The following is a 55,826-nucleotide window of genomic DNA, read 5'->3' as shown; positions in this document are numbered from 1 at the left end:
CTGCGAGTTGTGGCTGAACAGGCTGCTGATGCCTTCGGCCAACATCACACCACCGGCCACACCGGCGGCGGTTTTCAACGCGCCACCGAGGAAACCACTGCCGATAGGCGCGGCCGGTGCTTGCTGTGGCTGTTGATAGTTTTGCTGCGGGGCACCGTAGTTCTGTTGCGGTGCAGGCTGGCCGAACGATGGCCGCGCCGGTTCACGCCAGCCGCCGCCGGAAGAAGGCGGTGCGCTCTGTGCAGGCTGCGTGTCACGGGAGGCGCCACCGCCGAAGATACTCGACAGGAAGCCACCACTGCTCGGTGCCGGTTGCGCGGCCTGGGCACGCGCCTGTTGCAGCTCATCCTGCAATTGCTGGATCTGCTGCGCCTGTTGCTTGTTCTGCGCGTCGAGACTCTTGATCGCGTGCTCTTGCACCAGGATCGACTGGGTCATGTAGTACCCGGCGGCCGGTTGGCGAGTCATGTGCTCCTTGATCCGCGCTTCGGCCAGGGCGTCGCGGGGGGCTGAGTCCGTTTCGGCTTGTTGCAACCGTGAAAACAGTCCATCGATCAGGGTTTGCTCTTCGCTGTTCATGGCGACCTCGTTAGATTGCCGGTAGAAATCATGGGCCCGCCTGTGATCAGGTGAGCTACAGCGTAGTTATGGGGGTGTTACCAGACGTTTCAATGGTCTTTACGCAAGGTTTACGTTTGCTTACCTCTCGTCATGATCGGTTAAAGTGTTGGCCTTGCTTTTAGGGCTGTGATGAACCTGATGAATCCGTTAGACGTATTGCGCGACTCCCTCCGTTTCACCCAACGCAACCTGGGCGCCATCGTCCAGCTGTGCCTGCCGTTGGTGATCCTCGAAGCCCTGCTGCAACAGGTGCTCGACCACACACTGGGCCCGGATGCGTTTCCCGGTTACAGCGTGGTCGTCGGGTTGTTGGTGTACCCGCTGTACACCGGCGCCTTGATCCTGTTTCTGGATGCGCGCACCCGTGGTGAGTCGCCCAGCACTAAAGATGTATGGGCCATGGCCCTGGCCATGTGGCCGCGTTTCGCCCTGCTGACGGCGGTCAGCACCTTGCTGATTTTGCTGGGGCTGTCGCTGTACTTCCTGCCGGGCCTGTGGCTGATGGTGGTGCTGGCGTTTGCCGAGTACCTGCTGGTGTTGCGCGGCATGTCGGCGCTGGAAGCAATGAAGGAAAGTTTCCGCCTGACCCGTGGGCATTTCTGGCGAATCCTGGTGTGCCTGCTGTGCGTAATGACGCCGTTGTGGCTGCTCAAAGGCGCGAGCGTGGCGGTGTACCCCAACCCCGCGCCGCTGCTGGGCTTGCTGATCGACAGTGCCCACAGCTTCCTGCAACTGTTTACCAGCGTGGTACTTTTCCGTTTGTTTATGCTGATCGGTGGCGATGCCGACGCGCGGTGATATGCTCCGTGCCACCTCTGATAACGCTATAAGCCGAGCCAATGACCCGTTTATTGCGCATCACCCTGCTGAGCCTGTTGATCATCGCGGGCCTGCTCGCGGCCCTGATCTATAGCCTGACCTGGCGCCCCGTCGACAAGCAGACCCTGCCCGTCAGCTGCGTGGCGCCACGTGCGCCGACCCTGCTGCCGGGGCAGGCGCTCAAGGTCATGACCTGGAACGTGCAATACCTGGCCGGCAAGAACTATGTGTTCTGGTACGACAGCCCCGACGGCAAAGGCCCGGACGATCGCCCTACCGTGGAAGACATGGCCTTCAGCCTGGACGAAGTGGCTCGCGTGATTCGCGACGAACAGCCCGACATCCTGTTGCTGCAGGAACTCGATGAAGGCGCCAAGTCCTCTCACTATCAGGACCAGGTGGCGTTGCTCCAGGAGCGCCTGGTCGACCTTTACCCATGCAGCGCCCAGGCGTTCGACTGGAAAGCCGACTTTGTGCCCAACCTGCACATCTTCGGCAGCGTCGGCCGCAAGCTCGTCACGCTGAGCCGCTACCAGATCGAACACGCCGAACGCCTGCAATTGCCGGTGTCCCCGGCCAACTTCATCAGCCGCCAGTTCCAGCCTAAACCGGCGTTGTTGCTGACCTACCTGCCGTTGAGCGATGGCGGCCAACTGGCTGTGCTCAACACCCGCCTGGACGGCGATAAGCCTGGGCGTTCGGCGGTGCAGGAGCAGGCCAAAGCCACGGTAAAACTGTTGGATAAGTTCGAAGGCCGTGGCACGCCGTGGTTGATTGGTGGCGATTTCAACCTGCTGCCGCTGGGGCAGTTCCTGCGCCTGGATGCGGGCAAGCGCGGGCAGTATTCGCCGGACAGCGAGCTGCATTTGCTGTGGGATAAATACCCGATGATCCCGAGTAACAGTGAATCCAGTGGGATTGACCGGGCGAAGTGGCTGACGAACTTCCCCAATGACCCGAGTGTGGATGGGCCGGATCGGACCTTGGATTATTTGTTCTACAGCCCAAGGATCAAGCGGGTGGAGGCCAAGGTGCGCCAAGACGACACACTGCGCATCTCCAACCACCTGCCAGTGATCGCCCGGTTCCTGCTGCCGGCCGCGCAATAACCCACAATTCCCCTGCGGGAGCTGGTTTTTGTGGGAGCTGGCTTGCCTGCGATAGCATCGCCTCGGTGAAAGGGACAGACCGAGTCGTCTGTATCGCAGGCAAGCCAGCTCCCACATTGGATCTTCACATCACCTACTTTCGGGGTTTGATCCGGGCGGTGGGTTCGGCCACCAAGGGGTCATCCGGCCAGTAATGCTTGGGGTATCTTCCTTTCAAATCCTTCTTCACTTCGGCATAGGTACTGCGCCAGAAGTTCGCCAGGTCCTGCGTCACCTGCACCGGCCGGCGTGCCGGGGACAGCAGGTGCAGCTTGACCACCTGGCGCCCACCGGCAATGCGCGGCGTGTCCGCCAGCCCGAACAATTCCTGCAGGCGCACCGCCAGAATCGGCGGCTGTTCGCTGTAGTCCAAGCGCACCGACGAACCCGATGGCACTTTCACATGCTGTGGCGCCAGCTCGTCCAGGCGTTGGGGCAGCGGCCAGGGCAGCAGGTTGTGCAGGAAACTGGAAATATCCAAATTAGAAAAGTGGCTGAGGCGCGAGACTTTGCCCAGGTAGGGCATCAGCCAATGCTCCAAATCGGCCAGCAAGGCGTTGTCGCTGATATCCGGCCATTCGCTGGTTTTACCCGCATCCAGCTGGCGCAGCAGCATGACGCGCGCCTGCCACTGGCGCAGTTCGGGCGTCCACGGCAGCAGCTCCAGGCCTTTGCGGCGCACCAGGTTGACCAGTGCCTGGCTGCGCGCGGACTCATCCAGGCCGGTCAGCGGTTCACGGCTTAGTACCAGCTCACCGACTTTGCGCTGGCGTTCGGCCCGCAATACGCCTTCGCGTTCATCCCAGTCCAGTTGGTCGACGTTGCGCACTTGCTCGGCCAGCACGCTGTCGAACAGCGCCGGGTCAAAATCCGCCGCGAGGTAGATGCGCTCTTCGCGCTGGCCCTGGCGGCTGCCAAGGTCGGCGATCACCAGCCAAGGTTGTTTCATCAGGCTGTCGGCCTCGGCGAACAGCGCGGCGCGGCCATTGGCCAGGCGATATTCGGCGCCACCGGGGCGGCGTTGCTGAGCGACGCGGTCCGGATAAGCCAACGCCAACAAGGCGCCGAGCCAACGCGGGTGGTCAGGGTCGGCCACAGCTTGAGTCGGCTGGCCGCGCAAATAGCCCCGGTACTGACGGGCCAGTTGCTTGGCCCGCTGCACGCCGCCCTGGGTGCCACGCGCGCGTTCTTCGCCCGACATCAATGCCAGGCGACTGTGCAAATCCGCGCCGCCGCCGCGCAAGATATCGCGCTCACCCAATAAGGCCGCCACCTCACAGGCGGTCGCGGCCAGCCCCAGGTCCTGTCCGCGCAGCAACAAGTGGGCGATGCGCGGGTGCGCGGGCAACTCCGCCATTTTCTGGCCATGGGCGGTGAGCGTGTCGTCGTTCAACGCGCCGAGGCGCACCAGCAAATCCTGGGCCTGAGCATATGCGGCGGTCGGCGGCACATCCAGCCACACCAGTTGCGTGGGCGTCACGCCCCAGCGCGCCAGTTGCAAGGCGAGGCCCGCCAGGTCGGCGGCAAGAATTTCCGCGCTGCCATAGGCGGCCAAACCTTCGTGCTGGTCTTCGGACCACAGGCGATAACACACGCCCGGCTCCAGGCGCCCTGCCCGGCCGGCACGCTGGGTGGCACTGGCGCGGGAGATGCGTTGGGTGTCGAGGCGGGTCATGCCGCTGCCGGGGTCGAAACGCGGCACCCGCGCCAGCCCGGCGTCGATCACCACGCGCACGCCATTGATGGTCAGGCTGGTCTCGGCAATGTTGGTGGCCAGCACCACTTTGCGCTTGCCGACCGGCGCCGGGTCGATGGCGGCGCGCTGGGCGTTGAGGTCGAGTTCGCCATGCAGCGGGCACAGCAGCACATCAGGGCGATCACCCAAGGCGTCGGCCAGCTGTTGATTGACCCGTCGAATCTCGGCCTGCCCCGGCAGAAACACCAGAATGCTGCCCGTTTGGTCCTGCACCGCGTCGAGGACGGTCTGCACCACGCGCGGCTCGATAAATTCACCGGCCTGGTACGGCCGCCCCCAGCGCATCTGCACCGGGAACATGCGCCCTTCGCTGCGCAGGATCGGCGCATCGTTCAGCAAGCCGGCCAAGCGCTCGCCTTCGAGGGTCGCGGACATCAGCAGGATTTTCAGCGGCTGTTCGTCGCGAAACAACTCGCGGCCGTTGAGGCTCAGGGCCAGTGCCAGGTCGGCGTCGAGGCTGCGTTCGTGGAACTCGTCGAAAATCAGCAAACCCACGCCGTCCAGTGCCGGGTCGTCCTGCAGGCGGCGCGTGAGAATGCCTTCGGTGACCACTTCGATGCGGGTGTTGGGGCCGACTTTGCTGTCCAGGCGGATGCGGTAGCCGACGGTTTCACCGACTTTTTCACCCAGCTCACTGGCCAGGCGTTCGGCTGCCGCGCGCGCGGCAAGCCGCCGAGGCTCGAGCATCAGGATGGTTTGCCCGGCCAGCCAAGGCTCATTCAATAAAGCCAACGGCACGCGGGTGGTTTTACCGGCACCGGCCGGCGCTTCCAGCACGGCCTCATGGCGATTCGCCAAGGCGTCACGCAGGGCGGGTAAAACATCATCAATCGGCAACGAATTCATACTGGCTCCAAAGCAGAGCGGCGAGTATAACGGCGAACGTTTGTCCTTAATTGGAATGCAGGCAAATGTGAGAGCTGGCTTGCCTGCGATAGCGGTGGGTCAGCCCGCCCATGTGGCACTGATACACCGCTATCGCAGGCAAGCCAGCTCCCACATTAGAGCGGCGTGGCCCAATAGAATTGTCATATAGTTTCGTATCAACCGTGTTCAGGAGCATTTTATGCGTATCGCTTCCCGTGTTATCGGCGGTGTCCTCGCCGTCACCCTGCTGAGCCAACTGACGGCCTGCGGCTCGATTTTCTACCCGGACCGGCGTGGCCAGATCGACGGCAAGATCGACCCGGCCATTGCCGTGCTCGACGCCGTGGGCCTGCTGTTTTATGTAATCCCGGGCCTGATCGCCTTTGGCGTGGACTTCGCCACCGGCGCCATCTACTTCGAGCCGGGCAAGACCGCCCAAGTCGCACCCGAGAAGCTGCATGAAGCCATCGGCGCCGACGGCAAAGTCGACAACGCCAAGCTGCAATCCATCATTGAGAAAGAAACCGGCCGCAAGCTGCCGCTGGACGATCCGCGCATGATCCAGTTCAAGGGCAGCGTGCAACAGCTCGCGTCCCTGGGCCTGCAACCCGCCGCTTAAGGATACGTATGACCAGCAGCCCCGAACACGCCAGGCTCCTGCGCCTGGCCACCCGCGCCTCGGTGGGCGTGGCCTGTGCGCTGATTATCACCAAGGCCATCGCCTGGTGGTTCAGCGGCTCGGTGAGCATGCTCGCCGGGTTGACCGACTCGCTGCTCGATGGCGTGACTTCGCTGCTGAACTTGCTGGCGGTGCATTACGCACTGCGCCCAGCCGATGACGATCACCGTTATGGGCATGGCAAGGCCGAGTCGCTGTCGGGCATGGCCCAGGCGCTGTTTATCGCTGGCAGTGCGGTGTTGATTGCGTTCCAGGCGTATCAGCGTTTGCAGCACCCGGAACCGGTCGGTGCGCCGTGGCTGAGCATTGGCGTCATCGTGTTTTCGCTGCTGATGACCGTGGCGCTGCTGATGCTGCAACACCGGGTGATCCGCGAAACCGGCTCCAACGCCGTGCGCGCCGACTCGCTGCACTACCGCTCCGACTTGATGCTCAATGGCAGCATTCTGGTGGCATTGGTGTTGGCAGGTTTTGGCTTTCATCAGGTGGATGCGTGGTTCGGCCTCGGCATTGCCGCTTATATCCTGTGGAGTGCGATCCAGATCGCCCGCGAGAGCTTTGCCGTGCTGATGGATGAGGAACTGCCGCCGGACGTCAGCCAGCACATGCTGGAATTGGCGCGCAGTGTGCCGGGCGTGCTGGGTGCGCATGATTTGCGCACGCGCATTTCCGGCAGCCACTGGTTTGTGCAGTTGCACCTGGAGTTGCCGGGGGAATTGACCCTGTCAGTGGCCCACGGCATCAGCGACCAGGCCGCCGATGCCATTCACAAGGCTTACCCGCGTGCCGAAGTGCTGGTGCATGCGGATCCTGTGGATCAGCTGCAAGCTGCAAGCTTCAAGCCTCAAGTTTGAAGCTCACCGCTTGAAGCTTGAAGCTTGCCGCTGCATCTACTGCACCTGATAGCCGCGACTGGTCAGGCAGTTGCCCTGGGCCTGGCGGTAGGTTTGCACCACCGCCGGGTCCGGGGCATAAGTGACGGTGCGTGGGTCGAAACCGCTTTGCTGCACTGCCCAGCGATAACAGTCGTAGCCGTCCTGCTGTACCTGGGCCGGTGACTGGCCGTTGGCCGGGTAGGCCACCACGTCATAACCGTTGCCCTGCGGCGCGGGTTGCGGCGCCGGTACTTCGGTAGGCGGCTGCACCACGACGTATTGCTGGGTAGCGTTTTCATAGGTGTAGTAGGAACCCGCCGCGAGGAAGAACAGCGCGCTGCCCACCCACACTTCACGGGCGTAGTCCGGCAGGTATTGCACACGGATCCCGTAGGGCGGCGTCACCACCACATAGCGCGGGCCTTGCGGGCGATACCAGTAGCCGCCGGAGAAGAAGTAATCCTGGCCACGGTAAGGCACACGGTAATTGCGGTCCGGGAAGCGGTCGACGGTGTAACCGGGACGATATTGCGGGCCTGGCCCCCAGCCGTTGCCATGCCCATTGGGGCGACCCGGCCAGCGGTTGTCGTTCGGGTGACCATTATTGAAGCCGCCGCCCGGACGCGGGCCTGGGCCATTGCCGGTCTGCCAGTGCTGGTTGCCATCGTTACGGCGCGGGATGTCCTGATAGTAGCCCTGGCGGGGTTCCTGGGTTTGGCGCACGGTGTCCGGCCGGCCCTGGATCGGCAGGTTGTTCGCAGGCTGCGGTGCCGGCCGCGGTTGCTCGGCATTTTGCGGGCGGCCTTGCCACTGCCCACCGCCGTGCTGCTGTTGCTCGGCGCGATCAACATGCGGGTTCTGTGGGCGCGGCTGGTTGTTTTCCGGACGAGGTTGAGTGTTCTGTGAGCGCGGTTGATTATTTTGCGGTCGCGCCTGTTCATTGCCGCGCCCGCCTTCCGGGCCTCTTTCATGCTGACCACCGCCTTCATAGCGCGGGTCATCGGCCATTACTTGTGTGCCGACGCTCACCATCAGCAAACCTACACCTGCCATACGCCAGATGCGCTTCATGCTATTCCTCACTGCGGATTAGGGCCTGGAATGTCCGGCCTTACTGCATGAGACTGGAAAAGCCTCACCCGGTTCTGAGACAGGTTATCAGTCACGAGAAGTATTTTTTGAGCTAAAAGCGCAGACAAAGAAAAAGGGGCGACCCGTCGGCCGCCCCTTGAGAATTTCGTCCTGGCTCAACGCTTTTGACGTTGGCTCACCTCACGCCGTCTTGTGGACAGTGTGCAGCCTGGAGGCCGGCTCAACCCTGCTGGGGCGGCGGCCGCAGCAGGCCTGATTGGGCCAACTGCAGTGGACTGTTGTCCAGGCGGTGATTCTGTTGATAAAGATACAGGCCAACGTCCGACAGATGATTGCGAAGATTGCGTCAATAAACAGTGCTTGCGCAATTTTTAACCCTTCATAGATAATTCACCGCAATAGTTACGACAAAGGCCAACCCAATGAGCAAGCTTGACCGATACGACCTGAGTATTTTGGCTGAATTGCAGCGCGACGCGAGGATCTCCAACCAGGAGTTGGCCGAACGCATCGGCCTGTCGCCGTCGCCGTGCTCACGCCGGGTCAAGCAGTTGGAAGACGACGGCTACATCTCACGCCAGGTTGCACTGCTCGACCGCAAGATGCTGGGCCTGAGCCTTACAGCCTATGTGCTGATCGGCATGGACCGTCACACGCCGGAGCGTTTCGAGAATTTCGAAGCAGCGATCCGCACCCTGCCGCAAGTGCTGGAATGCAGTTTAGTCACCGGGATGGACGCGGACTATCAGTTGAAAGTGGTGGTGCCGGACATGGACCACTACCAGAAATTGCTGCTGGGGCATTTGACCCGGATTGAAGGCGTAACCAGCGTAAGGTCGAGCTTTGTGCTCAACCAGGTGCTCAACAGCACCGAGCTGCCGTTGACGCACCTGCGTACCTGATCCCAAGCACACTGGTGATCCCTTGTGGGAGCTGGCTTGCCTGCGATAGCGGTGGATCAGTGGCATATCCTTAGCTGACACACCGCTATCGCAGGCAAGCCAGCTCCCACATTGACCGTGTTACGACGTAGGTCAATAGTGTGCCTTTGACACTGCCTTATACTTCCCGCCTGCCTTGTCGGAAAAAATCCCCATGAACAACATCGACCCCGCCCTCTTTGAAGAATGGATGATGACCGGCCTGGTCACCATCCTGATCATCTTCATGGGCTTTATCGTCTGGGACCTGGCGAAAAAATCCAAGGCCGGACGCTTTGGGTCGTTCATCCTGTTTTTTGTGCTGGGCCTGGGCGTGGCCGCGTTCATCATCAAGAGCGTGGTGATCGGCCTGATCGAGTCCGGCGCTTTATAAACGCGCCGGCACTGCCTTCCATTGGCCCTGGTCCAGGCCATCAATCGACCAGTCACCAATACGCACGCGCACCAGGCGCAAGGTGGGCAAGCCCACCGCAGCGGTCATGCGCCGCACCTGGCGGTTACGCCCCTCACGAATGACCAGCTCCAGCCAGTGCGTCGGCACGCTTTTGCGAAAGCGCACCGGCGGGTTGCGCGGCCACAGTTCGGGCTCGTCCAACTGCCGCGCTTCGGCGGGCAAGGTCATGCCGTCATTAAGCTCTACACCGTCACGCAGGCGCTGCAGCTGCTCTTCGGTGGGCTCACCCTCAACTTGCACCCAGTAGGTTTTCGCCAGCTTGTGCTTGGGGTCGGCAATGCGCGCCTGTAACTGGCCATCGTTGGTCAGCAGCAACAGCCCCTCACTGTCACGGTCCAGGCGACCGGCCGGGTAGATGCCGGGGATATCGATAAAATCCTTGAGGGTCGCGCGCCCACCTTCGTCGCTGAACTGGGTCAGCACATCGAAGGGCTTGTTGAACAGGATCAACTTCGGCTCGGCCGGTGGCGCCTTGGCGACACGCCGCGTTGCGGAGTACGGGGGGTTCACGCCAGGGCGGCGCGAATCGGGGCGGGCAGGACGGGACATGGCAAAGGAACATCTAACGGTCAGGACCGACAATGCTAGTGGCCTGACCGCTAAATGACCATCCCAACCGCTTAGCGGAACGGCGGCTCGTCGAAACTGCGCAGTTTGCGCGAGTGCAGCGAGTTGAGTTCGGTGCGCAACAAATCCACCGCCTCGATACCGATTTTCAAGTGCTGGCTGACCGCACGCTCATAAAACGCGTTGGCCGAACCCGGCAGCTTGATCTCGCTGTGCAGCGGCTTGTCCGACACGCACAGCAAAGTGCCGTACGGAACCCGCAAACGGTAGCCTTGGGCCGCGATGGTGCCGCTTTCCATGTCCACCGCCACAGCGCGGGACAGGTTGATCAGTGGCCGCTCTTGCGCCCAGCGCAGTTCCCAGTTGCGGTCGTCGTAGGTCAGCACGGTGCCGGTGCGCAGGCGTTTTTTCAGCTCTTCGCCTTTTTCGCCGGTGACGTTGGCAGCGGCTTGCTGCAAGGCCATCTGCACTTCGGCCAGGGCCGGGATCGGGATGTTTGGCGGGACTACGCGGTCGAGAATCCCGTCGCGGCGCATATAGGCGTGAGCCAATACGTAGTCGCCGATGGTCTGGGATTGGCGCAGGCCGCCGCAGTGGCCGATCATCAGCCAGCAATGCGGGCGCAGCACGGCCAGGTGGTCGGTGATGTTTTTGGCGTTGGACGGGCCGACGCCGATGTTCACCAGCGTCACACCGTGGCCGTCGGCGGCCTGCAAGTGATAGGCCGGCATCTGGTAGCGATGCCAGACCACGCCTGCGGCAATGGCCGAGGCTTCGCCGTGGTCCATGCTCTTGTCGATGATCACGTTGCCCGGCAGCACCATGCGAATAAACCGCGGGTCGCTGCGCAGTTGCTCCAGGCCATGCAGGATGAACTGGTCAACATAGCGGTGGTAGTTAGTCAGCAGGATCCATGGCTGCACATGGCGCCAGTCGCTGCCGGTGTAGTGCACCAGCCGGCGCAGGGAAAAGTCCACGCGCGCCGCATCGAACAACGCCAGCGGCAGCGGGTCGGTGTTTTCCCAGTCGTAGAGGCCATCGGCAATGCCGTCGGTGGCGGCAGACAAGTCGGTGCTGGGGAACACACGGGCGAGGGTCGCGGCGGTGACACCGGAGCCAGCCAGTTCATCACCCTGCTCCACCACATACGGGTAGGGAATATTCTGCTGGCTGACGCCGACTTCCACCGTCACGGTGAAGTCGTGCATCAACGGCACCAGTTGCTCCAGCAGGTACTTACGGAACGCCGCCGGATGGGTGACGGTGACACTGTAGGTTCCCGGCAATTGCACCTTGGCGTATGCGCGGGTGGTCTGTGGGACTTCGCCGTGGCAGTGGTAGGTCAGGCGCAGTTCCGGGTAGCGGAACTGCGCACGTTGTTCGGCGTCAGGCTCGACGCGGTCTTTGAGGTATTGCTTGAGGGCTTGGTTAAGCGCGCCAGTGGCACGCTCATGCAGAGCCGCCAGCCGGTCCACGGCTTCTTCAGCGGTTTGAACGACAACAAAAGCTTCGGTCACGGTAAGCATCCTGTGTTCTGACTTGCAGGCCTTTATCTTGCCTGTATCCCGGCCTCACTGAAACACCGGGTTTGGAATGCTTTAAAAGGTGGGAGCTGGCTTGCCTGCGATGGCGGTGTGTCAGTCACTGAATACTTGGCTGGGACACCGCCATCGCAGGCAAGCCAGCTCCCACATTTTGACCGTGTTCAATCAGAGGGATTGTGGAGTTGAACGGGTAACGATCGCCGCCACGTCCACCCCGCGCGGCAAGGTGCCGTACACACGGCCGGACGACGCCCCCAGGCGGCTGGCGATAAACCCGTCACTGACCAGCGCATTCCCGGCCTCCAGCAACAGCTTGGCCTGCAACGCCACGGCAATGTCCTCGGTCAACTGCCGCGCGCGGTACTGGATGTCCTGAGTGTCCATAAACGCCGACTTCAATTGCTCGATATGCCGCGCCAGCTGCTTGTCACCATGCCCATCGCCCAGTTCGACAAACAATGCCTCCAGCACGCCCGGTTCTTTGGACAATGCCCGCAGCACGTCCAAGCACTGCACATTGCCGGAACCTTCCCACGTCGAATTCACCGGCGCCTCACGGTAAAGACGCGGCAGGATACTGTCCTCGACATAACCGGCGCCGCCCATGCATTCGGCGGCTTCATTGATCATGGCTGGCGCGCGCTTGCAGATCCAATACTTGCCCACCGCCGTCACCAGCCGGGCGAATTTGGCTTCCTGTTCGTTATCCAGATGGTCCAGCGCCCGGCCCATGCGCATGCTCAAGGCCAGGGAGGCTTCGCTCTCCAGCGCCAGGTCGGCCAGCACGTTTTGCATCAACGGTTGTTCACTGAGCACGCGGCCGCCGACTGAGCGATGGGCGCAATGGTGGCTGGCCTGGGTCAACGCCTGGCGCATCAAGGCGCTGGAGCCGACCATGCAGTCGAAACGGGTCATGGCGACCATTTCGATTATGGTCGGCACGCCCCGGCCTTCTTCGCCAACCATCCAGGCCAGGGCGCCACGAAACTCCACTTCGCTGGAGGCGTTGGAGCAATTGCCGAGTTTGTTTTTCAGGCGCTGGATGTAGAACTGGTTGCGTGTGTCATCCGGGCGATGCCTTGGCAGCAGGAAACACGTCAGGCCTTTGTCAGTCTGCGCCAAGGTGAGGAACGCATCGCACATCGGTGCCGAGCAGAACCACTTGTGCCCTACCAGCTCATAGGCTTGGCCGGGGCCGCCGGCGCCCACGGGATAGGCACGGGTGGTGTTGGCGCGCACGTCGGTGCCGCCTTGCTTTTCGGTCATGGCCATGCCGATGGTGGCGCCGGCTTTGTGGGCGATGCCGACGTTGCGTGGGTCGTATTCGGTGTTGAGGATTTTCGGCAACCAGGTCTTCGCCAGGTCCGGTTGCAGGCGCAGGGCCGGGACGCAGGCGAAGGTCATGGTCAACGGGCAACCGCTGCCGGCTTCGGCCTGGCTGTGCAGGTAGGTCATGGCGGCGCGGGCCACATGGGCACCGGGCTGCGGATGCGCCCACGGCAGCGATGGCAGGCCATGCTCGACGGCGGTGCGCATCAGTTCATGATAGGCCGGATGAAATTCCACCAGGTCGATGCGATGGCCGTAGCGGTCATGGCTGTTGAACACCGGCTTGTTCTGATTCGCCAGGAACCCGGCCGCCATCAACGGCCCACCGGCCAGCGCGCCGTACGCATCAATACGCGCCTGCGCCCAGCCGGCGCCAAAGCGTCGCGACCATTCTTGCAGGGGCAGGTCGATACGATAAAGGTTGGTGCCGTCCAGGGACGGCGGCTGGTTGGTGACGTCGTGGGTTTCGGCAAATTGATGCAGGTTCATGACGGGCCTCCTGGAAAATAGGCCACGTGCGGTTGAGGCCTGAATTTCAGTTAAGCACCGTCATCGGGCTTAAAAAAGTGGCATACCCGCCTATTGTTCGGCGCTTTCGCCCTCTAACGGGCACAACAGGTGCCGCTCCAGCACCGTTTGCAACGCCTCGAAACGTACGGGTTTGCTGAGGCGTTCGGTGATGCCGACCCCATGGCAACGTTCGCGATCCGGGGCGTGCAGCGAGGTGCTCAGGGCAATCACCGGCAGCTCGCCGCAGCCGGGTAGCGCACGAATCTGACAGCACAACGAGAAGCCGCCCTCGGGTATATCCAGCAGCACCGCATCAAAGGTTTGGTCCTGAAAAAGCGCCAAGGCGGCCGGGCCGTTATCCACGGTTTTCACCCGATAACCCAGCTTGAGCAACATGCCGCGTACCGCCAATTGGCCGACACTGTTGTCGTCCACCAACAGCACCGTACATTCCTGGGGCGCTCGTTGCGCGTGGGGTTTGTGCGTTGCCGGCTTTGGCTCGGGCGGTACCGGGTTGACGCTCATGTCCAACTGGAAGCGGCTGCCCTTGCGGGGCTCGGAATGATGGGTCAGGCGCCCGCCGAGCAGTTCGATCAACTGCCGACAAATCGCCAGGCCGATGCCCAGGCCGCCGTATTCGCGCGTCATCGAACCGTCGACCTGGAAGAAGCGCTGATACAGCGTGGCCTCATCGAGGAAAGCGAAGCCGATGCCGCTGTCGGTCACAATGAAGCTCAGGCGCAGTTCGCCGTCACTGTGCGGCACACCCACCACGCGCAAGCGTACCGCACCTTCGTGGGTGAACTTGAAGGCATTGTCGAGCAGGCAATCCAGGCATTGGGTGAGTTTGCCGGCATCGCCAATCACCCGGTCCGGCAGTTCATCGGCCACGTCGATAGAAAACTCCAGGCCTTTGCTTTGCGCGCTGGCGGTGAATTGCTGGCGCAAGGTGTCGAGCGTGCCCCGCAGGCTGAAGACCTGGGGATGGGCGGTGAGGCGCCCGGCCTGCAATTCGGTAAGGGTGAGAATGCCGTTGACCATGCGCATCATGTCCCGCGCAGAACCGGCGGCGGTTTGCTGGTACTGGGCAAGGTCGTCATCCAGCGGCACGGTCTGCATCAGCTCCAACGAGCCGATCACGCCATTCATTGGGGTACGAAGTTCGTGGGTCAGCGTGGCGAGGAATTCATCTTTGAGGCGGTTACTGCGCGCCAATTGCTGGTTGAGCACTTCAAGCTTCTGGCTGGCGTCGAACAGGATCTGCGCCTGCTGCTCACGCATGCCGTTGATGCGGTCCGCCAGGGCCAGGGACAACAGCGCCACTTCGATGGCCGAGCCGAGCTGGCTGGCGTACATGGTGAGGAACATATTGGGCAGGTAGCCCAGCACCATCAGGGTGTTGACCACCCCGCCCAGCAGGAACGCCGACCAGGCGATGATGAAGTAACGCGCCATGCGCTGGCCGCAATACCAGGCCTTGATGGCGGCCACAAAGATGGTCACGGTAAACACCAGCGCCAAACCTGTGGCCAAACGCAGGGCCACGGCGTAGCTGGTCAGCAGCGCCAGCACCATGACCAACGCGCCAGCCGCTGCCAATGCCAGCAAAACCCGGTCAAGCCAGCGGCTGTGCTGCGCGGTGTGCAGGAAACTGCGCGCGAACAAGCTACCGAACAACGCCGCCGAACCGATCAGGAAAGGTACCGCCGCATTCGCCCACCACGGATTGTTCGGCCAGAAATATTCCACCGCCACGCCGTTGACCGAGAGCTGGTAGAGGCCGAACGAAGCAATATAGAGGATGTAAAAGAGGTAGCTGGTGTCGCGCACGCTCAAGTAGATGAACAGGTTGTAGACCAGCATCCCCAGTAACACGCCATAGATAGCCCCCAATACATACAGGCGCAGTGGCTGCTGCTCCAGGTAGGCGGTGGCAGACCATAGCGTCAGCGGTGCCTGGATCGAGCCTTGGCTTTGCAGGCGCAGGTACACGGTTTGCTGCTGGTCAGGCACGAAATTGAGCTTGAACAGGTAGTTGGCCTGGCGCACTTCACGGCTGGAAAACGCCAGGGTGCTGCCCGTGCGGGTAGTCAGGCGGTAATTGCCGGTGCTGTCGCGCTGGTACAGGTCCAGTTGGTTAAGCGGCGGGTACGCCAACTCCAGAAACCAGGTGCGCGGGGCGCGAGGATCAGTGGCGGTGTAATGCAGGTCGACCTTGAGCCAGAACACCGAGCGTGAATAGCCGGCGTTGAGGGTGGCTTTGTCATGGGGTTTGAACTGGGCGGCGAAGGCGGGAGTGCTGACATCGGCGATGGTGAGGGCGTCGGTTGGGTCTTCGAACACTTGCATGACGCGGCCCAGCGGCAGGCTTCGAGTATCCGGGTTGAACTCGATGGCGCTGGCGAGCATCGGCAGCCCGCACAATAAAAAGATCAGCAAATAGCGCATAGAGCCCCAGCGTGGCCTGTCCGGTTATGTCAAAAGTCCCCCATTCCTTTTGAGTAGACGTATACCGGCGATACATTAAGTTGTTTGGATCCACTCTAGCATAGCCGCTAGAGGCCATTGGACACCATTGAAATAATTTTTTGAAAGGCTCTAGAACGGGCATCTCAAGCGCTTTCTGAATAAAAAACCAGCCAAGCCAAACCATAAACATAAGCGGGAAATTCGCCTCTCGCCCAACAGCCACGCCAAAAGCGTTTGGTGGTAAGCTCGCGCACCATGAATATCTACAGCTCTCGCCCCGTTGTCCTCTGTCTCTCCGGCCACGACCCCAGTGGTGGCGCCGGCTTGCAGGCAGATATCGAAGCCCTGCTTGCACAAGGCTGTCATGCGGCCCCGGCCGTCACTGCCTTGACCGTGCAGAACACTGTCAATGTCAGCGATTTTCGCGTGCTCGACCGCGAGTGGGTACTGGCCCAGGCCAATGCCGTGCTGAGCGACTCCGAAGTGGCGGCGGTGAAGCTCGGCATGCTCGGTTCCACCGCGATGGTCGACACCGTGGTCGAACTGCTGCAGGCGCACCCGCACCTGCCGGTGGTCTGCGACCCGGTGCTGCGCGCCGGTGGCGGCGGCAGCCTGGGCAAGGACGAAGTCGGTTATGCCATGCGTGAGCGGCTGTTGCCACTGTCGCTGATCGCTACGCCGAACTTGCCGGAAGCGCGCATCCTCACCGAATTGCCCGAGGGCACGGCGGACGAATGCGCCGAGAAGCTACTGCCGTTTGTAAAGCATCTGCTGATCACCGGCGGCCACGGCGACGAGCATGAAGTGCACAACCGCCTGTACAGCCGCGACGGCACGCGCCAGACCTTTACCTGCCAGCGCCTGCCCGGCAGCTATCACGGCTCGGGTTGCACGCTGGCCAGCGCCTTGGCCGGCCGGATCGCCCAGGGCGAAGGCTTGGCCAGCGCGGTGCAATCGGCGCTCAACTACACTTGGCGCACCCTGCGTGACGCCGAACAACTCGGCCAGGGCCAGTTCGTGCCGCGCCGTCTGCCGCTGGATTTCTGCTCTTAACCGCACAAGAGGCCTGCTCGATGAAACTACGTGGCCTTTACGCCATTACCGACAGCCAACTGTTGGCCGGCAAATTCCTCGCCTACGTCGAAGCAGCACTGGACGGTGGCGTAACCCTGTTGCAGTACCGCGACAAAAGCAGCGACGAAGCCCGGCGCCTGCGTGAGGCCGAGAAACTGCGCGAGCTGTGCTCACGCTACAAGACCCAGTTGATCATCAACGATGACGCCGAATTGGCCGCGCGCCTGGGCGTCGGCGTACACCTGGGCCAAACCGACGGCCCACTGACCCCGGCCCGTGCACTGCTCGGCTCCAAAGCCATCATCGGCGCCACCTGCCACAGCCAGATCGAACTGGCCGAGCAGGCCGCCAAGGAAGGCGCGAGCTACGTCGCCTTCGGCCGCTTTTTCAATTCCAACACCAAGCCCGGCGCGCCGGCCGCCACGCTCGACATGCTGGCCCAGGCCCGCACGCGTCTGCAGTTGCCGATCTGCGTGATCGGTGGCGTCACCCTGGAGAACGCCGCCCCCCTGGTGGCCCACGGTGCCGACCTGCTCGCCGTGGTACACGGCCTGTTCGGTGCCGACAGCACCCAGGAAGTCACGCGCCGCGCCCGCGCCTTCAACGACCTTCTTAAAGTTTAAGTGTAGAGAGCCCGATCATGTCCCGTTCCGAAACCCTGTTTGCCAATGCCCAGAAACACATCCCCGGCGGTGTGAACTCCCCCGTGCGTGCGTTCAAGAGCGTCGGCGGTACACCGTTGTTCTTCAAGCACGCCGAAGGCGCCTACGTCACCGACGAAGATGACAAGCGCTACGTTGACTACGTAGGCTCCTGGGGGCCGATGATCCTCGGCCACAGCCACCCGGACGTGCTCGACGCGGTGCGTCAGCAGCTGCAACACGGCCTGTCCTATGGCGCGCCGACCGCCATGGAAACCGAGATGGCGGACCTGGTGTGCTCAATCGTGCCATCGATGGAAATGGTGCGCATGGTCAGCTCCGGCACCGAAGCCACCATGAGCGCAATCCGCCTGGCCCGTGGTTTCACCGGCCGCGACAGCATCATCAAGTTCGAAGGCTGCTACCACGGCCACTCCGACAGCCTGCTGGTAAAAGCCGGCTCCGGCCTGCTGACCCAAGGCGTGCCAAGCTCGGCGGGTGTGCCGGCCGCGTTTGCCAAACACACCCTGACCCTGCCGTTCAACGACATCGCTGCCGTTGAGCAGATGCTCAGCGAAGTCGGCCAGGACGTGGCGTGCATCATCGTCGAGCCGGTAGCCGGCAACATGAACTGCGTGCCACCGGCACCGGGTTTTCTGGAAGGTTTGCGCGAGCAGTGCGACAAGCACGGCGTGGTGCTGATTTTCGACGAAGTGATGACCGGCTTCCGCGTAGCCCTCGGCGGCGCCCAGGCTTACTACGGCGTCACGCCGGACCTGAGCACCTTCGGCAAGATCATCGGTGGCGGCATGCCCGTGGGCTGCTTCGGCGGCAAGCGCGAAATCATGCAGCACATCGCGCCGCTTGGCCCGGTGTATCAGGCGGGCACCTTGTCAGGTAACCCATTGGCCATGGCGGCCGGCCTGACCACCCTGCGCCTGATCAGCCGCCCGGGTTTCCACGCCGAGCTGACCGACTACACCACACGCCTGCTCGATGGCCTGCAACAGCGCGCCGATGCGGCGGGTATCCCGTTCGTGACCACACAAGCAGGTGGCATGTTCGGCCTGTACTTCAGCGGCGCCGACGACATTGTTACCTTTGATGACGTGATGGGCAGCGATGCCGACCTGTTCAAGCGCTTCTTCCACTTGATGCTCGAAGGCGGCGTTTACCTGGCACCGAGCGCTTTCGAAGCCGGGTTCACCTCAATCGCCCATGGCGAAGAGGAGTTGAAACTGACCCTGGATGCTGCCGAGCGCGCTTTCGCAGCGCTGAAGTAAGCCCTGATATAAGGGACACACACATCTGACGTTGCCCCTCGCAGCGTCAGATTTGCTACTTTGCCTACAGAGATTTCCTGCATTTTTCGAGAAATCACCTGCAATCCGGCAGATAACTTGCCTACGCAGCAGAAAAACGAGTAAAGACTTTGTAAGCAGGGGCCTGCTTATTTCATAATGCGCGCTTATTGGACCCCCGAGGGTCCGCGTGCCCCGTCAGAGGTAAGTCGATTCCCATGAAACGCACCGGCCGCACCCTGGTTCTGGGCTGCCTGTTGCTCCTTCAGCCGCTGCTGGCACATGCCCAGGCAGGCGGCAACTCGTTGTTAATCCCAGCGATGGGTCGTTGCACCCTCAATACCCAGCCAGACAGCCAGGCCGAAGCTCTGAGCGCGTGCCAGAAACAGGCCGACGGTGGGGATGCGCAGGCGCAATACGAGTTGGGCGAGTACTTCCACGACGACAAAAACCCGGCCCGCGACCTCAACAAAGCCCTGAGCTACTTCGAAAAGGCTTCGTTGCAGGGCCACGCCCAGGCGCAATTCCAACTGGGTAACATGTTCTTCAAAGGCGAAGGTGTGCCGGCCAATAACGTCCAGGCCTACATCGTGCTGAAAATGGCAGCGGTCAACGGTGCCGAAGACGCGCTGGACACGGCCGACGAAGTCGCCGAGCACATGCAGCGTGATGAACTGGAAGTGGCCACCCAGGTGCTGGGCCAGATTTTCCGCAATTACCTGCAGGAATTGCAGAGTGCCGACGGGCGTTCGCCCTTTTCGCCCCTGCCCTGATTTCAGCTAAGCCCCCCTACCGCTATCGCAGGCAAGCCAGCTCCCACAAGGAAATGCATTCCAAATGTGGGAGCTGGCTTGCCTGCGATAGCTTGACTCGGTCTAACGCCTTACTTCTCAGGCATCGGCATCGGAAACGGCATCACATTGCTGGTGCCACGCGCTTCGCTGATCTTCGGCGTGCCCAGGCGCTCGACTTCATCAATGCGCACAATCGAATGCATCGGCACAAAGCTGCGCACCACGCCTTCAAACTGCGCCTTGAGTTTTTCTTCGCCCGGGTCGACGACCAATTGGGTGCGCTCGCCAAAGACGAACTCTTCCACTTCCAGGAAGCCCCACAGATCACTTTGATAGATCTGCTTGGCGTACATTTCGAACACCTGGCCCTGGTTGAGGAAAATCACCTTGTAGATTGGAGCTTCACGTTTGGTCATGGTGGGCGAACAACACATCGGGGATATAAAAGAGGGCGCGAACTATAGCATGGCACCCGATGCACAGCGCTAGGAACCAATGGGCATGCCCCCTATAATGCGCGGTTCTTTACCACCAGTTGACGATTCCCATGGCCAAGAAGCTTTACATCGAAACCCACGGTTGCCAGATGAACGAGTACGACAGCTCGCGCATGGTCGATCTGCTGGGCGAACACCAGGCCCTGGAAGTCACCGCCCGCGCCGAAGATGCCGACGTAATCCTGCTCAATACCTGCTCGATCCGCGAGCGTGCCCAGGACCGTGTGTACTCCCAGCTGGGCCGCTGGCGTGAATTGAAACTGGCCAACCCGGAGATGGTGATCGCCGTCGGGGGCTGCGTGGCCAGCCAGGAAGGCGCCGCGATCCGCGACCGCGCCCCCTATGTCGACGTGGTTTTCGGCCCGCAAACCCTGCACCGCCTGCCGGAAATGATCGACGCCGCACGCATCACCAAGCTGCCGCAGGTGGACGTGTCGTTCCCCGAAATCGAAAAATTCGACCATTTGCCCGAACCGCGCATCGACGGGCCGAGTGCCTATGTGTCGGTCATGGAAGGCTGCAGCAAGTACTGCACCTTCTGCGTGGTGCCCTACACCCGTGGCGAAGAAGTCAGCCGGCCGTTTGACGACGTGCTGTCGGAAATCATCCACTTGGCCGAAAACGGCGTGCGCGAAGTGACCTTGCTGGGCCAGAACGTCAACGGCTATCGCGGCCAGACCCACGACGGGCGCCTGGCCGACCTCGCGGAGTTGATCCGCGTGGTGGCAGCGGTGGACGGCATCGAGCGTATTCGCTACACCACCTCGCACCCGCTGGAGTTCTCCGACAGCCTGATCCAGGCACACGCCGAGGTGCCGGAGCTGGTCAAGCACCTGCATTTGCCGGTGCAGTCGGGTTCGGACCGCATTCTGGCGGCCATGAAGCGCAACCACACCGCCCTGGAGTACAAATCCAAGCTGCGTAAATTGCGCGCCGCCGTGCCGGGCATCTGCATCAGTTCGGACTTCATCGTCGGCTTCCCTGGCGAGACCGAGAAAGATTTCGAGCAGACCATGAAGCTAATCGAAGACGTCGGCTTCGACTTCTCGTATTCGTTCGTCTACAGCCAGCGTCCAGGCACGCCGGCAGCGGACTTGGCGGATGACACGCCGGAATCGCTGAAAAAAGAGCGCTTGAACGCGCTGCAACATCGCCTGAACCAGCAAGGTTTCGAGATCAGCCGACAAATGGTCGGTTCGATCCAGCGCATCCTGGTCACCGACTACTCGAAAAAAGACCCGGGCGAATTGCAAGGGCGTACCGAGAACAACCGGATCGTCAACTTCCGCTGCGACAACCCGACTCTGATCGGCCAGTTTGCCGATGTGCACATCGATGCGGCGCAACCGCACTCGCTGCGTGGGTCGCTGATCAACTGATTGCTCTGACCTGATGAAGATCAAAATGTGGGAGCTGGCTTGCCTGCGATAGCGGTGGGCCAGTTAACACAATTGGCACTGATACACCGCAATCGCAGGCAAGCCAGCTCCCACAGTGGATCTTCATGGTTCTTGAGATTGAGCCAGCCTATATAAGTGCTTTCGCACGCCGAGCGCTGGCGTTATCCTCTCTTTCACCTAAACAGCCAAAGGGCGGCTAAAAGCAACCTTGAACGCACCCATAGCAGAACCCCATCGTTTTCTCCTCGAGCCGTTTGAGGCTCGCCGTTTCGCCAACCTGTGCGGACAGTTCGACGAGCACCTGCGCCTGATCGAACAACGCCTGAGCATCGAGATCCGCAACCGCGGCAATCAGTTCGAGCTTATTGGTGAACCCCAGCACACCACGTCTGCAGAAAACCTGCTGCGCCGCCTCTACCGCGAAACCAAGGGTAGTGAGCTGTCGCCGGAGACCGTGCACCTGTATCTGCAGGAATCCGCCGTGGAAGACTTGGCCAACAACCCGGTGGCCGAAGCCAGCGTGGCCCTGCGCACCAAAAAAGGCATGATTCGCCCACGCGGCTTGAATCAGCAGCGCTACGTCAAGGAAATCCTCGGTAACGATATCAACTTCGGCATCGGCCCCGCCGGTACCGGCAAGACCTACCTGGCCGTGGCCTGTGCGGTCGACGCCCTGGAGCGCGAGCAAGTGCGGCGCATCCTGCTGGTGCGTCCGGCGGTCGAGGCTGGCGAGAAGCTTGGCTTCCTGCCCGGCGACCTGGCCCAGAAGATCGACCCGTACCTGCGCCCGCTCTACGACGCGCTGTACGAGATGCTCGGCTTTGAATACGTGGCCAAGTTGATTGAGCGCCAGGTGATCGAGATCGCCCCGCTGGCCTACATGCGTGGTCGCACCTTGAACAACAGCTTCATCATCCTCGACGAAAGCCAGAACACCACGGTCGAACAGATGAAAATGTTCCTCACCCGTATCGGTTTCGGCTCCACCGCCGTGATCACCGGCGACGTCACCCAGGTCGACCTGCCCAAGGGCACCAAGTCCGGCCTGGCCCAGGTGATCGACGTGCTCAAGGACGTGCCAGGTATCAGCTTCACGCATTTCATGCCCAAAGACGTGGTTCGCCACCCGCTGGTGCAGCGCATTGTCGAGGCCTACGAGCGCTTTGAGCACCGCGATGACGCACCCGCCAAGGACGTGCGCCGCGATGCTTGAGCTAGACCTGCAGCTGGCCACCGACGCGCCCGCCCCCAGCGAAGCGCAGTTCCGTCAATGGTGCGCTTTGGCCCTGCGCCAGCGCACCGCCGACTCGGAACTGACCATCCGCCTGGTGGACGAGCCCGAAGGCCGTGAACTGAATCACACCTGGCGCCAAAAGGATTACGCGACCAACGTGCTGTCCTTTCCCGCCGACGTGCCGGATGAGTTACTGGATATCCCGTTACTGGGCGACCTGGTGATCTGCGTCGAAGTGGTGGAGCGCGAGGCGAAGGAACAAGGCAAGGAACTTGAGGCCCACTGGGCCCATCTAGTCATCCACGGCTGCTTGCATCTCTTGGGTTACGACCATATAGACGATGACGAAGCCTGCGAAATGGAAACACTGGAACAAACGTTGCTTGCTGAACTGGGTCACCCTGATCCGTATGCAGACGACGAAAACTGAAACTACACATAACTGACACAACAAAGGATTTAGAGTAATCGCTATGAGCGAAGACCGATCGAGCAACGGGCAGAAGTCATGGCTGGGTAAACTGACCCAGGCTTTTGCCCACGAGCCGAAAAACCGCCAGGAGCTGCTGGAGCTGCTGCGCGAGGCCCATCAGAACAAGTTGCTGGACAGCGAAGCGCTGGCCATCGTCGAAGGCGCCATCCAGGTGGCTGACCTGCAGGTTCGGGACATCATGGTCCCGCGTTCGCAGATGATCAGCATCAAGGCGACCCAGACCCCACGGGAATTCCTCCCGGCCGTGATCGACTCGGCGCACTCGCGCTACCCGGTGATCGGTGAAAGCCATGACGACGTCATGGGCGTCCTGCTGGCCAAGGACCTGCTGCCGCTGATCCTCAAGGAGAACGGCGACAGCTTCAACATCAAGGACCTGCTGCGCCCGGCCACCTTCGTGCCTGAATCCAAGCGCCTGAATGTGCTGCTGCGCGAGTTCCGCGCCAACCACAATCACATGGCCATTGTGATCGACGAATACGGCGGCGTGGCTGGTCTTGTGACCATCGAAGACGTGCTCGAGCAAATCGTCGGCGACATCGAAGACGAGCACGACGTCGAAGAAGACAGCTACATCAAGCCGCTGCCCAGCGGTGATTTCCTGATCAAGGCGCTCACGCCGATCGAGAACTTCAACGAGTTCTTCGACAGCGAATTCTCCGACGATGAATTCGACACCGTGGGCGGCTTGGTGATGAGTGCGTTCGGGCACCTGCCAAAACGTAACGAAACCACCGAGATTGGCGCTTATCGCTTTCGCATTCTGAATGCGGATAGCCGTCGTATCCACTTGATCCGCCTGACTCCGATTGCCCGCTAAGGAAGGGGTGGGGCATCAGCTATTTCCTGTGTCGCGTTGCCCCTGAGAGCGGGCCAGGCAAGGCGCAGGCCGCAGGGAATGGCGTTCCCTTTTCAAGGCCTGCAACGCAGCATGGCCCGCTCTCAGGGGCAACCCGAAGGGCCGGGCCTGCTGCGGCACAGGGCTGCGTTACTCGTCGTTCATTCGGAAAAACCAAACCACACTCCTCGCGCCTTGCCCTGTGCCGCAGCAGGCCCGGCGCGACACAGGAAATAGCTGATGACCCACCCCTACATGCGCCGTCTGATTGCACCCGGCTGGCCCGGTAACCTGCTGGCCGTGGTGGCCGGCGCCATCACTACTCTGGCGCTGGCGCCCTTCGATCTGTGGCCATTTGCGCTACTGGCCGTCGGGCTGTTCTATGTGGGGCTGCGCGAGCTGACGCCACGTCAGGCCCTGGGCCGTGGCTGGTGTTTCGGTTTTGGCCTGTTTGGCGCCGGCACCAGTTGGATCTACTACAGCATCCACCACTTCGGCGGCGCTTCGGTGTTGCTGGCTGGCTTTTTGATGCTGTTGTTTACCGCCGCGATTGCCTGGTTCTTCGCCCTGCCCGCTTGGCTGTGGGCACGCTGGCTGCGTCGCAATGAGGCGCCGCTGGCCGATGCGCTGACCTTTGCGGCGCTGTGGGTTGGCCAGGAAGCGTTTCGTGGTTGGTTCCTGACCGGTTTCCCTTGGTTGTACTCCGGTTACAGCCAACTCGATGGCCCGCTCACCGGCCTTGCGCCACTGGGCGGCATGTGGCTGATCTCCTTTGCCCTGGCGCTGACGGCTGCCGTGCTGTGCAACCTGCCGCGCCTGCTGGCAAGCAAGCGCAACGGCTTCATCGGCGCAGGCTTGGTGTTGTTGGTTGCACCCTGGGCCATCGGCCTGGCGCTCAAGCATCACGCCTGGACCTCGCCCTCGGGCGCCCCACTGACGGTGGCGGCGATCCAGGGCAATGTCGAACAGAGCATGAAATGGGACCCCGCGCAGATCGACGCGCAGTTGGCGCTGTACCGCGACATGAGTTTCAGCTCCAAGCCGGTAGACCTGCTGGTATGGCCGGAAACCGCGGTGCCGGTGCTCAAAGAGTCAGTCGAAGGCTACCTGGGCATGATGGGCAAGTTTGCCGCCGACCGGCACTCCGCGCTGATCACCGGCGTACCGATTCGCCAGGAAGTGCACCACCAGAAGCGCTACTTCAACGGCATCACGGTGGTGGGTGAAGGTGGTGGCACTTACCTCAAGCAAAAACTGGTGCCTTTTGGTGAATACGTGCCGTTGCAAGACATGCTGCGCGGGCTGATCGCCTTCTTCGATTTGCCAATGTCGGACTTCGCCCGCGGCCCGTCCGATCAGGCGATGCTGCAGGCCAAGGGCTATCAGATTGCGCCGTTCATTTGCTATGAAGTGGTGTACCCGGAATTCGCCGCAGGCCTGTCGGCCCAGAGCGATTTGCTGCTGACCATCAGCAACGACACCTGGTTCGGCCGCTCCATCGGCCCGCTGCAACACCTGCAAATGGCGCAGATGCGTGCATTGGAGGCTGGCCGTTGGATGATCCGCGCCACTAACAATGGGGTGACTGGTTTGATCAACCCATTTGGGCAGATTACCGCGCAGATCCCGCAGTTCGAGCGCGGGATTCTTTACGGCGAAGTGGTGCCGATGCATAACCTGACGCCGTACCTGCAATGGCGCTCGTGGCCGTTGATCATTGTGTGCCTGGGCTTGTTCGGCTGGGCGCTGCTGGCGGGCCGGATGTCTAAAACCGTCTAACGAACGGCATAAAACCAATGTGGGAGCTGGCTTGCCTGCGATAGCGGTCAGCCAGCTAAACACGGGCCAACTGACACAACGCCATCGCAGGCAAGCCAGCTCCCACATTGGATCGGCTGCGCTTGGACTTATCGGTAAAACACCCGATACCCCACCTGCCCCACCGCCTCATTGATCAACTGCCCGCTGCGCCACACTGACACAAACTCGGGCATCCAGCCGCCCAGCGGTCGCGCATTGTCTACGCCCAAAAAGCCCACCGGCCCTGGCACTACCGTAAAACCGGCCTTCTCGAAGCTCCATACCGCACGCGGCATATGCCAGGCCTGGGTCACCACCACCACGCGCCTGATGCCTTGCGGCAACAGGATTTCGGCGCTCATCTGCGCGTTTTCCCAGGTGGTGCGGCTGCGCTCTTCTTTCCAACGCACGGTGACGCCAAAGTCATCCTGCATCGACACCGCCATCAGCTCAGCCTCACTGGGTGGCGTGCCGTAGTGCAAGCCGCCGCTGGTCAGCACCGGCAAGCCGGAGGCCTTGGCCAGACGCGCAGCATAACGCTGGCGCTCAAGCCCAGTACCGGTGGGTTGATCGGAACCCCACGCGGGGTCACCGCGCTCACGCCCCGACCCCAGCACCACAATCGCGTCAGCGCGCTGGGCCAGCGTCGCCCATTCTTCACGGGCCAACGGCGGCTCGGTCTCCAGGGCATGCGCGCCCCATTGCACCATCACCGGCAGGCTGATCAACCACAGCCCCCCGAACCCCACGGCAAAGCAGCATCCGGCCAGGCGCGGGCGACTTTTACGCAACCACCAGGCAAGCGCCAGCAGCAGCAAAAAGAGGCCGGGCGGCAAGAGCAATTGTTTAATGAAATAACGAAAAGGCATCGGGCATCTCCAAAGATGCCCGAAGCCTAGATGCAACGGGGTTTAGCGACAATCTTTACCAACCTGTTTCGAGAACGACTCAAAGGATAACGCGGTGCTCCACGTTTACCGTGCGACCCGACGCTTATCGGGACCGCGACCAGCAGACACATCTTTCAGCCAGATCACCTTGGCCGAACGCAAAGGCTCTTGGGCGGGCGGGGCAGCCCGTTCCTGAGAGGCACGGTGGTGATTCAATTCCAGGTAGCACTTGATCAATTCAAGTTCAGCCTGGCTCAAGCCTCGCAACTCCAGCTCCAGAGGCCGCTCATCACGCAATCGGCCTGCGGTTCTTGCGGCATCCAATGCCCGACCCAAACGGTCGATCAGTCCTTCATACAATTGCGGTTTCATTAAAGTTCGCTGCGATTCAACCATCCCCTCACCTCATTGAAGATAAGACTCACTCCCCAATAAACAGCGTAGTCCCCATGGCTGCGCCTGCCTCGCGCCGCGACAGACGGCCCTCGCCGCGCAATCAGGGTTTCCCTCGATAGAGTGGGGTCATGTATGCTACGGCGCTTCCTGTAACTCCACTTCCCGCAGGGTTTGGGCACGGACGCGCCGCTTTTTGGTGTCGATCAACCTGAATGTTGTACCGAAGAGGATTAGGCCACCCCTATTCAGTTCAAAAGTAGCCATGCACGAACAATATCAGCCCCGTGAAATAGAAAATGCCGCCCAAACCTTCTGGGACGAGCAAAAGTCCTTTGAAGTCAGTGAACAGCCAGGCAAGGAGACTTACTACTGCCTATCGATGTTCCCTTACCCCAGCGGCAAGCTACACATGGGGCACGTGCGTAACTACACCATCGGCGACGTAATTTCCCGCTACCAGCGCATGCTCGGCAAAAACGTCCTGCAACCTATGGGTTGGGACGCCTTCGGCATGCCGGCGGAAAACGCCGCGATGAAAAACAACGTGGCGCCCGCCAAGTGGACCTACGAAAACATCGCCTACATGAAAACCCAGCTGCGCAGCCTGGGCCTGGCGGTGGACTGGTCCCGCGAAGTGACCACCTGCAAGCCCGATTACTACCGCTGGGAACAGTGGCTGTTCACGCGCCTGTTCGAAAAAGGCGTGATCTACCGTAAAAACGGCACCGTGAACTGGGACCCGATCGACCAGACCGTACTGGCCAACGAGCAGGTCATCGACGGTCGCGGCTGGCGTTCCGGCGCGGTGATCGAAAAGCGCCAGATCCCGATGTACTACTTCAAGATCACGGCCTACGCCGATGAACTCTTGTCGAGCCTCGATGACATGCCGGGCTGGCCTGAGCAGGTCAAAACCATGCAGCGTAACTGGATCGGCAAATCCAAAGGCATGGAAGTGCAGTTCCCGTACAACGTCGACTCGATCGGCGAAACGGGCGCACTCAAAGTCTTCACCACCCGCCCCGATACCCTGATGGGCGCGACTTACGTCGCCGTGGCCGCCGAGCACCCGCTGGCCACCCAGGCTGCACAGAACAACCCAGAGCTTTCGGCGTTCATCGCTGAATGCAAAGGCGGCAGCGTGGCCGAAGCCGACGTTGCCACCCAAGAGAAAAAAGGCCTGCCAACCGGCCTGTTCGTCGAGCACCCACTGACGGGCGAAAAACTGCCGGTGTGGGTCGCCAACTACGTGCTGATGCACTACGGCGATGGCGCAGTCATGGCTGTGCCGGCCCACGACGAGCGCGATTTCGAGTTCGCCACCAAGTACAGCCTGCCGATCAAGTCGGTCGTGCGTACCAGCTCGGGTGATACCAACCCGGCCCCGTGGCAAGACGCCTACGGCGAACACGGTACGCTGATCAACTCCGGTGAGTTCGATGGCCTGGACTTCCAGGGTGCCTTCGACGCCATCGAAGTTGCCTTGATCAAAAAGAACCTCGGTGCCTCGCGCACCCAGTTCCGCCTGCGCGACTGGGGCATCAGCCGCCAGCGCTACTGGGGCTGCCCGATCCCGATCATCCACTGCGAAACCTGCGGTGACGTGCCGGTGCCGGAAGACCAGTTGCCGGTGGTACTGCCCGAAGACGTGGTGCCGGATGGCGCCGGTTCGCCATTGGCGCGCATGCCTGAGTTCTACGCGTGCACGTGCCCTAAATGCGGCGCACCTGCCAAGCGTGAAACCGACACCATGGACACCTTCGTCGAGTCCTCGTGGTACTACGCCCGCTACGCCTCGCCACACTATGAAGGCGGCCTGGTAGAAAAATCCGCAGCCGACCACTGGTTGCCGGTGGATCAATACATCGGCGGCATCGAACACGCGATTCTTCACCTGCTCTACGCGCGCTTCTTCCACAAGCTGATGCGCGACGAAGGCCTGGTGAGCTCCGATGAGCCGTTCAAGAACCTGCTGACCCAAGGCATGGTGATCGCCGAGACTTACTATCGCCGCGAAGCCAACGGCGCCTACACCTGGTTCAACCCGGCGGACGTCGAGCTTGAGCGTGACAGCAAAGCCAAGGTCATCAGCGCCACGCTGAAATCCGACGGCCTGCCGGTGGAAATCGGTGGCACCGAGAAGATGGCCAAGTCCAAGAACAACGGCGTCGACCCACAGTCGATGATCGATCAGTTCGGCGCCGATACCTGCCGCCTGTTCATGATGTTCGCCTCGCCGCCCGACATGAGCGCCGAATGGTCCGACTCCGGCGTTGAAGGCTCGCACCGTTTCCTCAAGCGCGTCTGGCGCCTGGCGCACGCCCATGTCAGCCAGGGTTTACCGGGCAAACTGGACGTGGCGTCGTTGAGCGATGAGCAAAAAGCCATTCGCCGCAGCACCCACCTGGCCATCCGCCAGGCCAGCCAGGACGTGGGCCAGAACCACAAGTTCAACACCGCCATCGCTCAGGTGATGACACTGATGAACGTGCTGGAAAAAGCCCCGCAAGCCACCGAACAGGACCGCGCGCTGGTACAGGAAGGCCTGGAAGCTGTGGTGTTGCTGCTGGCGCCAATCACGCCGCACATCAGCCATGAACTGTGGAGCCGCCTGGGCCACAGCGACGCGGTCATCGATGCGCGCTGGCCGGTGCAGGATGACAGCGCGCTGGTACAGGACACATTGCAACTGGTTATCCAGGTTAACGGTAAACTGCGCGGCCAGATCGACATGCCTGCCAGCGCCAGCCGTGAAGACGTGGAAGCCGCAGCGCGCATCAACGAAAATGTGCTGCGCTTTACCGAAGGCCTGACGATCCGCAAAGTGATCGTAGTGCCGGGCAAACTGGTCAACATCGTCGCCAGCTAATCGGATCGGGCGCAGGGCTTGAGCCCTGCGCCGAACTAAACCTTTAAGGCCTCGATAAGGCCCACATGGTTTCAAGGGGAGCAACAAAATGATCAAACGCAATTTGCTGGTGATGGGCCTCGCTGTGCTGCTGAGCGCTTGCGGCTTCCAGCTGCGTGGCACCGCCACCAATGAACTGAGCATCAAGGAACTGGACGTCAGCGCACGCAACGCCTACGGCGAGACCGTGACCCAGCTGCGCCAGGCCCTGGAAAGCAGCGGTGTACGCGTCGGTTCCGGCGCGACTTACAAACTGAATCTGGTGGACGAGAAAGAAACCCAGCGCAACCTCAGCTACGCCAGTGCCGGCCGTGCGTCGGACATTGAGCTGAGCACCCTGGTCGTCTATGAACTGCAAGGCCGCGACCACCTGCCATTGATGGGTGACAAGGTTGAAGTGCAGAAAGTCGTGAGCCACGACGGTAACAACCTGGTGGGCTCGGACTCGGAGATCATCCAGGTTCGCAAGGAAATGCGTCGTGAGGTGATCCAGCGTCTGATGATTCGTCTGCAACAGCTGACGCCAGAGAAACTGGCCGCCTTGCAACTGACCGCCGACAACAAGGCCAAGGCTGACGCCGATGCCCTGAAAGCTGCGCAAGAATACGAAGACAACACGCCGAAACAATCGCCTGCCGAAGTCCCTGTCGAGTAAGCCAGACGGGGCGCCCCTGGCGCCCCGTTCGCCCCGCCTATGAAACTTGCCCCCGCCCAACTCGCCAAGCACCTGCAAGGTGGCCTTGCGCCTGTCTATATCGTCAGCGGTGATGACCCGCTGCTGTGCCAGGAAGCGGCCGACGCGATTCGCACCGCCGCACGCCAGCAAGGCTTCGATGAACGCCAGGTGTTCAGCGCCGACGCCAGTTTCGACTGGGGCACGCTGCTGCAAGCCGGTGCGAGCATGTCGTTGTTCGCCGAGAAACGCCTGCTGGAACTGCGCCTGCCTTCAGGCAAGCCAGGTGACAAGGGCGCGGCGGCGTTGATGGAATACTGCTCACGCCCCGCTGAGGACACGGTACTGCTGATCAGCTTGCCCAAGCTTGATGGCAGCGCGCAGAAAACCAAGTGGGGCAAGGCGCTGGTAGAAGGCCCGCAAACCCAGTTCATCCAGATCTGGCCAGTAGACAGCAACCAGTTGCCGCAATGGATACGTCAGCGCCTGTCGCAATCAGGGCTGTCGGCAACGCAAGATGCCGTCGAGCTCATCGCCGCCAGGGTCGAGGGCAACCTGCTTGCCGCCGCCCAGGAAATCGAAAAGCTCAAGCTGATGGCCGAAGACGGGCAGATCACCGTCGAAACCGTCCAGGGCGCGGTGGCTGATAGCGCGCGCTTTGATGTGTTCGGGTTGGTGGACGCGATTCTCAATGGCGAACCCGCCCACGCCCTGCGCATGCTCGAAGGCTTGCGCGGTGAAGGTGTGGAACCGCCGGTGATTCTGTGGGCGCTGGCTCGAGAGTTGCGAGTGCTGGCCAATATTGCCCTGCAATACAGCCAAGGCACGCCGCTGGACAAATGCTTCAGCCAGGCCAGGCCGCCGGTGTGGGACAAGCGCAAACCCCTGATGAGCAAAGCCCTGCAACGCCACTCGGCGCAACGCTGGGCGCAGCTGTTGTTGGAAGCGCAACGCATCGACGCGCAGATCAAAGGCCAGGCGGCAGGTTCGCCGTGGATGAGCCTGAGCCGTTTGTCACTGTTGATGTCTGGCCAACGCCTGACACTCCCCGCTGAATAACCCCACTGTTCCCTGTGGGAGCTGGCTTGCCTGCGATAGCGGTGTGTCAGCCACTATATTTTTGCTGATGGACCGCCATCGCAGGCAAGCCAGCTCCCACATTGGCCGTGCCCACTTGAATAGGTGAAACCACCTACACATCGCAGGGCTTTACAGCCGCGCCACTTCGGCAGATGATTTGCACCGCTTCACCCCACCTCAAGCCCCCCACCTCGAGAGAGTACCGACCATGAGCAAAAAGCCATCCAAGCATGGCCCCAACAAAGCCAAATCCATCATCGCCCAGCCACTGTTCCGCAGCCGTCAGGAACGCGCCGGCAAGGGCAAAGGCAGCTACCGCCGCGAAGCCTTCCAGTCTAATAGCTGGGAGGCTTCTTACTTTCTGGCTGCCTGAAGGCAAGCGCCCCTCCGGCATGATAAGGTCTGTACTTGATTTGTAATCCCTGGACCTGTGCATGCCCTCTAGCCTTTCCCGTCGTTGGCACCTTCGCCAATTGATTGCTGCCTCCAGCCTCATTCTGCTTGTCGCCTGCGCCGAGAAACCCACCGCCGCGGACGCGCAACCCCTGCCAAAGCTCCAGACCGTGCCTGCCGTCGCGCCTGCCGTGGTCCCCCCTTTGGCCGTGGACAATCTTGATATCCAGCCGACCCAGACCTTTGCCGAATGGCAGGCTGGCTTTCGTGCGCAAGCCCTGAGCGCGGGGATCACACCCGCCGTCTTCGATAACGCCTTTGCTGGCGTGACGCCCGACATGGCGGTGATTCGCGCCGATCGCAGCCAACCGGAATTTTCCCGCCCGGTGTGGGAATACCTCGACGGTGCCCTGTCGCCAGTACGCGTGCGTAATGGCCAAGCGTTGCTGATCAAATACGCCGATATCCTGCAGCGCATCGAAGAGCGTTATGGCGTTGATCGCCAGGCGCTGGTTTCGGTGTGGGGCATGGAAAGCAACTTTGGCCAGTTCCAGGGCAATAACTCGGTGATCCGTTCGCTCGCGACCCTGGCCTATGAAGGCCGCCGCCCGGCATTCGCCCAGGCGCAACTGCTGGCGGCGTTGCAGATCATCCAGCATGGCGATATCTCTGCCGACCAGATGAAAGGTTCGTGGGCCGGGGCCATGGGCCAGACCCAGTTCATCCCGACCACCTACAACACCCATGCCGTGGATTTCGATGGCGACGGTCGCCGCGATATCTGGAACAGCCCGGGCGACGCCCTGGCCTCCACTGCGCACTACCTGCAAAGCTCCGGCTGGCAACGCGGCCAGCCGTGGGGCTTTGAGGTGAAACAACTGCCGACGAACTTCGATTACGCCCTGGCCGACGGCGGCATACGCAAGACCGTTGGCGAGTGGATGAGACTCGGTATCCAGCTGCCACCTGGCGCGAGCATGCCACCGAACGTCGAGCACCTGTCAGCTGCCCTGCTGCTGCCGGCCGGCTACCGTGGCCCAGCGTTCCTGGTGCTGGATAACTTCCGCGCGATCCTCAAGTACAACAACTCGTCGTCCTACGCGCTGGCCGTAGGCCTGTTGTCGGAGCGGTTTGCTGGCGGCGGAGTGATTCGTGGCGATTGGCCCAAGGATGAACTGCCGCTGAGTCGCTCCCAGCGTATCGACCTGCAGACGGTGCTGAGTGCCAAGGGCTATGACGCGGGCAACCCGGACGGGATTATCGGCGCCAACACGCGCAAGGCGATCCGGGCGGCGCAGCAGTCGTTGGGTTGGCCGGCGGATGGGTTTCCGACAGTGAAGCTGCTGGAGTCGTTGCAGAGCCGTTAAATCGGCCTATGGCGACTGCCGCCATCGCAGGCAAGCCAGCTCCCACCTTTGGAATGCATTTTCCTGTGGGAGCTGGCTTGCCTGCGATAGCACTCTCAGGGCTTGAACACCACATCCTGCTCCAACACCAACTGCTGCTCCCCCGCATCCAACCGCACCAAGGCGCCCATCGGCAGCGTCAGGTTTGGATCGCAGTGCCCGCTGCGCCAGCCGGACAACACAGGAATGCACAGCGGCTCGAAGGTCTGCTTGAGCAGCCGCTCCAACGCCGCCTTATCCACCCCCGATACATCCCCGACCAACACGCCGGCCACCTGAGCCAGTTTGCCCGCCAGGCGCAAGTGCGTCAGCAGCCGGTCAATTCGGTAGAGTGGCTCGTTGACGTCTTCGATAAACAGAATGATGCCTTCGGCGTCGATCTCAAACGCCGTGCCCATTACCGCGGCAATCATCGACAGGTTGCCGCCGAGCAAACGCCCGCAGGCGACACCCGGCTCAATCGTGGTCAGTGGGTAAGCAACCGGGTGTGCCAGCGCGCTGCACTCGCTCAGTTGCCCACGCAACATGCTGAACAACGACGACTCTGTGGGCTGCTGCTTGTCACCGAGCAGATCGGCATTAAGCATCGGCCCGTGAAAGGTCACAAAACCCGCGTAGCGGTTGATGGCCAGGTGCAACGCGGTGATGTCGCTGTACCCCACAAATGGCTTGGGGTTGGCCCTAATCAGGTCAAAATCGAGCCGATCCAATAATCGCGGGCTGCCATAGCCGCCACGCAGGCAGAAGATGGCATCGATTTCGGGATCGGCAAACGCCGCATGCAAATCGCGCAGACGCACCTCGTCGCTGCCGGCCAGGTAGCCATCGCGCTCATACACACCGGGGAATATGCGCAGCTCATGGCCACGGGCGCGCATCCACTGGCCGGCTTTTTCAACATCCAGTGCGGCAGGGCCGGCGGGGGCAATCAGGCCAATTACGCCTTCGGTGCGCAGGGCAGGCACGGCAGCCGCGAGTTGAGTCGTCATCCATGGTTCTCCGTGGTTGGATACCCAGGCACTCTAGCCAGTGATGGTTGCAAACAGAAGGGAGAAAAGGAGGGAAACTCTGTAGGAGCAGTTCGGCTGCTCCTACAGAGGGGAAACGCTTACGAAACCAGGCTCGCCTTGACCAGCTTGGCTTGCTCATCGGCGTGGTACGAGGAACGTACCAGCGGGCCCGAAGCCACGTTCTTGAAGCCCATCTTGTAACCTTCCTCGGCGAACCAGGCGAAGGTGTCCGGGTGCACAAAACGCTGCACCGGCAAGTGGCTGCGCGACGGCTGCAGGTACTGGCCCAGGGTCAGCATGTCGATGTCGTGTTCGCGCATGCGCTTCATGACTTCGATGACTTCTTCGTCGGTCTCGCCCAGGCCCAGCATCAGCCCGGATTTGGTCGGGATGTGCGGCATCATCTGCTTGAATTTTTGCAGCAGGGTCAGCGACCACTGGTAGTCCGAACCTGGGCGCGCAGCTTTGTACAGACGTGGCACGGTTTCCAGGTTGTGGTTGAACACATCCGGTGGCTCGGCCGCGGTGATTTCCAGCGCGACGTCCATGCGGCCACGGTAGTCCGGCACCAGGGTTTCGAGCATCACGTTCGGCGACAGCTTGCGGATCTCGCGGATGCAGTCGGCAAAGTGCTGGGCACCGCCGTCACGCAGGTCGTCGCGGTCTACGGAAGTGATGACCACGTATTTGAGTTTCAGGTCGGCAATGGCAATGGCCAGGCTTTCCGGCTCGTTGACGTCCAATGGCTTCGGCCGGCCGTGGCCAACGTCGCAGAACGGGCAACGACGGGTGCAGATGTCACCCATGATCATGAAGGTGGCGGTGCCGCCGGAGAAGCATTCGCCCAGGTTCGGGCAGGAAGCTTCTTCGCACACGCTGTGCAGTTTGTGTTTGCGCAGCAGGGCCTTGATACGGTCGACTTCCGGCGAAACCGGGATGCGCACGCGGATCCAGTCAGGCTTCTTCGGCAGTTCGGTGGTCGGGATGATTTTCACCGGGATGCGTGCAACCTTCTCGGCGCCGCGCAGCTTGACGCCGGCTTCGACCTTGGCACGCGGGGCCGGGGCCGGACGCTCGGTGATGTCCAGCGTCGGGATCATGGTTTGCACTGCATCAGTAGTCATAATCAGTCGATTCCGCCCGTAAGGGTCGTCTGCTCAGCATAGTCGAGGTGTTTGACGAGCTGCGCACGCAGCCGGGCACTTACCTCGGCAAATTTAATCGGTGTGGCGTGGTCGCTCAGTTGAGTCATCGCCAGCCCGGCGTAACCGCACGGGTTGATGCGCCGAAACGGCGCCAGGTCCATGTCCACATTCAGGGCCAGGCCATGAAAGGAACAACCGTGGCGAATGCGCAAACCGAGGGAGGCGATTTTCGCGCCGTCCACGTATACACCGGGTGCATCCGGCTTGGCCGCGGCAGTCACGCCGTAACTGGCCAACAGCTCGATCAGGCAAGCCTCCATGCGGCTTACCAGGTCACGCACGCCAAAACCCAGCTTGCGCACGTCCAGCAGCAAATAGGCCACCAGCTGACCAGGGCCATGGTAAGTCACTTGGCCACCTCGGTCGACCTGCACCACCGGAATATCACCCGGCAGCAGCAGATGCTCAGCCTTGCCGGCCTGGCCCTGGGTAAAGACCGGCGGGTGTTCCACCAGCCAGATTTCATCCGGAGCCGAGGTGCCGCGCTCATTGGTGAAGCGCTGCATGGCATGCCAGACCGGCTCGTAGGCCATCTGGCCGAGCTCGCGAAAGCCCAAAACCTGTGACATCACAACACCATGTGCACGAAGCCGGTGGCCCGCAGTTCACTGTTGATGTCGTAGAGCTGGTCTTGACCGGTTGCCACGATGTGCAACTGGATCGTGGTGTACTTACCGTTGGAGCTCAAACGCTCGTCAACCCGGTTGTCGTTGATCGTCGCGTGTTTACGCACGATCTCGAGAATCTTGTCTTTGTTGCCTACACCGGTATCGCTGATCACCTTGACGGGATAGTCCACGTTGGGGAATTCGATCTTTGGCGCCTTTACTTCTACTTCTTTATCGGTCATGGCAGAACAGCCTCGTAAGCGCTAAGCCGTGGCGACGGGCAAAGCCCCGCGCTGGATCAACGCGGGGCTATGCAGGTGCGCACAATCAGTTGAACAAGCCGTAGAAGAATAGACGGATGCTATCCCACACGCGGCGGAAGATACCACCTTCGTCAACGGCGTCCAGTGCGATCAGGTCGGCGCTATGCACCACCTTGTCATCGAGCTTCACTTCGACTTTACCGATCACGTCACCCTTGGCGATTGGAGCGACCAATTGCGGGTTCATGGTCATGCTGGCCGCGAGCTTTTTCAGCTGGCCTTTAGGCATGGTCAGGGTCAGGTCATCGGCCAGGCCGGCCTTGACTTGGTGGGTCGCGCCTTTCCATACCGGGGCTTGGGCCAGCTCGGCACCCTTCTGGTAGAAGGTCTGGGTTTCGAAGAAGCGGAAGCCGTAAGTCAGCAGTTTTTGCGTCTCGGCCGCACGGGCCTGCTCGCTGTTGGTGCCGAATACCACGGCGATCAGGCGCTGGCCGTCACGTACGGCGGACGACACCATGCAGTAGCCGGCTTCGTCGGTGTGGCCGGTTTTCAGACCGTCGACGGTCTTGTCACGCCACAGCAGCAGGTTACGGTTAGGCTGCTTGATGTTGTTCCAGAAGAATTCCTTCTGGGAGTAGATCGCGTAGTGCACCGGGTCGACACGGATGATCGCGCGAGCCAGCACGGCCATGTCGTGAGCCGACGAGTAGTGCTCCGGGTTCGGCAGGCCGGTCGGGTTCATGAAGTGGCTGTTGGTCATGCCCAGGTCGCCGGCGGTCTTGTTCATCAAGTCGGCGAACGCGTCTTCGCTGCCGGCGATGTGCTCGGACAGGGCCACGCTGGCGTCGTTACCGGACTGGATGATGATGCCGTGCAGCAGGTCGCTGACGGTAACCTGCGAACCGACCTTGATGAACATCCGCGAACCGCCGGTGCGCCATGCGTTTTCGCTGACGGTAACCGGGTCATTCTCGCCGATCTGGCCGCGACGGATTTCCAGGGTCGCGATGTAGGCTGTCATCAGCTTGGTCAGGCTGGCCGGGGGCAGGCGCTGGTCACCGTTGTTCTCGACCAGCACGTTGCCGCTGGCGGCATCCATGAGGACCCAGGCCTTGGCGGCCAATTGCGGGGAAGCTGGCACCATTTCAACCGCCCAGGCGGCCGGGGTGATGATCAGCGAAAGAAGCAGGCACGTGCGTTTGGCTAAGGTGGTGATGTTCATCCGTCTCTCGAAATTGCTTATGGAAACTTGCCCTCGCGGGCAAAACTATTCAGACAGCCCGCTGCCAGACTGTCGCGTGTTCGGTTGCCCGCTCACCCCTTGCCCCTGGGTTTTTATTGTTCAACGAGCCAACAACCTGGGTTCAGGCGAACCTGAACCATCAATCCTTTTACTTATTCAGCCGTGACGACGCTGGGTTGCCCCAGGTTGGCCAGGCGCACACTGTTCTGCACGTGCGCCACTTCACTTGGCGAACCAATCGGGCCCATGCGCACACGGTGCAGAGTTTGCTGGTTACGCACGATGGAGCTGATAAACACGGGCGCGCTGACCATACCGCTGAGCTTGGACCTTAACAGTTCTGCCGCATCCGGGTTGGCGAAAGCGCCGACCTGCAGGTACTGGCCGCCGACTGTAGATGCGCCTGGCGCTGCATGCGGCACCACGACCGTATCGGGTGCGTGCTGCGCCGGTGGCGGTGTCCACTGCTCGATCTTGCCCGCCGAGGCGGTCACTTGCGGTTGCGGGGTTTGCGGCTCGTTGAGCATCAATGGCGCCGGTTTGCCACGCTGAGCCCAATACTGCGCCGGGTCGATACCTTCGACTTTCACACGCGCGGTGCCAGTTTCGGCATAACCGAGTTTCTTCGCGGCGGCGTAGGACAAGTCGATGATCCGGTCCGAATAGAACGGCCCACGGTCGTTGACCCGCAGGATCACCGTACGGTTGTTGTCCAGGTTGGTCACGCGTACGTAGCTGGGCAGCGGCAAGGTCTTGTGGGCCGCGCTCATGCCGTACAGGTCATACACTTCGCCGTTGGCGGTGTTCTGGCCATGGAATTTGGTGCCGTACCAGGACGCCGTGCCCGTTTGCGAGTAGGTCCTGGATTCCTGCAGCGGGAAGTAATTCTTGCCCAGCACGGTATACGGGTTGGCTTTATAAGGCCCGGTGTGCAGGGTCGGCGTGGCATCCGGGATCTTTGATACGTCGACATCCCACCACGGCGCGCCGTCTTTGTGCGCGCGGTTGATGTCCAGGCCCGGCTGGGCGCGAACGACAGCGCCGCCCTTCGGCGCCGGAGCACGGCTGGTGGTGGAGGAGCAACTGACAACCAGCAAGGACAACGCGGCGAACGCCACCAGCTTGAGCGGTTTTTGGAACGGCGATACCCGCATTACTTGTTGCCCCGTGCTTGGACCAGCATGTCTGACAGCTGATGCACGGCCATGGCGTACATCACACTGCGGTTATAACGCGTGATTGCGTAAAAATTCTTCAGGCCCATCCAGTATTCCGGGCCGTTTGCGCCTTCGAGACGGAACGCCGTCACCGGCATATCATCGCGTGGCGCATTCTGACTCGACCAGCCCAGCGCTCGCAACTCCCCGACGGTCTTGACCGGCTCAATACCTTGGGTCAAACCTTCGTCGACGCGCTCGCCGGTGACATCGGCGCGGATCACCACCGGTTCGCCGGCCACCCAGCCATGGCGCTTGAAGTAGCTGGCCACGCTGCCGATGGCATCGTCCGGGTTGCTCCAGATATTGATGTGGCCGTCGCCGTCGAAATCCACCGCATACGCCCGGAAACTGCTCGGCATGAACTGCGGCAGGCCCATCGCACCAGCGTAGGAGCCCTTGAGGGTCAACGGGTCGACCTGTTCTTCACGGGCCAGCAGCAGGAACTCACGCAGCTCCTTGCGGAAAAACTCGGCACGTGGCGGGTAATCGAAGCCCAGGGTCGACAAGGCGTCGATCACCCGGTAACTGCCGGTGTTGCGCCCGTAGAAGGTTTCGATGCCGATGATGGCGACGATCACCTGGGCCGGCACGCCGTATTCCTGCTCGGCGCGGGCCAGCACCGCTTCGTGCTGGCGCCAGAAGTCCACGCCCCGCGCCACACGGGCGTCGGTGAGGAACATCGGGCGGTAGTCTTTCCACTGTTTGACGCGCTCGGCGGGACGCGAGATCGCGTCGAGGATCGCCTGCTTGCGCTGGGCTTCACGGAACACGCCCATCAGTTGTTCACCGGCAAAACCGTAGTCGCGGGTCATTTCACCGACAAATTCGGCGACCTGGGGTGAACCATCGTAGTCACCGGCCTGCACCTCTTGCGTCGCGCCCAGCAGCCCAATCAGGCCCATCCAGGACGCGTGCCGAGTCGCCCAGCCGCGCATTACTTGCATTGACATCTTCACCTTATTCAAACCTGCGCGATCCACTTGCGATGCGTGTGAATCGACATCAAAACCCCAAACGCTGACATCAATGTCACCAGCGAAGTTCCGCCGTAGCTAATGAACGGCAACGGCACCCCAACCACCGGCAACAGGCCACTGACCATACCGATGTTGACGAAAACGTAAACAAAAAAAGTCATGGTCAGGCTGCCGGCGAGCAATTTGCCAAACAGCGTCTGCGCCTGGGCGGTAATCACCAGGCCGCGACCAATCAGCAGCAAATAGATCAGCAACAGCGCGCAAATGCCCACCAGGCCGAATTCTTCGCCCATTACCGCAATAATGAAGTCGGTGTGGCTTTCGGGCAAAAAGTCCAGGTGTGACTGGGTGCCCAACAACCAACCTTTGCCAAATACGCCGCCGGAACCAATCGCCGCCTTGGACTGGATAATGTTCCAGCCAGTGCCCAGCGGGTCACTTTCCGGATCCAGGAAGGTCAGGATCCGCTGCTTCTGGTAGTCATGCATAAAGAAGAACCACATGGCCACCGCCACCGGGATCGCCGCCGCCAGCACGCTGAGGATCCAGCGCCAGCGCAGGCCGCCCATGAACAACACGAACGCCCCGCCCGCCAGGATCAGCAGCGAGGTGCCGAGGTCGGGCTGGCGCACAATCAAAATGAACGGCACGCCGATCAATATCAGGCTGATGCCCACGTGCTTGAGCTGCGGCGGCAAGGTGCGCTTGGACAAATACCAGGCAATGGTCGCCGGCATCAGGATCTTCATGAATTCCGACGGTTGGAAGCGAATTACCCCGGGAATGTTGATCCAGCGGGTCGCGCCCATGGCGTTGTGGCCCATTACGTCCACCACCACCAGCAGCAAAACACCGGCGACATACCCCAGCGGCACCCAGCGCGCCATGAAACGTGGCTCCAGCTGGGCGATAACCACCATCGACAACAGACCCAGGCCGAACGACGACGCCTGTTTGATCAGTAAGTCCCAGTTCTTGCCGCTGGCCGAATACAGCACGAACAGGCTGCCGGCCGCCAAGGTCAACAGCAGGATCAGCAACGGGCCATCAATGTGCAGGCGCTGCAGCAACGTCGCACGCCGACGCATCACATCCTCACTGGAGAGGATGCGGTCAAAATTACTCTTCACGGGCCGTAACCTCGGTGCTTGAAGGGGGGCCACCATATTCGGATTTGAGTCTGCCGTCGTCGGCCAACAGCCAAGCGTCCATGATCTGACGCACCACAGGCGCCGCGACGCCAGAGCCGGACTCGCCGTTCTCGACCATCACCGCCACCACGATTTTCGGGTCGTCGGCCGGCGCAAAGCCGACAAACAAGGCGTGGTCGCGGTGACGCTCCTGAACCTTGGAGCGGTCGTATTTCTCACCCTGCTTGATCGCGACCACCTGGGCCGTACCGCTTTTGCCGGCAATGCGGTATTGCGCGCCCGCCGCGGCCTTGCGCGCCGTGCCACGGGCACCGTGCATCACTTGCTGCATGCCGTGGTTGACCTTGGCCCAGTCGGACGGGTCGCGCAGCACGATGTCCGGAATCGGGTTTTCATCCACAGGCTTCTGGCCTTCGATGGTCTTGGCCAAGTGCGGGCGGTTCCACACGCCTTTGTTGGCCACCAGCGCGGTGGCCTGGGCCAGTTGCAGCGGTGTGGCCTGCATGTAGCCCTGACCGATGCCGAGGATCAGGGTTTCGCCCGGGAACCATGCCTGACGACGGGTCGCGCGTTTCCACTCCCGCGACGGCATCAAGCCAGGGGATTCTTCGAACATATCCAGGGAGACTTTCTGACCGAGGCCGAACTTGCCCATATAGGCAGACAGCCGATCAATCCCCAGCTTGTGGGCCAGGTCATAAAAATAGGTGTCGTTGGAGCGCATGATTGCGGTGTCCAGGTCGACATAGCCGTCACCGGTGCGGTTCCAGTTACGGTATTTGTGATCGTAGTTGGGCAGCATGTAGTAGCCAGGGTCGTACACGCGGCTCGATGCCGTGACCACACCCGAATCCAGACCGGCAATCGCCACCGCCGGCTTGATGGTCGAACCCGGCGGGTACAGCCCGCGCAGTACACGGTTGAACAACGGCCGGTCGATGGAATCACGCAACTCGGCATAGGCCTTGAAGCTGATACCGGTCACAAACAGGTTCGGGTCGAAACTCGGCTGGCTGACCATCGCCAGCACTTCGCCGGTGGCCGGGTTGAGCGCGACGACGGCGCCACGACGACCGCCCAGGGCCATCTCCGCCGCTTCCTGCAATTTGATGTCCAGGCTCAGCACAATGTCTTTGCCAGGGATCGGGTCGGTGCGCTTGAGCACACGCAGCACGCGGCCACGGGCGTTGGTCTCAACTTCTTCGTAACCCACCTGGCCGTGCAGCTCCGGCTCGTAGAAGCGCTCGATGCCGGTTTTGCCAATATGGTGGGTGCCGCTGTAATTCACCGGATCGAGGCTTTTCAGCTCTTTCTCGTTGATGCGCCCCATGTAGCCGACGGAGTGCGCAAAGTGTGCCCCTTGCGGGTAATGCCGCACCAACTGCGCCACCACTTCCACACCCGGCAAACGGAACTGGTTCACCGCAATGCGCGCGATCTGCTCTTCGTTGAGCTCGAACAGGATCGGCACCGGCTCGAACGGCCGACGCCCCTGCTTCATGCGTTTTTCGAAGATCGCGCGGTCTTCCGGCGTCAGTTGCAGTACCTCGACGATTACGTCGAGGACCTGCTGCCAGTCGCCGGAACGCTCGCGGGTCATGCTCAGGCTGAAGCTGGGCCGGTTGTCCGCCACCACCACGCCATTGCGGTCGAAAATCAGCCCGCGGGTTGGCGGGATCGGCTGCACATGCACCCGGTTGTTTTCCGACAACGTGGAGTGATAGTCGTACTGGATCACCTGCAGGTAATACAGGCGCGCAATCAGCACCGCAATCAAGCCCACCACCAAAAAAGCGCCAAACACCACGCGCGAACGTACCAGACGTGCGTCTTTCTCGTGGTCCTTGATGCGGATCGGCTGGGTCATCGGCAATGGCGCAGATTATTTGTGGTAAGGGTGCCCGGACAGAACTGTCCAGGCGCGATACAGCTGTTCACCGATCAGAATCCTTACCAACGGGTGCGGCAACGTGAGTGCCGACAGCGACCAGCGCTGGTCCGCCCGCGCGCAGACTTCCGGCGCCAGCCCTTCCGGGCCGCCGACCATGAAGTTGACGGTACGCGAGTCCAGGCGCCAGCGATCCAGCTCCACCGCCAACTGCTCGGTGCTCCAGGGCTTGCCGTGCACCTCGAGGGTGACGATGCGCTCGTTGGGGCCGACCTTGGCCAACATGGCTTCGCCTTCCTGACGGATAAAGCGCGCCACATCGGCATTCTTGCCCCGGGTGTTGAGCGGTATTTCCACCAGTTCCAGCGACAGCTCAGCGGGCAGACGCTTGGCATACTCGTGCCAGCCTTCTTCCACCCACTTGGGCATGCGTGAACCGACAGCGATCAGACGCAGGCGCACAGCCGTTCCTTATTCCTGGTCTTTGTTGAGCTTGTCGAAGTGCGCATGGCCCACTTCCGGGCTGTGGTGCTTGCCATCAGCCGCACGGCTCTGCTCGGCGCCTTTCCACAGACGCTCCAGGTCGTAGAACTGGCGGGCGTTGCTGGTCATCATGTGAACGATCACGTCGTCCATGTCCAGCAGTACCCAGTCGCTGTCGCCCTTGCCTTCTTCACCCAGTGGCTTGACGCCTTGGGCTTTGACGGCTTCGCGAACCTTGTCGAGCATCGCGCCGATCTGGCGGTTGGAAGTACCGGTAGCAATGATCATGAAGTCGGTGATGCTTTGCTTGTCGCGCACGTCCAGCACCTGAATGTCCTGGGCTTTAACGTCTTCCAGGGCAGCCACGGCGACTTTTACCAGCTCTTCGCCAGCCAGCTCAGGGCCGGTGTGCGCTTCTACTGGCAGCGGGGCGCTTTTGAAAGTGCCTTTGCGCTTAACTTTGCTTACGTCTTTGTTCGTCATATAAAACTCGTTTTGCTCGTATGTTCGGGCGCCCGCTGCACGAATGTTCGTGCGATCAAGCGCGCCTTTTAGTTCGACGCACGGTAAAGCCCGTGCGCATCGATGTAGGCCAGGACCGCGTCAGGCACCAGGAAACGTACCGACTTCCCGCTGGCCAGCAGTTGACGGATCTGGGTGGCGGACACCGCAAGCGGGGTCTGCCAGACGAATGCAATATTCCCGTTCGGCCCGGTCAGGGCCAAGGGGTCACTTACCGACCGCGCGGCCAGCAGGTTGCGCAAGGCATCCGGCGGTTCGCTGTCGGCATCCGGGCGTTGCAAAACCAGGATGTGGCAATGCTGGAGGAGTTCCTCCCAGCGATGCCAAGAGGGCAGGCCGCAAAATGCGTCCCAGCCCAAAAGCAGAAACAACTGGTCATCTGCGGCCAACTCGGCGCGCATCAGTTCCAGGGTGTCGACAGTGTAGGACGGTTTATCGCGTTTGAGTTCGCGGTCGTCCACCACCAGCGGCGGTATACCTTCTACAGCCAGGCGCACCATCTCCAGGCGTTGCTGCGCAGACACCTGCGGCATATCGCGATGGGGTGGCCGCGCGTTAGGCATCACGCGTAACTCATCCAGCGCGAGGGCATCCGCGACTTCCAGGGCACTGCGCAAATGGCCGATGTGCACGGGGTCGAAGGTGCCGCCGAGCAGCCCGATGCGTTTACCCATCAAGTGCGCACATGACCGTCGCCGAACACCACGTACTTCTCGCTGGTCAGACCTTCCAGGCCAACCGGGCCGCGTGCGTGGAGCTTGTCGGTGGAAATGCCGATCTCCGCCCCCAGGCCATACTCGAAGCCGTCGGCAAAACGCGTCGAGGCGTTGATCATCACCGAGGCGGAATCCACTTCGGTGAGGAAACGCCGGGCATCGCTGAAATGCTCGGAAACAATAGCGTCGGTGTGCTTGGAGCCGTATTTATTGATGTGTTCGATGGCCTGGTCCAGGTCATCAACGATGCGGATCGACAGGATCGGCGCCGTGTACTCGGTGTACCAGTCGTCTTCAGTCGCTTCGATCACGTCCGCGCCCAGCAGTGCACGGGTACGTTCGCAGCCACGCAGTTCCACGCCCTTGTCACGGTAGATGGCAGCCAGCGGCGGCAGCACGCGCTCGGCAATGCCAGCGTGTACCAGCAGGGTTTCCATGGTGTTGCATGGCGCGTAGCGGTGGGTCTTGGCGTTGTCGGCGATGCGGATCGCCTTGTCGAGGTCGGCCGCGATGTCGATGTACACATGGCACACGCCGTCCAGGTGCTTGATTACCGGCACCTTGGCATCACGGCTGACGCGTTCGATCAGGCTCTTGCCACCACGCGGCACGATCACGTCGACGAATTCCGGCATGGTGATCAACGCGCCTACGGCGGCGCGGTCGGTGGTTTCCACCACCTGCACCACTTCAGCCGGCAGCTCGGCCACGGCCAGGCCTTGCTGGATGCACACAGCAATGGCGCGGTTGGAATGAATGGCCTCGGAACCGCCACGCAGGATGGTGGCGTTGCCCGACTTGAGGCACAGGCTCGCGGCGTCGATGGTCACGTTCGGGCGCGACTCATAGATGATGCCGATCACGCCCAGCGGCACGCGCATCTTGCCGACCTGAATGCCGGAGGGCAGGTAGCGCATATCGCGGATTTCACCGATGGGGTCAGGCAGCTTGGCCACCTGACGCAGGCCTTCGATCATGTCGTCGATACGTGCCGGGGTCAGCGCCAGACGGTCCAGCAGGGCCGGCTCCAGGCCATTGGCGCGGCCGTTGGCCAGGTCCAGTTCGTTGGCGGCGGCCAGCTCGGAGCGCGAAGCATCCAGAGCATCGGCGGCAGCCAGCAAGGCACGGTTCTTCTGCGCAGTGCTCGCACGGGCGATCAACCGCGAGGCCTGCCGGGCAGCGCGACCCAGGCGGGTCATGTAGTCAAGAACGGACTCAGTCATGGTCAGGGAGTCTTGGCAAAGAGGAAAGCGGCAGATTATAGCTGTGACGCCGCCCGACTGACAGCGGTGAGGGGCGGATGGTCGAAATGAACTGTAAAAACTTGGGGTTCAGCGGTAATTAAGGTGGGAGTTGTTATTATTCGGTCACATTTAGCCGTATTAACCTTTGCCGCCATGTCCATTTGTGCCCCCCAGCTCCCCGCCAGCGCCCTGCCCGACAGCTTCTTCGACCGTGACGCGCAAATACTTGCGCGCGAATTGCTCGGCAAAGTCATCCGCCACCGCGTCGGTGAAACCTGGCTTTCGGCGCGAATTATCGAAACCGAAGCCTATTACGTGGCCGAAAAAGGCAGCCATGCCTCACTCGGTTACACAGAAAAGCGTAAGGCTTTGTTTCTGGATGGTGGCCACATCTACATGTACTACGCCCGTGGCGGCGATTCACTGAACTTCAGCGCTCACGGCCCCGGCAATGCGGTGCTGATCAAATCGGCTTATCCGTGGGTCGATGAGCTGTCCGGCCCGGCGAGCCTGGCGCAGATGCTGCTCAACAACCCGGACGCCAATGGCCACCCACGCCCATCGCAAAAACTTTGCGCCGGCCAAACGCTGCTGTGCAAAGCCCTGGGCCTGAAAGTGCCGATGTGGGACGCCAAGCGCTTCGACCAGGAACTGCTGTTTGTTGAAGACGTGGGCCAAACCCCGACGCAAATCATCCAGACCACCCGCCTGGGCATCCCCAGCGGGCGCGATGAACACCTGATGTACCGCTTCGTGGATGCGGGTTATGCACCGTATTGCACCCGGAACCCGCTGCGCCGGGGCCAGGTCGAAGGCCGTGATTATTTTTTGATTTGAACAGACAGAAGCAGCCCAGCAGATCGAATGTGGGAGCTGACTTGCCTGCGATAGCGGTTGAACATTCACTCTCGAGGTGACTGACACACCGCCATCGCAGGCAAGCCTGCTCCCACAGTTGATCGCCACTGCCGACATAAATGGAGTGAAGTTTTATGGGCCAATGGCTCGATAGCATTACCGGCTGGCTCACACTGAACCCCGAATGGCTGGCGGTGGCGGTATTTATCGTCGCGTGCGTTGAATGCCTGGCCATCGCCGGTCTGATCGTGCCAGGCACCGTCTTGCTGTTTGCCATTGCGGCCCTGGCCGGCAGCGGTGCGCTGTCGTTGAGTGAAACCTTGCTGCTGGGCTTTCTCGGCGGCTTGCTGGGCGACGGCGTTTCCTACTACCTGGGCCGACACTTCCATCAGAACATCCGCCGCCTGCCCGGTTTACGCCACCATCCGGAATGGATGAACGGCGCCGAAACCTACTTCCACAAGTACGGCATCGCCAGCCTGCTGGTCGGGCGTTTCATCGGCCCGCTGCGCCCCATGCTGCCGATGGTGGCGGGCATGTGCGACATGCCGTTCCCACGCTTTGCCGCCGTAAGCATTGTGGCCGCCGCCGGCTGGTCGGTGGCCTACCTGCTGCCGGGCTGGGCCACTGGCGCCGCCTTCCGCCTGCCGCTGCCGGAAGGTTTCTGGCTGGAAGCCGGGATTGTCGCCGGGTGTATCGCGGTATTGCTGGGGCTGAGCTTGAACAGCAGCCTGCGCGGCCATCGTCGCGCCACTGTGTGGGTCGGTTGCGCCAGCCTGACTTTGTTGATCGCCCTGTTTATCGGCTATCCCCACCTCAATCACTTCGATCAGGGCCTCAGTGCTTTGGTCCAGGAGCATCGCAGCCCGTGGCTGGACGAGGTGATGGTGCGGATTACCCAACTGGGTGAATTCAGGAAGATGTTTATCGCCAGCGCGATTTTCACTGGCCTGCTGCTGGTGGCGCGGCAATGGCGGCATGCCCTGTTCGTCGGTGCTACGTTGGCGGGGGCGGCAGTGATCAACACGGGCACCAAGCTGTTTTTCGCCCGCGGCCGCCCGGAAATCCTCACAGAACCACTGACCAGTTTCAGCATGCCCAGCGGCCACGCCTCCGGCGCCTTTGCGTTCTTTCTCGCACTGGCGGTGCTGGCCGGGCGCGGGCAACCCACACGCCTGCGCCTGACCTGGATGTTGCTGGGCTGTATTCCCGCCGCTTTTATTGCGCTGTCACGGGTTTACCTGGGCGCGCATTGGCCCACGGACATACTGGCCGGCACGCTGCTGGCGATGACGGTGTGCGCCTTCAGCCTGGCCGTCATCCAGTATCGAAGCCCGCTGCCGGCCATGCCGCAGAAAACCTGGTGGCTGCTGCTCCCGGTGCTGGTGGCGGTGCTGAGCTTTATCGCCCTCACCGGCACACCCCACGCCCTGTTGCGCTACGCCTACTGAGTGAACAGTTCGCCCTGCAACTCGTCGAGCAGCATCTGGATCGCATCCAGGCGTTGCTGCGGGTCATCGAGTTGCAGCAGGTCGATCTTGTCGGCCTCGGTGAACGGCAGCAGATACGCCAGCTGATTGCCCAAGGCTTGCTGCCCCTCGGCATGCGCGTCCATGTCCAGCGAAGCCACCATCGGGTGCTCGGCCAGGGCCTGGAGCAACGCCAGCAGGTCGGCGTCCTCTTCTTCCAAAGGCTGGTCGGGCAGCTCCTCGAGCCATTGCACCTCGGCCACCAGCAACTGATCCTTCTGCACGCCGGCGTCGCGCACGCGGAAGCGGCGGCCACCTTCGACGCGAATCCCCAGCAGGCCGTTATCCTGCTGCTTGAAATCGCGGATCAGCGCTTCACAACCGATCAGCGCGTAGCCGTCCGGGGCCATGCCGACTTCCTTGCCGTCGAGGATGCACACCACACCAAAGCTTTCGCCCTTTTTCATGCAGCGGCTGATCATGTCCAGGTAGCGCGCCTCGAACAGTTGCAAGTCGAGGGTGCAGCCAGGGAACAGCACGGTATTGAGCGGGAACAGCGCCAGACTCATAAAGGTTTCCTTAAACCTGGTTTAAACGATCACCGACACGGCCAACGGCAGGAAAACCGCCGTGCCCACGCCCATCAGACTCATGGCCAACGCCGCGAAGGCGCCGCACTCTTCACTTTCCTGCAAGGCCACCGAGGTGCCGACGGCGTGGGCGGTCATGCCCAGCGCCATGCCACGCGCCTCGGGGCTGTGCACACCGAGGCGCGACAGGTACGCCGGGCCGATCATCGCGCCGATCACCCCGGTGATCAGCACAAACACCGCCGCCAGCGCGGCCACCCCGCCGATCTGCTCAGCCACCAGCATGGCAATCGGCGAGGTCACCGACTTGGGCGCCATGGTCATCAGCATCATGTGTTCGGCGCCGAACCACCAGCCCAGCAGCACACACAAGCCGGTGGCCACCACCCCGCCTATCACCAGCGTAGTAAAAATCGGCCAGAACAATTGACGAATCCGTCGCAGGTTCAAGAACAGCGGCACCGCCAAAGCCACCGTCGCCGGGCCGAGCAGGATGCCCATGATCTCGGTGCTCTTGCGGTACTCGACGTAGGTCAGGCCGCAACTGAGCAGCACGCCGATCACCAGCAGCATCGACACCAGCACCGGCTGCAGGAAGACCCAGCGGGTTTTCTCGAATGCCGCCAGCACCAGTTGATAGGCGCCGAGGGTGATGCCGATGCCGAACAACGGATGATGAATAACCGCAGCCCACGCGCCCTGCCAGTCGCCGATCATTGATCGCGCTCCTTGCGCTTGACCATGCGCTGCATCAGCACGCCGACAAAACCCATGGCGATCACCAGCGACAAAACGAGCGCGCCGATGATGGCCCAGAAATCGGCGGCAATGTCCTTGGCGTAGACCATCACGCCCACCGCCGGCGGCACCAGCAGCAACGGCAAGTAACGTAACAGGCTGCTGGCAGCCAGGCTCAGGGGCTCGCCGACTTCACCGCGCCAGATCAAAAAACCCAGCATCAGCAGCAAGCCAATAATCGGCCCCGGCAGCACCGGCAACAGCAAATGGTTGATCGCGGTGCCGATCAATTGAAACAGCAGCAGCCAGGTCAGGCCCCGTAACAGCATCGCTCTCTCCCCCCTCTAAAGCTGGGACGCATTATAAGCACGCCCGCCATATGCTTCGGCATTCGCCAAAAGCATGGTGGGTTGACCGGGTGGGTTGCCCATGATGATCTACATTGGTTCTCTGTAACTCATAAAAAACAGAATCGATGAACCAAGGAGAGTCGCAATGCCCTATGTACCTGTAGCGCAGCTCAAAGATTATGTCGGCAAGGAACTGGGACGTTCCGAATGGCTCACCATCGACCAGGCGCGTATCAACCTGTTCGCAGAAGCCACCGGCGATCATCAGTTCATCCACGTCGACCCGATCAAGGCCGCCAAGACCCCGTTCGGCAGCACCATCGCCCACGGTTTCCTGTCGCTGTCGTTGATGCCCAAGCTGATGGAAGACATCCTGATCATGCCCGAAGGCTTGAAGATGGCCGTCAACTATGGCCTGGACAGCGTGCGTTTTATCCAGCCCGTGAAGGTTGACTCCAAGGTCCGCCTGAACGTCACCCTCACCGACGTGACCGAGAAAAAACCTGGCCAATGGCTATTTAAGGCCACCGCCACCCTGGAAATCGAAGGCCAGGAAAAACCTGCTTACATCGCCGAGTCGCTGTCACTCTGCTTCGTGTAAGGCCGGGCCTGTGGCGAGGCAATAAACCTTGCCACAGTGTATGTAAATTTATGTATGAATCTCGCAGCTGCGGCATACTCGGCGCTCAATTATCCGGATCCCGCTATGCGCCCACTCGCTCCCCTTGCCCTTGCCCTGTTGCTCACCGCTTGCGGAGACGGCGAATCGCTGTTGCCGCCCGATGCGCGCCTGCCCGACGGCGGCCGTTACCGGGGTGATGTGGTCAACGGTTTGCTGCAAGGCCAGGGCCGCGTGGACTACCCCAATGGCAGTTGGTACGCCGGCCAGTTCGACAAAGGCCAGTGGCACGGCCAGGGCGAATGGCATGGCAGCAACGGCGAGGTCTATAAAGGCCAGTTCCAGCAAGGCCTGTTCGATGGCCAAGGCAGCCTGACCACGGCGGGCAGCAGCTACGTCGGCGGTTTCAAGAATGGGCGACGCAACGGCGAAGGCACCCTCAAAGAGGGGCAGATGACCTATCGCGGCGAATTCAAAAACGATCAATATTCCGGCCTTGGCCGCCTGGAATTGGCCGACGGCAGCCAGTACCAGGGCCAGTTCGTGCACGGCAAACCCAATGGCGAAGGCCAGCGCAACGACGACAGTGGCAACCAGTTCAGTGGTCGTTTTGTCGATGGCCAGCTTGAAGGCAATGGCACCTTCAACAGTGCCGACGGCGATATCTATGTCGGCCAGTTCAAACAGAACCAGCTCAACGGCAAGGGCCGTTATGAAAACGCCGACGGCGACGTGTGGATCGGCCAGTTCAAGGAAGGCGCGCTCAGCGGCAAAGGCGAGTTGATCGGTGTGGACGGCAGCCACTACGTGGGCCAGTTCAGCGAATGGCGCTTCAGCGGCGAAGGCCGTCTGAACCTCACCGACGGCAGTTTCTATGTCGGCGGTTTCGACAGCGACAGCTACCAGGGCAAAGGCACCCTGGTACTCACCGACGGCACCGTGCAGGCCGGCACTTGGGTCAACGGCATGCGCGTGCGCGATGCCGACGGCAAGTTGCTGCCCGACCCACTGGAGGTCGGCATACTGGCCCAAGGCCGCTTGCTCGATGCCGCCCTTGCCGCCGTGCCACCCTCCACGCCTGCCGTCGAGCTGTACACCCTGGTATTGGCCGGCGATGGCAAACAAAGCGTGTTCCTGCGCGAAGCCGATTACGTCAGCAACATGCTCGCCACGCGCTTCGGTGCGCGCGGGCAGATTCGTCTGGTCAACCACCGCGACCACATCGCCGACCGCCCGCTGGCCACCCGCGAAAGCCTGCGCCGCGCTGTGCAAACCCTGGCCGAACGCACCGGGCCGCAAGACCTGGTGTTTATCTACATGACCAGCCACGGCACCCACGAACATGAACTGGTGCTCGACCAGCCGCGCATGGAGCTGGCCGACCTGCCCGCCGATGAACTGGCCGCCGTGCTTGCGCCGTTAAAGGACCGCGACAAGATCATCGTGATTTCCGCCTGCTACTCCGGTGGGTTTATCCCGGCCCTGAAGGACGAGCACACGCTGATCATGACCGCCTCGCGCGCGGATCGCGTGTCCTTCGGTTGCTCCGAGGAAGCGGACTTCACCTACTTCGGCGACGCCTTGTTCGCCCAGGCCTTCAACCAGACCGACGATTTGCAACAAGCCTTCAAACTGGCGCAGCTGCACGTGGCCGAGCGTGAACAGGCGGACAACTTCGAAGCCTCTGAACCGCAGATCTGGGCGCCCAAAGGCGTGATCGCCCACTGGCAATTGTTACGTAAACAGCAGGCACGAAAGGCGCTCGAAAGCGTCTCAATGAATAGCAAGGAAGCCAAAGGCAACTAAGCTGTAACGTGTAACAAGGGGGAAACACCATGTACCTGACACCTCAGCATATCCTGCTCGCCGGCGCCTCCGGCCTGACCGGCGAACACCTGCTCGACCGCCTGCTCAACGAACCCACGGTGACCCGCGTACTGGCACCTAGCCGCAAGCCGTTGGCCGAACACCCACACCTGGAAAACCCGGTGGGCGACCCTGCAGTGTTCCTGCCGCAACTGAGCGGCCAGGTTGATATCGCCTTCTGCTGCCTGGGCACCACGATTAAAAAAGCCGGTTCAGAAGAAGCCTTCCGTGCGGTCGACCTGGACATGGTGGTGGCCTTCGCCAAGCGCGCACGGGAGATGGGCGCTCGGCACCTGATCGTGATCAGCGCGATTGGCGCCGACCCGAAATCCTCGATTTTCTACAACCGCGTCAAAGGCGAAATGGAGCAAGCGCTCAAGGCTCAGGACTGGCCGCAACTGACCATCGTACGGCCTTCGTTGCTGCTGGGGGAACGCTTGGAATCGCGCCTGGCCGAGAAAATCGCCGGGCCGTTGTCGCGGTTGATTCCGGGCAAATACCACGGTATCGAAGTCTGCGAACTGGCCCGCGCCATGTGGCGCCTGGCGCTGGAAGAGCAGGATGGCGTGCGGGTGGTGGAGTCGGATGAGTTGCGCAAGCTCGGCAAATGATCTAGCAGCGCCTGTGCGGGCCCCATCGCAGGCAAGCCAGCTCCCACCTTTGGAAGGCATTCCCCTGTGGGAGCCGGGCTTGCCCGCGATGGGGCCCGCACACTCAACGCAACACTAAAGCCCGCCCGTTGCGTTAAACCCCACACCCAACACCGTCAATAACGACAGCGGCAACAGCAAGGTGTCGAGCAACGCGCTGGCCGGCAGATCCACATGCGGATAGCTCGGCGCCTCAGCGCCAAATCGATCCTTGGCGCAACAGCCGCCATTGATCGCATACACATCCAGCCGCGTGCCGGCATACACCACCGGCGCCCCAGGTTGCGCGGCATCCAGCGTGCGCGCCGTGGCGCAGCCTGTCAGTTGCAGCGCCAACATTACCAGCAGCGCCTTATTCATCGCTGCTCAAATGGTGCTCGCCCCAACGTGGCAGCATGTCCTGGGGAATGTTCAGCAGGTTGAGAATGCGCGCCACTACAAAGTCCACCAGGTCATCGATGGTTTGCGGCTGGTGATAAAACCCTGGCGAGGCCGGCAAGATGGTCACGCCCATGTTCGACAGCTTGAGCATGTGCTCCAGGTGAATGCTCGAATACGGCGCCTCGCGCGGCACCAGGATCAACTGGCGGCGCTCCTTCAAGGTCACGTCAGCCGCCCGCTCGATCAGGTTGTTGCAGGCGCCCGTGGCAATCGCCGACAAGGTGCCGGTGGAGCACGGCACTACCACCATCGCCGCCGGCGCACCGGAGCCGGACGCTACCGGCGACATCCAGTCTTCTTTACCGTACACCTTGATCTGCCCGGCAGCCGCGCCGGTGTACTCGGTGAGGAAGGCTTGCATCATCTGCACCTTGGCCGGCAGTTGCACATCCGTCTCGGTGGCCAGCACCAATTGCGCGGCCTTGGAAATCAGGAAGTGCACCTCGCGGTCTTCGCGCACCAGGCAGTCCAGCAAGCGCAGGCCGTAAGGCGCACCGGACGCGCCGGTCATCGCCAGGGTAATGCGTTCCGGGCCACTCATTTGAGCGCCTCGGCCAGCTTGCCGTGCAGGCCACCGAAACCGCCGTTGCTCATGACCACCACATGGGTGCCGGGCTTGGCTTGATGTTTGACGTGTTCGATGATCGCTTCAATGGAGTCGCACACGATGGAAGGCACCGTGCACAGCGCCGCAATCGCCGGCAGGTCCCAGCCGAGGTTAGTCGGGGCGTACCAAACCACCTGGTCGGCGTCGTTGACGCTTTCCGGCAAACCATCGCGGTGCGCGCCGAGTTTCATGGAATTGGAGCGCGGCTCAATAATGGCAATGATATTGGCATCACCGACGCGCTTGCGCAGGCCATCCAGCGTGGTCGCAATGGCTGTTGGGTGGTGGGCAAAGTCGTCGTAGATGGTAATCCCGTTCACATCAGCGACTTTTTCCATACGGCGTTTCACGCTCTTGAACGCGCTCAAGGCGGCGATGCCCATGGAAGGCACCACGCCCACATGCCGTGCGGCCGCCAGGGTGACCAAGGCATTGGCGACGTTATGTTGACCGGTCATGTCCCATTCGACGACGCCTTGGGCCTCCCCCTCGAACAGCACTTCAAAGCGCGAGCCGTCATCGCTGAGCAACTTGACCTGCCACTGCCCGCCCGCGCCGGTGGTTTGCACCGGCGTCCAGCAGCCCATGTCGATCACGCGCTGCAGGGCCGGCTCGGTGGTCGGGTGGATCACCAGGCCTTCGCTGGGGATGGTGCGCACCAAATGGTGGAACTGGCGCTCAATGGCGGCCAGATCAGGGAAAATGTCCGCGTGGTCGAACTCAAGATTGTTGAGGATCGCGGTGCGCGGGCGGTAATGGACGAACTTGGAGCGCTTGTCGAAGAAAGCGCTGTCGTATTCATCGGCCTCAATCACAAAAAACGGCGTATCGCCCAAACGCGCCGACACCGAGAAGTTCTGCGGCACACCGCCGATCAGGAAACCCGGACTCATGCCCGCATGCTCAAGCACCCAGGCCAGCATGCTGCTGGTGGTGGTCTTGCCATGGGTGCCCGCCACAGCAAGAACCCAGCGACCTTGCAGCACATGGTCGGCCAGCCATTGCGGGCCGGAGACATAGGGCAAGCCCTTGTTGAGTACATATTCGACCGCCGGGTTACCACGTGACATGGCGTTACCGATCACCACCAGATCCGGGACCGGGTCGAACTGTGAGGGGTCGTAACCTTGGGTCAGCTCAATACCCTGGGCCTGAAGCTGCGTGCTCATGGGCGGATAAACGTTGGCGTCGGAGCCAGTAACGTGATGGCCCAACTCTTTGGCCAGGACCGCCATCGAACCCATGAATGTGCCGCAGATACCCAGAATATGAATGTGCATAGTTGACCTCGTAAACATCGAGGCAGGTTAGCGCAGGGAGTAGGAAATCGCACCTTTTAAACGGTCAGCGGGCGAGCGAAATGCGTCTGGCATTTCGCTCGATAGTGCCATCCTCAAGCGATGGCGGGTGCTTGAGTGTTGCGCTGACTGGCTTTCAAAGCAGCGAGCAAACGCAGGTTTTCATAGGCCTCGTCCATGCGCTTGAACTTCTTGTCGATCAGGTCTAGACGCCCTTCTGCATCGGCAGGTATGGGTTCGCCGGGTTTATATGGTTTAAAAATAATACCGTTCTGCCGAGTGATCTTCTTCAATTGTTGCTCAGAGAACCTGAGTATCTTT

The 55,826-nt window shown here is 61.4% G+C and carries 55 protein-coding genes (2 of these 55 only partly in view); 25 read left to right on the top strand and 30 right to left on the bottom strand.

From position 1 onward, the window contains the following. On the bottom strand, positions 1 to 579 hold the 5' portion of the coding sequence (locus ACQY47_RS18500; RefSeq protein ID WP_169987358.1) for a DUF2076 domain-containing protein. 192 nt of this gene lie to the left of the window's left edge; the window shows 579 of its 771 coding nt (coding positions 1–579); it begins with the start codon at positions 577 to 579; its stop codon lies beyond the left edge, outside the window. 180 nt (positions 580 to 759) lie between these two features. Here ACQY47_RS18500 and ACQY47_RS18495 point away from each other — a divergent pair, with 180 nt between their 5' ends. Both ACQY47_RS18495 and ACQY47_RS18490 read left to right on the top strand, forming a co-directional pair. After that, positions 760 to 1,419, top strand: a complete 660-nt coding sequence (locus ACQY47_RS18495; protein ID WP_026013864.1) for a YciC family protein — start codon at positions 760 to 762, stop codon at positions 1,417 to 1,419. Between the two features lie 41 nt (positions 1,420 to 1,460). After that, positions 1,461 to 2,549 carry an endonuclease/exonuclease/phosphatase family protein gene (locus ACQY47_RS18490; protein ID WP_056861995.1) on the top strand — a complete coding sequence of 363 codons (1,089 nt, stop codon included), beginning with the start codon at positions 1,461 to 1,463 and terminating at the stop codon, positions 2,547 to 2,549. A gap of 133 nt (positions 2,550 to 2,682) precedes the next feature. Here the strand turns inward: ACQY47_RS18490 and hrpB are convergent, their stop codons facing one another. Continuing rightward, on the bottom strand, positions 2,683 to 5,190 hold the full coding sequence (gene hrpB / locus ACQY47_RS18485; protein ID WP_428550840.1) for an ATP-dependent helicase HrpB: 2,508 nt from the start codon (positions 5,188 to 5,190) through the stop codon (positions 2,683 to 2,685). 220 nt (positions 5,191 to 5,410) lie between these two features. Here hrpB and ACQY47_RS18480 point away from each other — a divergent pair, with 220 nt between their 5' ends. Together ACQY47_RS18480 and ACQY47_RS18475 are read left to right on the top strand one after the other, a co-directional pair. After that, positions 5,411 to 5,830 carry a hypothetical protein gene (locus tag ACQY47_RS18480; protein WP_017139354.1) on the top strand — a complete coding sequence of 140 codons (420 nt, stop codon included), beginning with the start codon at positions 5,411 to 5,413 and terminating at the stop codon, positions 5,828 to 5,830. 8 nt (positions 5,831 to 5,838) lie between these two features. Next, a complete protein-coding gene (locus ACQY47_RS18475) occupies positions 5,839 to 6,744 on the top strand; it encodes a cation diffusion facilitator family transporter (protein ID WP_428550836.1) in 906 nt (301 codons plus the stop codon). A 36-nt stretch (positions 6,745 to 6,780) separates the two neighbouring features. Here the strand turns inward: ACQY47_RS18475 and ACQY47_RS18470 are convergent, their stop codons facing one another. Next, positions 6,781 to 7,836 (bottom strand): DUF6515 family protein, encoded by a 1,056-nt coding sequence (locus ACQY47_RS18470; RefSeq protein ID WP_428550833.1) that lies wholly within the window; start codon positions 7,834 to 7,836, stop codon positions 6,781 to 6,783. 443 nt (positions 7,837 to 8,279) lie between these two features. On the opposite strand from ACQY47_RS18470, the gene ACQY47_RS18465 reads away from it, so the two are divergent. Next, a complete protein-coding gene (locus ACQY47_RS18465) occupies positions 8,280 to 8,759 on the top strand; it encodes an Lrp/AsnC family transcriptional regulator (protein WP_003176264.1) in 480 nt (159 codons plus the stop codon). 202 nt (positions 8,760 to 8,961) lie between these two features. Further along, positions 8,962 to 9,171 carry a DUF2788 domain-containing protein gene (locus ACQY47_RS18460; RefSeq protein ID WP_025999909.1) on the top strand — a complete coding sequence of 70 codons (210 nt, stop codon included), beginning with the start codon at positions 8,962 to 8,964 and terminating at the stop codon, positions 9,169 to 9,171. On the opposite strand, the gene ACQY47_RS18455 is transcribed toward ACQY47_RS18460, so the two are convergent. The 4 genes from ACQY47_RS18455 to ACQY47_RS18440 all read right to left on the bottom strand — a co-directional run bounded on the left by ACQY47_RS18455 (position 9,166) and on the right by ACQY47_RS18440 (position 15,650). Further along, a complete protein-coding gene (locus ACQY47_RS18455) occupies positions 9,166 to 9,801 on the bottom strand; it encodes a pseudouridine synthase (protein WP_428550829.1) in 636 nt (211 codons plus the stop codon). The two genes, ACQY47_RS18460 and ACQY47_RS18455, sit on opposite strands and share 6 nt — an antisense overlap. A gap of 71 nt (positions 9,802 to 9,872) precedes the next feature. Then, positions 9,873 to 11,345, bottom strand: a complete 1,473-nt coding sequence (gene amn / locus ACQY47_RS18450) for an AMP nucleosidase (protein WP_169987367.1) — start codon at positions 11,343 to 11,345, stop codon at positions 9,873 to 9,875. A 183-nt stretch (positions 11,346 to 11,528) separates the two neighbouring features. Continuing rightward, positions 11,529 to 13,181 carry an acyl-CoA dehydrogenase family protein gene (locus ACQY47_RS18445; RefSeq protein ID WP_428550825.1) on the bottom strand — a complete coding sequence of 551 codons (1,653 nt, stop codon included), beginning with the start codon at positions 13,179 to 13,181 and terminating at the stop codon, positions 11,529 to 11,531. A gap of 90 nt (positions 13,182 to 13,271) precedes the next feature. Beyond that, the gene (locus ACQY47_RS18440) at positions 13,272 to 15,650 is read right to left on the bottom strand and encodes a hybrid sensor histidine kinase/response regulator (protein ID WP_428550822.1); all 2,379 of its coding nucleotides are present in this window, start codon (positions 15,648 to 15,650) and stop codon (positions 13,272 to 13,274) included. A 276-nt stretch (positions 15,651 to 15,926) separates the two neighbouring features. Here ACQY47_RS18440 and ACQY47_RS18435 point away from each other — a divergent pair, with 276 nt between their 5' ends. The 4 genes from ACQY47_RS18435 to ACQY47_RS18420 all read left to right on the top strand — a co-directional run bounded on the left by ACQY47_RS18435 (position 15,927) and on the right by ACQY47_RS18420 (position 19,460). Beyond that, positions 15,927 to 16,724 (top strand): hydroxymethylpyrimidine/phosphomethylpyrimidine kinase, encoded by a 798-nt coding sequence (locus tag ACQY47_RS18435; protein ID WP_428550819.1) that lies wholly within the window; start codon positions 15,927 to 15,929, stop codon positions 16,722 to 16,724. 20 nt (positions 16,725 to 16,744) lie between these two features. Then, positions 16,745 to 17,368 carry a thiamine phosphate synthase gene (gene thiE, locus ACQY47_RS18430; RefSeq protein ID WP_017136070.1) on the top strand — a complete coding sequence of 208 codons (624 nt, stop codon included), beginning with the start codon at positions 16,745 to 16,747 and terminating at the stop codon, positions 17,366 to 17,368. A gap of 17 nt (positions 17,369 to 17,385) precedes the next feature. Continuing rightward, the gene (gene hemL, locus ACQY47_RS18425) at positions 17,386 to 18,669 is read left to right on the top strand and encodes a glutamate-1-semialdehyde 2,1-aminomutase (RefSeq protein ID WP_428550815.1); all 1,284 of its coding nucleotides are present in this window, start codon (positions 17,386 to 17,388) and stop codon (positions 18,667 to 18,669) included. A 236-nt stretch (positions 18,670 to 18,905) separates the two neighbouring features. Next, positions 18,906 to 19,460 (top strand): tetratricopeptide repeat protein, encoded by a 555-nt coding sequence (locus tag ACQY47_RS18420; RefSeq protein WP_017136068.1) that lies wholly within the window; start codon positions 18,906 to 18,908, stop codon positions 19,458 to 19,460. 110 nt (positions 19,461 to 19,570) lie between these two features. On the opposite strand, the gene ACQY47_RS18415 is transcribed toward ACQY47_RS18420, so the two are convergent. After that, a complete protein-coding gene (locus ACQY47_RS18415; protein ID WP_003194436.1) occupies positions 19,571 to 19,897 on the bottom strand; it encodes a DUF1820 family protein in 327 nt (108 codons plus the stop codon). Between the two features lie 131 nt (positions 19,898 to 20,028). Between ACQY47_RS18415 and miaB the strand changes: the two genes are divergently transcribed. The 5 genes from miaB (at position 20,029) to lnt (ending at position 25,722) form a co-directional block, all read left to right on the top strand. After that, positions 20,029 to 21,357 (top strand): tRNA (N6-isopentenyl adenosine(37)-C2)-methylthiotransferase MiaB, encoded by a 1,329-nt coding sequence (miaB, locus tag ACQY47_RS18410; RefSeq protein WP_099547593.1) that lies wholly within the window; start codon positions 20,029 to 20,031, stop codon positions 21,355 to 21,357. A gap of 229 nt (positions 21,358 to 21,586) precedes the next feature. Further along, positions 21,587 to 22,591 (top strand): PhoH family protein, encoded by a 1,005-nt coding sequence (locus tag ACQY47_RS18405; RefSeq protein WP_017136065.1) that lies wholly within the window; start codon positions 21,587 to 21,589, stop codon positions 22,589 to 22,591. Further along, a complete protein-coding gene (gene ybeY, locus ACQY47_RS18400; protein WP_017136064.1) occupies positions 22,584 to 23,042 on the top strand; it encodes an rRNA maturation RNase YbeY in 459 nt (152 codons plus the stop codon). The genes ACQY47_RS18405 and ybeY overlap by 8 nt, the downstream gene beginning before the upstream one ends. 43 nt (positions 23,043 to 23,085) lie before the next feature. Continuing rightward, complete coding sequence (locus ACQY47_RS18395) at positions 23,086 to 23,925, top strand: HlyC/CorC family transporter (protein WP_010206772.1); 840 nt, start codon at positions 23,086 to 23,088, stop codon at positions 23,923 to 23,925. Positions 23,926 to 24,198: 273 nt separating this feature from the next. Then, positions 24,199 to 25,722, top strand: a complete 1,524-nt coding sequence (lnt, locus tag ACQY47_RS18390; RefSeq protein WP_428557367.1) for an apolipoprotein N-acyltransferase — start codon at positions 24,199 to 24,201, stop codon at positions 25,720 to 25,722. Between the two features lie 128 nt (positions 25,723 to 25,850). Here lnt and ACQY47_RS18385 read toward each other — a convergent pair whose 3' ends face one another. Together ACQY47_RS18385 and ACQY47_RS18380 are read right to left on the bottom strand one after the other, a co-directional pair. Then, entirely contained in the window at positions 25,851 to 26,612 is a 762-nt protein-coding gene (locus ACQY47_RS18385) for a YdcF family protein (RefSeq protein WP_428550807.1), read from the bottom strand. Positions 26,613 to 26,717: 105 nt separating this feature from the next. Beyond that, positions 26,718 to 27,029 carry a hypothetical protein gene (locus ACQY47_RS18380; RefSeq protein WP_017136061.1) on the bottom strand — a complete coding sequence of 104 codons (312 nt, stop codon included), beginning with the start codon at positions 27,027 to 27,029 and terminating at the stop codon, positions 26,718 to 26,720. A gap of 262 nt (positions 27,030 to 27,291) precedes the next feature. Between ACQY47_RS18380 and leuS the strand changes: the two genes are divergently transcribed. The 5 genes from leuS to ACQY47_RS18355 all read left to right on the top strand — a co-directional run bounded on the left by leuS (position 27,292) and on the right by ACQY47_RS18355 (position 33,450). Then, entirely contained in the window at positions 27,292 to 29,898 is a 2,607-nt protein-coding gene (gene leuS / locus ACQY47_RS18375; RefSeq protein WP_428550804.1) for a leucine--tRNA ligase, read from the top strand. Positions 29,899 to 29,986: 88 nt separating this feature from the next. After that, entirely contained in the window at positions 29,987 to 30,592 is a 606-nt protein-coding gene (gene lptE, locus ACQY47_RS18370; RefSeq protein ID WP_099547591.1) for an LPS assembly lipoprotein LptE, read from the top strand. 39 nt (positions 30,593 to 30,631) lie between these two features. Further along, positions 30,632 to 31,669 (top strand): DNA polymerase III subunit delta, encoded by a 1,038-nt coding sequence (gene holA / locus ACQY47_RS18365; RefSeq protein ID WP_017136058.1) that lies wholly within the window; start codon positions 30,632 to 30,634, stop codon positions 31,667 to 31,669. Positions 31,670 to 31,898: 229 nt separating this feature from the next. Continuing rightward, on the top strand, positions 31,899 to 32,063 hold the full coding sequence (gene arfA, locus ACQY47_RS18360; protein WP_003176285.1) for an alternative ribosome rescue factor ArfA: 165 nt from the start codon (positions 31,899 to 31,901) through the stop codon (positions 32,061 to 32,063). A 61-nt stretch (positions 32,064 to 32,124) separates the two neighbouring features. Further along, positions 32,125 to 33,450 (top strand): lytic murein transglycosylase, encoded by a 1,326-nt coding sequence (locus ACQY47_RS18355; RefSeq protein WP_017136057.1) that lies wholly within the window; start codon positions 32,125 to 32,127, stop codon positions 33,448 to 33,450. 95 nt (positions 33,451 to 33,545) lie between these two features. Here the strand turns inward: ACQY47_RS18355 and ACQY47_RS18350 are convergent, their stop codons facing one another. The 13 genes from ACQY47_RS18350 to ACQY47_RS18290 form a co-directional block, all read right to left on the bottom strand. Beyond that, positions 33,546 to 34,478 (bottom strand): S66 peptidase family protein, encoded by a 933-nt coding sequence (locus ACQY47_RS18350; RefSeq protein WP_428550797.1) that lies wholly within the window; start codon positions 34,476 to 34,478, stop codon positions 33,546 to 33,548. 119 nt (positions 34,479 to 34,597) lie between these two features. After that, entirely contained in the window at positions 34,598 to 35,599 is a 1,002-nt protein-coding gene (gene lipA / locus ACQY47_RS18345) for a lipoyl synthase (protein ID WP_057444888.1), read from the bottom strand. A 26-nt stretch (positions 35,600 to 35,625) separates the two neighbouring features. Then, positions 35,626 to 36,273, bottom strand: coding sequence for a lipoyl(octanoyl) transferase LipB (gene lipB, locus ACQY47_RS18340; RefSeq protein WP_017136055.1), 648 nt, complete (start codon positions 36,271 to 36,273; stop codon positions 35,626 to 35,628). Beyond that, positions 36,273 to 36,554 carry a DUF493 domain-containing protein gene (locus tag ACQY47_RS18335; protein ID WP_017136054.1) on the bottom strand — a complete coding sequence of 94 codons (282 nt, stop codon included), beginning with the start codon at positions 36,552 to 36,554 and terminating at the stop codon, positions 36,273 to 36,275. Before ACQY47_RS18335 ends, lipB begins: the two co-directional genes overlap by 1 nt. An 85-nt stretch (positions 36,555 to 36,639) precedes the next feature. Next, on the bottom strand, positions 36,640 to 37,797 hold the full coding sequence (locus tag ACQY47_RS18330) for a D-alanyl-D-alanine carboxypeptidase family protein (protein WP_017136053.1): 1,158 nt from the start codon (positions 37,795 to 37,797) through the stop codon (positions 36,640 to 36,642). Between the two features lie 173 nt (positions 37,798 to 37,970). After that, positions 37,971 to 38,972: a septal ring lytic transglycosylase RlpA family protein gene (locus tag ACQY47_RS18325; RefSeq protein WP_428550793.1), complete on the bottom strand. Its 1,002-nt coding sequence runs from the start codon at positions 38,970 to 38,972 to the stop codon at positions 37,971 to 37,973. Next, positions 38,972 to 39,982 carry a lytic murein transglycosylase B gene (mltB, locus tag ACQY47_RS18320; RefSeq protein WP_177033941.1) on the bottom strand — a complete coding sequence of 337 codons (1,011 nt, stop codon included), beginning with the start codon at positions 39,980 to 39,982 and terminating at the stop codon, positions 38,972 to 38,974. Before mltB ends, ACQY47_RS18325 begins: the two co-directional genes overlap by 1 nt. A 17-nt stretch (positions 39,983 to 39,999) precedes the next feature. After that, complete coding sequence (rodA, locus tag ACQY47_RS18315) at positions 40,000 to 41,103, bottom strand: rod shape-determining protein RodA (protein WP_050547734.1); 1,104 nt, start codon at positions 41,101 to 41,103, stop codon at positions 40,000 to 40,002. Between the two features lie 31 nt (positions 41,104 to 41,134). Further along, on the bottom strand, positions 41,135 to 43,033 hold the full coding sequence (mrdA, locus tag ACQY47_RS18310) for a penicillin-binding protein 2 (protein ID WP_428550789.1): 1,899 nt from the start codon (positions 43,031 to 43,033) through the stop codon (positions 41,135 to 41,137). Between the two features lie 15 nt (positions 43,034 to 43,048). Further along, a complete protein-coding gene (gene rlmH / locus ACQY47_RS18305) occupies positions 43,049 to 43,516 on the bottom strand; it encodes a 23S rRNA (pseudouridine(1915)-N(3))-methyltransferase RlmH (RefSeq protein ID WP_003176297.1) in 468 nt (155 codons plus the stop codon). A gap of 9 nt (positions 43,517 to 43,525) precedes the next feature. Next, entirely contained in the window at positions 43,526 to 44,020 is a 495-nt protein-coding gene (rsfS, locus tag ACQY47_RS18300; RefSeq protein ID WP_003215432.1) for a ribosome silencing factor, read from the bottom strand. Between the two features lie 68 nt (positions 44,021 to 44,088). Then, positions 44,089 to 44,733, bottom strand: a complete 645-nt coding sequence (gene nadD, locus ACQY47_RS18295; RefSeq protein ID WP_017136048.1) for a nicotinate-nucleotide adenylyltransferase — start codon at positions 44,731 to 44,733, stop codon at positions 44,089 to 44,091. After that, entirely contained in the window at positions 44,733 to 45,998 is a 1,266-nt protein-coding gene (locus tag ACQY47_RS18290) for a glutamate-5-semialdehyde dehydrogenase (RefSeq protein ID WP_138450447.1), read from the bottom strand. Before ACQY47_RS18290 ends, nadD begins: the two co-directional genes overlap by 1 nt. Before the next feature lie 174 nt (positions 45,999 to 46,172). On the opposite strand from ACQY47_RS18290, the gene ACQY47_RS18285 reads away from it, so the two are divergent. Next, positions 46,173 to 46,856 (top strand): DNA-3-methyladenine glycosylase, encoded by a 684-nt coding sequence (locus tag ACQY47_RS18285; RefSeq protein WP_428550784.1) that lies wholly within the window; start codon positions 46,173 to 46,175, stop codon positions 46,854 to 46,856. Positions 46,857 to 47,011: 155 nt separating this feature from the next. Next, positions 47,012 to 48,328, top strand: coding sequence for a bifunctional DedA family/phosphatase PAP2 family protein (locus tag ACQY47_RS18280; protein WP_428550781.1), 1,317 nt, complete (start codon positions 47,012 to 47,014; stop codon positions 48,326 to 48,328). On the opposite strand, the gene ACQY47_RS18275 is transcribed toward ACQY47_RS18280, so the two are convergent. Genes ACQY47_RS18275 through ACQY47_RS18265 form a run of 3 tightly spaced genes read right to left on the bottom strand, consistent with a single transcriptional unit; the run spans position 48,322 to position 50,003 of the window. Beyond that, the gene (locus tag ACQY47_RS18275; protein ID WP_017136044.1) at positions 48,322 to 48,915 is read right to left on the bottom strand and encodes an LON peptidase substrate-binding domain-containing protein; all 594 of its coding nucleotides are present in this window, start codon (positions 48,913 to 48,915) and stop codon (positions 48,322 to 48,324) included. The genes ACQY47_RS18280 and ACQY47_RS18275 overlap by 7 nt on opposite strands. Positions 48,916 to 48,936: 21 nt before the next feature. Further along, positions 48,937 to 49,653 (bottom strand): LrgB family protein, encoded by a 717-nt coding sequence (locus tag ACQY47_RS18270; RefSeq protein ID WP_017136043.1) that lies wholly within the window; start codon positions 49,651 to 49,653, stop codon positions 48,937 to 48,939. Beyond that, complete coding sequence (locus ACQY47_RS18265) at positions 49,650 to 50,003, bottom strand: CidA/LrgA family protein (RefSeq protein WP_428550776.1); 354 nt, start codon at positions 50,001 to 50,003, stop codon at positions 49,650 to 49,652. Before ACQY47_RS18265 ends, ACQY47_RS18270 begins: the two co-directional genes overlap by 4 nt. 166 nt (positions 50,004 to 50,169) lie before the next feature. Between ACQY47_RS18265 and ACQY47_RS18260 the strand changes: the two genes are divergently transcribed. The 3 genes from ACQY47_RS18260 (at position 50,170) to ACQY47_RS18250 (ending at position 53,120) form a co-directional block, all read left to right on the top strand. Further along, a complete protein-coding gene (locus tag ACQY47_RS18260; RefSeq protein WP_428550773.1) occupies positions 50,170 to 50,625 on the top strand; it encodes a MaoC family dehydratase in 456 nt (151 codons plus the stop codon). Between the two features lie 105 nt (positions 50,626 to 50,730). Further along, positions 50,731 to 52,449 (top strand): C13 family peptidase, encoded by a 1,719-nt coding sequence (locus tag ACQY47_RS18255; protein ID WP_017136041.1) that lies wholly within the window; start codon positions 50,731 to 50,733, stop codon positions 52,447 to 52,449. Positions 52,450 to 52,478: 29 nt separating this feature from the next. Further along, positions 52,479 to 53,120 carry an oxidoreductase gene (locus ACQY47_RS18250; RefSeq protein ID WP_017136040.1) on the top strand — a complete coding sequence of 214 codons (642 nt, stop codon included), beginning with the start codon at positions 52,479 to 52,481 and terminating at the stop codon, positions 53,118 to 53,120. A 114-nt stretch (positions 53,121 to 53,234) separates the two neighbouring features. Here the strand turns inward: ACQY47_RS18250 and ACQY47_RS18245 are convergent, their stop codons facing one another. From ACQY47_RS18245 to ACQY47_RS18230, 4 genes are all read right to left on the bottom strand, one after another. Then, on the bottom strand, positions 53,235 to 53,519 hold the full coding sequence (locus ACQY47_RS18245) for a YceK/YidQ family lipoprotein (RefSeq protein ID WP_099547584.1): 285 nt from the start codon (positions 53,517 to 53,519) through the stop codon (positions 53,235 to 53,237). Continuing rightward, positions 53,512 to 54,141, bottom strand: a complete 630-nt coding sequence (gene ubiX / locus ACQY47_RS18240; protein ID WP_017136038.1) for a flavin prenyltransferase UbiX — start codon at positions 54,139 to 54,141, stop codon at positions 53,512 to 53,514. The genes ACQY47_RS18245 and ubiX overlap by 8 nt, the downstream gene beginning before the upstream one ends. Then, a complete protein-coding gene (mpl, locus tag ACQY47_RS18235; RefSeq protein ID WP_428550767.1) occupies positions 54,138 to 55,487 on the bottom strand; it encodes a UDP-N-acetylmuramate:L-alanyl-gamma-D-glutamyl-meso-diaminopimelate ligase in 1,350 nt (449 codons plus the stop codon). The genes ubiX and mpl overlap by 4 nt, the downstream gene beginning before the upstream one ends. Positions 55,488 to 55,600: 113 nt before the next feature. Beyond that, a protein-coding gene (locus ACQY47_RS18230) for a hypothetical protein (protein ID WP_428550764.1) crosses the window boundary here: on the bottom strand, positions 55,601 to 55,826 show its final stretch. Its footprint extends 491 nt past the window's final position; only the last 226 of its 717 coding nucleotides appear in the window; its start codon lies beyond the right edge, outside the window — the gene reads right to left on this strand; its stop codon occupies positions 55,601 to 55,603.

Source organism: Pseudomonas edaphica (assembly GCF_965277385.1).
Taxonomy (GTDB): Bacteria; Pseudomonadota; Gammaproteobacteria; order Pseudomonadales; family Pseudomonadaceae; genus Aquipseudomonas; species Aquipseudomonas edaphica.
This window is presented reverse-complemented; position numbering and strand designations above follow the sequence as displayed.

Bases quoted from the DNA above. Each gene is read 5' to 3' on its own strand.
- ACQY47_RS18465 (WP_003176264.1), top strand. From the start codon at position 8,280: ATGAGCAAGCTTGACCGATACGACCTGAGTATTTTGGCTGAATTGCAG.
- thiE (WP_017136070.1), top strand. From the start codon at position 16,745: ATGAAACTACGTGGCCTTTACGCCATTACCGACAGCCAACTGTTGGCC.
- hrpB (WP_428550840.1), bottom strand. From the start codon at position 5,190: ATGAATTCGTTGCCGATTGATGATGTTTTACCCGCCCTGCGTGACGCC.
- ACQY47_RS18475 (WP_428550836.1), top strand. From the start codon at position 5,839: ATGACCAGCAGCCCCGAACACGCCAGGCTCCTGCGCCTGGCCACCCGC.
- rodA (WP_050547734.1), bottom strand. From the start codon at position 41,103: ATGCGTCGGCGTGCGACGTTGCTGCAGCGCCTGCACATTGATGGCCCG.
- mpl (WP_428550767.1), bottom strand. From the start codon at position 55,487: ATGCACATTCATATTCTGGGTATCTGCGGCACATTCATGGGTTCGATG.
- ACQY47_RS18455 (WP_428550829.1), bottom strand. From the start codon at position 9,801: ATGTCCCGTCCTGCCCGCCCCGATTCGCGCCGCCCTGGCGTGAACCCC.
- ACQY47_RS18490 (WP_056861995.1), top strand. From the start codon at position 1,461: ATGACCCGTTTATTGCGCATCACCCTGCTGAGCCTGTTGATCATCGCG.
- ACQY47_RS18270 (WP_017136043.1), bottom strand. From the start codon at position 49,653: ATGATCGGCGACTGGCAGGGCGCGTGGGCTGCGGTTATTCATCATCCG.
- arfA (WP_003176285.1), top strand. From the start codon at position 31,899: ATGAGCAAAAAGCCATCCAAGCATGGCCCCAACAAAGCCAAATCCATC.
- ACQY47_RS18260 (WP_428550773.1), top strand. From the start codon at position 50,170: ATGCCCTATGTACCTGTAGCGCAGCTCAAAGATTATGTCGGCAAGGAA.
- ACQY47_RS18420 (WP_017136068.1), top strand. From the start codon at position 18,906: ATGAAACGCACCGGCCGCACCCTGGTTCTGGGCTGCCTGTTGCTCCTT.
- ACQY47_RS18395 (WP_010206772.1), top strand. From the start codon at position 23,086: ATGAGCGAAGACCGATCGAGCAACGGGCAGAAGTCATGGCTGGGTAAA.
- ACQY47_RS18350 (WP_428550797.1), bottom strand. From the start codon at position 34,478: ATGACGACTCAACTCGCGGCTGCCGTGCCTGCCCTGCGCACCGAAGGC.
- ACQY47_RS18330 (WP_017136053.1), bottom strand. From the start codon at position 37,797: ATGAACATCACCACCTTAGCCAAACGCACGTGCCTGCTTCTTTCGCTG.
- nadD (WP_017136048.1), bottom strand. From the start codon at position 44,733: ATGGGTAAACGCATCGGGCTGCTCGGCGGCACCTTCGACCCCGTGCAC.
- ACQY47_RS18285 (WP_428550784.1), top strand. From the start codon at position 46,173: ATGTCCATTTGTGCCCCCCAGCTCCCCGCCAGCGCCCTGCCCGACAGC.
- ACQY47_RS18435 (WP_428550819.1), top strand. From the start codon at position 15,927: ATGAATATCTACAGCTCTCGCCCCGTTGTCCTCTGTCTCTCCGGCCAC.
- ACQY47_RS18380 (WP_017136061.1), bottom strand. From the start codon at position 27,029: ATGGTTGAATCGCAGCGAACTTTAATGAAACCGCAATTGTATGAAGGA.
- ACQY47_RS18415 (WP_003194436.1), bottom strand. From the start codon at position 19,897: ATGACCAAACGTGAAGCTCCAATCTACAAGGTGATTTTCCTCAACCAG.
- mltB (WP_177033941.1), bottom strand. From the start codon at position 39,982: ATGCAAGTAATGCGCGGCTGGGCGACTCGGCACGCGTCCTGGATGGGC.
- amn (WP_169987367.1), bottom strand. From the start codon at position 11,345: ATGCTTACCGTGACCGAAGCTTTTGTTGTCGTTCAAACCGCTGAAGAA.
- ACQY47_RS18445 (WP_428550825.1), bottom strand. From the start codon at position 13,181: ATGAACCTGCATCAATTTGCCGAAACCCACGACGTCACCAACCAGCCG.
- lipA (WP_057444888.1), bottom strand. From the start codon at position 35,599: ATGATCCCGACGCTGGACATCACCGAGCGTCCGGCCCCGGCCCCGCGT.
- lptE (WP_099547591.1), top strand. From the start codon at position 29,987: ATGATCAAACGCAATTTGCTGGTGATGGGCCTCGCTGTGCTGCTGAGC.
- ACQY47_RS18385 (WP_428550807.1), bottom strand. From the start codon at position 26,612: ATGCCTTTTCGTTATTTCATTAAACAATTGCTCTTGCCGCCCGGCCTC.
- ubiX (WP_017136038.1), bottom strand. From the start codon at position 54,141: ATGAGTGGCCCGGAACGCATTACCCTGGCGATGACCGGCGCGTCCGGT.
- ACQY47_RS18440 (WP_428550822.1), bottom strand. From the start codon at position 15,650: ATGCGCTATTTGCTGATCTTTTTATTGTGCGGGCTGCCGATGCTCGCC.
- ACQY47_RS18275 (WP_017136044.1), bottom strand. From the start codon at position 48,915: ATGAGTCTGGCGCTGTTCCCGCTCAATACCGTGCTGTTCCCTGGCTGC.
- lnt (WP_428557367.1), top strand. From the start codon at position 24,199: ATGCGCCGTCTGATTGCACCCGGCTGGCCCGGTAACCTGCTGGCCGTG.
- lipB (WP_017136055.1), bottom strand. From the start codon at position 36,273: ATGTCACAGGTTTTGGGCTTTCGCGAGCTCGGCCAGATGGCCTACGAG.
- ACQY47_RS18265 (WP_428550776.1), bottom strand. From the start codon at position 50,003: ATGCTGTTACGGGGCCTGACCTGGCTGCTGCTGTTTCAATTGATCGGC.
- ybeY (WP_017136064.1), top strand. From the start codon at position 22,584: ATGCTTGAGCTAGACCTGCAGCTGGCCACCGACGCGCCCGCCCCCAGC.
- ACQY47_RS18335 (WP_017136054.1), bottom strand. From the start codon at position 36,554: ATGACCGATAAAGAAGTAGAAGTAAAGGCGCCAAAGATCGAATTCCCC.
- holA (WP_017136058.1), top strand. From the start codon at position 30,632: ATGAAACTTGCCCCCGCCCAACTCGCCAAGCACCTGCAAGGTGGCCTT.
- ACQY47_RS18250 (WP_017136040.1), top strand. From the start codon at position 52,479: ATGTACCTGACACCTCAGCATATCCTGCTCGCCGGCGCCTCCGGCCTG.
- ACQY47_RS18495 (WP_026013864.1), top strand. From the start codon at position 760: ATGAATCCGTTAGACGTATTGCGCGACTCCCTCCGTTTCACCCAACGC.
- ACQY47_RS18290 (WP_138450447.1), bottom strand. From the start codon at position 45,998: ATGACTGAGTCCGTTCTTGACTACATGACCCGCCTGGGTCGCGCTGCC.
- ACQY47_RS18325 (WP_428550793.1), bottom strand. From the start codon at position 38,972: ATGCGGGTATCGCCGTTCCAAAAACCGCTCAAGCTGGTGGCGTTCGCC.
- ACQY47_RS18255 (WP_017136041.1), top strand. From the start codon at position 50,731: ATGCGCCCACTCGCTCCCCTTGCCCTTGCCCTGTTGCTCACCGCTTGC.
- rsfS (WP_003215432.1), bottom strand. From the start codon at position 44,020: ATGACGAACAAAGACGTAAGCAAAGTTAAGCGCAAAGGCACTTTCAAA.
- mrdA (WP_428550789.1), bottom strand. From the start codon at position 43,033: ATGACCCAGCCGATCCGCATCAAGGACCACGAGAAAGACGCACGTCTG.
- ACQY47_RS18245 (WP_099547584.1), bottom strand. From the start codon at position 53,519: ATGAATAAGGCGCTGCTGGTAATGTTGGCGCTGCAACTGACAGGCTGC.
- ACQY47_RS18355 (WP_017136057.1), top strand. From the start codon at position 32,125: ATGCCCTCTAGCCTTTCCCGTCGTTGGCACCTTCGCCAATTGATTGCT.
- miaB (WP_099547593.1), top strand. From the start codon at position 20,029: ATGGCCAAGAAGCTTTACATCGAAACCCACGGTTGCCAGATGAACGAG.
- hemL (WP_428550815.1), top strand. From the start codon at position 17,386: ATGTCCCGTTCCGAAACCCTGTTTGCCAATGCCCAGAAACACATCCCC.
- ACQY47_RS18480 (WP_017139354.1), top strand. From the start codon at position 5,411: ATGCGTATCGCTTCCCGTGTTATCGGCGGTGTCCTCGCCGTCACCCTG.
- leuS (WP_428550804.1), top strand. From the start codon at position 27,292: ATGCACGAACAATATCAGCCCCGTGAAATAGAAAATGCCGCCCAAACC.
- ACQY47_RS18280 (WP_428550781.1), top strand. From the start codon at position 47,012: ATGGGCCAATGGCTCGATAGCATTACCGGCTGGCTCACACTGAACCCC.
- ACQY47_RS18470 (WP_428550833.1), bottom strand. From the start codon at position 7,836: ATGAAGCGCATCTGGCGTATGGCAGGTGTAGGTTTGCTGATGGTGAGC.